The following is a 56,150-nucleotide window of genomic DNA, read 5'->3' as shown; positions in this document are numbered from 1 at the left end:
AGGCCTCGATTGCGGACTGGCGCTTGAGCCAAGCCGGCGCGTTCTCGGCGTTGCAGCGCTATCTCGCCGAAGGTCCGGAAGCGCCCATCGACTTTCTCAACGGCCTGGCCGCACCGCTGTACGCCGCGCTGACGACCTGCCGCAGCGAGGCATCCGCCCACGCCGTTGTCGCGTTTCTGGAAGCGCGACTGGATGAAGGCGCCGGAAATGTGATCGATGCGTCCTAGGTGTAAATACCGAATTCGCGATGAATTCCCGTTCAATGGGAATTCAGCGTTGATGAATTGAGAAAATCGCCGCATTCTCCGTCGCAACATCACTCGACGGAGTTTCGCGATGACCGAGCCGGGCTTGGCCCCTTCGCCAGCACAATCCGCTGCCGCCACGAGCGGCTCGGACCGCGTGCTGATGGTGCTCGCCACCATCGCGCGTCACGGTCGCCCGGTGGCGCGCGCGAGCTGGTCGAACTGACCGGCCTGCCGCAGAGCACGCTGTACCGCCAGGTGGCGATGCTCAAGCGTTGGGGCTTCGTGCTGGAATCGGCCGGCACCTATGCCCCGGGGCCGATCAGCCTGCAGCTCGCACTCGGTTTCGACCACGCCTCCCATCTCGTGCAGGAGGCGCGCATCGGCATGGCCAAGCTGGTGGCGGAGTCGGGCGAATCGGTGGGATTGGTCGTGGCCGTGAAGGACCAGGCCGTCTGCCTGGAGATGGTCGAGAGCCAGCAGTCGCTGCGCTGCTCGTTCGAGAAAGGGCGCGGCGTGCCGCTGCTGGCCGGCGCCTCCGCCAAGTCGTTGCTCGCCTTCATGCCGCCCGCTGCGGCGCGTGCCATCCTGGCCGATCTGCTGGCCATCGATGCCGACACCCAGGCGCAACTGCAAGCTGAACTCTCCGACATTCGCGCCGCAGGCTATGCGCTGTCCGAAGGCGAGGTCGACCCGGGCGTCTGGGGCGTGAGCGTGCCGGTGTTCCGGCTGCCCGGCCACGCGCTCGGCTCCATCACGCTGATGGCGCCAGCAACGCGCGTGCGCGGCAAGGAGCAACGCCTCATCGACATGACCGTTGCAGCGGCGACGTCCATTTCCGCACGGCTGCAGGACCTTTGAATTCTCGATTTTTCCGATCTTTTTTTCTCACCCCACACGCATCACACAAGGAGACCACTCATGGGGAATCGTCGTCGTTTCATGCATTCGATGCTGGCTTGTGCCGTGGCGTTGTCCGCCGCGGCGTCTTTCGCGACCGCCGCGCACGCCGCTGGGGAGCCGCTGCGCGTTGCCACCGACGCGACATTCGCGCCGATGGAGTTTGTCGAAAACGGCAAGCGCACCGGCTTTGATGTGGACCTGATCGAAGCGCTGGCCCGCACCATGGGCCGTCCGGTCGAATGGACGGACATCGACTTCAAGGGCCTCGTGCCGGGCCTGATCTCGCGCCGCTTCGACGTGGCCATCTCGGGCATCTACATCACGGAAGAGCGCAAGAAGGTGGTTGATTTCACGGTGCCGTACTACCACGGCGGCCTGGTCGCGATGGTCAAGCAAGGCAACACGGCCATCAAGACGCCGGCGGATCTGAACGGCAAGAAGGTCAGCGTGCAGGTCGGTACCAAGTCGGTCAACTACCTGAAGGAAAACTATCCGAAGGTCGAGCGCGTGGAAGTCGAAAAGAACGAGCAGATGTTCAACCTCGTCGAAATCGGCCGCGCCGATGCCGCCGTCACGGGTCGCCCCGCTGCCGCGTATTACGTCAAGGCGCGTCCGGGCCTGCGCCTGGTTGAGCCCGCGCTGACCACGGAGGAATACGGCATCGCCGTGCGCCGAGATCAGCCCGAATTGACCAAGGCACTGAACGCCGCGCTGGAGAAGATCAAGGCCGACGGCACGTACGACCAGATCGTCAAGAAGTGGTTTGGCGCCGCTGCCAAGTAACGACCGACGGACACGCTGATGGAACTGGATTTCTCTCCTGTCTGGGCCGGTTGGACGGACATCCTGCGCGGTGCGCTCGTCACGGTTGAGGTGACGGCCGCCGCGCTGGTGCTCGGCTGCGTGCTCGGCTTGCTGATCGGCATCGGGCGGTTGAACCCGCGCCGCCGATTCATCTACGGCATCTGCACGGTGTACGTAACGTTCATCCGTGGCACGCCGCTGCTGGTGCAGCTTTTTCTGCTGTTCTTCGGGCTGCCGCAGTTCGACATCCTGCTGCCGGCGTTTGTGTGCGGCGTGCTGGGGCTGGGCGTGTATTCGGGCGCCTATGTGTCGGAAATCGTGCGCGGCGCGATCCAGTCGGTGGATCGCGGGCAGATGGAGGCGGCACGCTCGATCGGCATGTCGTCGGCGCAGTCGATGCGCGCGATCATCCTGCCGCAGGCCGTGGTGCGGATGATTCCGCCGCTGGGCAACGAGTTCATCGCGCTGATCAAGAACTCGGCGCTGGTGTCGCTGCTGACGATCCACGACCTGATGCACGAAGGGCAGAAGATCATCAGCGTGTCGTATCGCTCGCTGGAGGTGTATCTGGCGATTGCGCTGGTGTACCTGGTGCTGACCAGTGCCGCCAGCTATCTGCTGCACCGCCTTGAACGCAACATCCGTGCGGGAGGCATGGTGCAATGAACATGACGAATGCGAACCTGCAAACACTCAAGTCCGCGCTGGATGTGCCCATGATCCAGATCCGCGGGCTCACCAAATCGTATGGCGATCACACCGTGCTCAAGGGCATCGACTTTGACGTCGACGCCTCGCAGGTGGTGGTCGTCATCGGCCCCAGCGGGTCGGGCAAGAGCACGTTCCTGCGCTGCTGCAACGGGCTCGAAACAGCCGAAGGCGGCACCATCGACATCTGCGGCAAGCGCCTGATCGACAACGGCAAGCTGCTGCCCGACGGCGAGTTGAATCAGCTGCGGCAACAGGTCGGCATGGTGTTCCAGTCGTTCAACCTGTTCCCGCATCTTTCGGTGCTGCACAACGTCACCGTTGGCCCGCGCATGCTGAGTGGCAAGTCGAAGCACGAAGCCGAAACAGAAGCGCGCGAGCTGCTGCAGAAAGTGGGCCTGGCGCACAAGGCCGACGCGATGCCCGCGAGTCTGTCGGGCGGACAGAAGCAGCGCGTGGCGATTGCGCGCGCGCTGGCGATGCGGCCCAAGGTGATGCTGTTCGACGAGCCGACCTCCGCGCTTGATCCGGAACTCGTCGGCGAAGTGCTGCAAGTGATGAAGCTGCTCGCCAAGGAAGGCATGACGATGCTGGTCGTCACGCACGAGATGGGTTTCGCGCGCGAGGTGGCCGACGTGGTGGTGGTGATGGACGGCGGCGGCATCGTCGAAGCCGGGCCGCCGTCGGTCATCTTTGGCGAGCCCAAGGAAGCGCGCACGCGTTCGTTCCTGCAAGCGGTGCTGACACGCGCATGACGATGACTGAAGCTGCAACGTTCGATGCTTCCATCTGGCAGGGGCGTGACGACACCGGCGAACGCGGTGACGTGACGCGCCTGTTCCAGGTCGTGCAATCGGCTGATGCGACGACATTGTCCGGCGCGCCCGCGCTGCTGGGTTTTGCGTGCGATGCGGGCGTGGTACGCAATCACGGCCGTGCGGGTGCGGCGCAGGGGCCGCGGGAAATTCGCCGTGCGTTGGCCAACGTGCCCGCGCATGGCCTGTCGGTGCTTGCCGACGCGGGCGATGTCACGTGTGACGATGGCGATCTGGAACGCGCGCAAGCCGCGCTTGGGCACAGCGTGTGCGCGTTGCTGGATGCCGGTGCGCGGCCGGTCGTGCTCGGCGGCGGCCACGAGGTTGCTTTCGGCACGTACCAAGGCCTGCGTCAGCATTGGCAGAAGCAAGGCTGGCGCGGGCGTCTTGCGGTCGTCAATTTTGATGCGCATTTCGACCTGCGCACGAGCCGCCCCGGCAACTCCGGCACGCCGTTCGACCAGATCGCCGAAGACTGCGCCGCGCACGGCATCGACCTGACGTATTGCTGCCTCGGTGTCAGCCGCCTGTCGAACACGCCCGCGCTGTTCGACCGCGCCGACGCACTGCACGCGCACTACGTCGAAGACACCGACGTGCAGGAGCGGCACCTCGATGCGCGCATGGCCGATCTCGATGCGTGGTTGGCTGATGCCGATCATGTCTACCTGACCATCGACATGGATGTGCTGGCCGCCGCCGTGGCGCCTGGCGTGTCCGCGCCTGCGGCCTACGGCACCACGCTGCCGGTGCTCGAAGCGCTGGTGCAGCGTGTCTGCTCAACGGGCAAGGTGCGCGTGGCGGACATCGCCGAAACCAACCCCGAATACGACCAGGACCGCCGCACCGTGCGCGTGGCGGCACGTCTGGCGTATCACCTGTTGCGTCGCTCATGAAGCTGATTCCTGCAGATGCAATGCGCCGCATGCCGTGGAAGAACGGTGGCGGTGTCACGACCGAAATCGCCATCGCGCCGGCGGGCGCCACGCTCGACAATTTCGACTGGCGCGTGAGCACCGCACAGGTGGATGCGGCCGGGCCGTTCTCGCGCTTTGCCGGTATTGACCGCTCATTGGCGGTGATTGCGGGCGGCCGGCTGACGATGCATTGCGCCGACGCCGAAGCCGTGACGCTCGCGCCCGGCGAAGCGCCCGCGCGGTTTCCCGGTGAGGCCGAGGTGCATGCCACGCTGGATGCGCCGCTGTCGGATTTCAACGTGATGACGCGGCGCGACGCCTGGGCGCATCACGCCGAGGCCATCGCTCTGGCGGCCGGCGAGCGTCGTTCATTGCCGAGCCTGCATCAGGGCATGCAGTGGCTGGTGTATTGCGTGCACGGCGTATTGTCGATCGGCGTTGACGATATCCCGCAGGGCGCCGCGGCATGGCTCGATGCAGAGGGCGATGCGGATACGCTTGTCGCGCGTGTCGGTTCGGTCGGTTACCTCGTGGGCTTGTGGCCGGTCGCCTGACCTTGCGCCACATCAAACGCGTCAAAAGAAAAGGGACCCCGTAGGGTCCCTTGCAAGTCTCCCGGCCAGGCACGCATGCCAGGCTCGGCAGAAGACTCTTACTTCTTCTTGTTCACGGCGTCCTTGAAGCCCTTGCCAGCCGTGAACTTCACGGTCTTGGTTGCCGGGATCTTGATGGCTTCGCCCGTGCGCGGGTTGCGGCCGGTGCGTGCAGCACGCTTGCCCGACGAGAACGAACCGAAGCCAACCAGCGTGATGGTGCCGCCCTTGGCGACGGTCTTCTTGATGTTTTCCAGCGCGGAGTTCAGCGCGCGCTCGGCGGCGGCGTTGCTCAGTTCAGCGTCTTTCGCAATGGCGGCTACGAGTTCGGATTTGGTCGTCATGTCAGTTCCCCACTTCAGGTTTGTTGGACAGCGTTGTACTGCGACCCGTTTTATATCACCGTTGCGAAGGGTTGCACATCCCCTAACTGCAAGGGTTTGCGGGCCGTTGCTTGCAGCCGACACTTGCCCCGCCTGGGTTTGCGGGCGGCTATCCGGGAAACACCTGATATCGACGGGGTTTGTTTGCATTTCCGCCAGCGTTGCCCGCTCCGGAAACGCACCGAAAGCGCGCAGCCAGCACTGCAGAAAGCCGGCTCGGCGGACGCCGTACACTGTGCTTCCGAGCCCGTGAAAACTTCATGGAGAACATCATGTCGAGTTCGCAAATGCCTGTCGGACAAGGCTTCGCGGCCCACGGCGAAACGCTGGAGCAGCCGCGCGGACCGGCTGTTCTTGTGGCCGGCGCCAACGGACTTGTGGGCCGGGCTGTGGTGCGTCGTCTCGTCGCGCAGCCCTGGGCGGGCAGCGTGACCGCGCTCGTACGGCGGCGCGGGGCCTTGACAGCAGGGCAGGCGATGCCCGGTCGATTGCGCGAATGCGTGGTGGATTTCGATCGCCTCGATGCGCCGGAAACGCAGTCGGCGTTTGCCGTCGATATCGTCATCTGCGCGCTCGGCACGACCATCCGGCAGGCCGGTTCCGAGGCGGCATTCCGGCGCGTTGATGTCGAGTATCCGGTGGAATTGGCGCGGCGCGCGTTTGCCGCTGGCGCGCATCATTTTCTGCTGGTGAGTGCGTTGGGCGCCGATGCGCGCTCGCGCGTTTTCTACAACCGCTGCAAGGGCGAGGTGGAGGCAGAAATCCTGTCGATCGGCTTTCCGTCGGTGACGGTGGTCCGGCCTTCGCTGCTGCTCGGCACGCGCGCAGAATTCCGGCTCGGTGAACGCGTTGCGCAGGGCCTGTCGCGCGCAATCGGATGGATGGTGCCCAGGACGTGGCGGCCGGTGTCGGCGGAATCGGTGGCGGCTGCACTCGTCACCGCAGCGCGGGTGGATGCGCCGGGTGCTCGGGTTTTGGAAAACGCTGCGTTGCTGGCAGCAGAAGACGAACGGCCGGTGGGGTGATCCACCGGCCGTGTCGTCTGCGTCTATTTCACGCAATTACTTTTCGATCGGCTTGCCCGTGCGGTCGTGCATCAGCGACAGCGCAAACACGCTGATGATGGCAGCGGCCATCACGTAGTACGACGGTGCGAGCTTGCTGCCGGAGCTCGCAATCAACCACGTGACGATCAGCGGGGCAAAGCCGCCGAAGATGGTGACCGCCAGGTTGTACGAGATCGACAGGCCGGTGGAGCGCACCGCCGTCGGGAACTGCTCGGCCAGCACGGCGGGGGCCGGGCCCGTGAACGCCGCCAGCAACACACCCAGGATCACCTGCACCTGCAGCAGCGTCTGCACCGTCGGGTGGACGTTGAGCCAGTGGAAGAGCGGATACGCCGCAGCAGCAATGATGAGCGCCACCGTGCCCAGCATGCGTTTGCGGCCGATGCGATCGGACAGCGTGCCCATGAGCGGGCACAGCACGAAGATGATTGCGCCGCACAGCGCTGTCGACTGGAACGTCGCCCCCAGCGGCAGACCGAGCTGTTGCTTCGCATACGTCGGCATGTAGAACACCAGCGTGTAGGTGCAGACCGTCCAGAGGATCGTCACGCCCAGGCCGCCGAGCACTTCGCGCGGATGATCGCGCAGCACTTGCGACAGCGGTGCCAGACGCGATTCCTTCGCGGCCTTTTCCTTCTGCGCTTCGAACGCGGGCGGCTCATGCAGGTGCGAGCGGATGTACATGCCGACCGGCCCGATCAGCAGACCGAACAGGAACGGAATGCGCCAGCCCCACGCATCGATCTGCTCGGGCGACAGGCCATTCGTGACGATCGCGCCCATGGCGGCACCCAGGATGAACGAGATGCCCTGGCTCGCCTGCTGCCAGCTCGCGAAATAGCCGCGCCGTTCGTCCGGTGAATACTCGATCAGGAACGCCGTGGCGCCGCCGACTTCACCGCCGGCCGAGAAGCCCTGGATGAGCCGGGCGATGACGATCAGGATGGGCGCCCCGATACCGATTTGCGCGTACGTCGGCGCGAGGCCGATGATGGCCGTGCCGATCGCCATCAGCATGATGGTGAGCGTGAGTGCAGCCTTGCGGCCCACGCGGTCGGCGTAGATGCCGAGCACGACGGCACCGACCGGCCGCATGAAGAACCCCACGCCAAACGTGGCGACCGTCAGCATGAACGAGGTGAAGTCGTTGCCGGTGGGGAAGAACAGCTTGGCGATGATGACGGCGAAAAAGCTGTAGACCGTGAAGTCGAACCATTCGAGGCCGTTGCCGATGGTGGCGGCGATGATGGCCTTGCGTCGGGTGGCCGCCGTGATGGCGGGTGCCGGTGCCCGATCGCCGTGGGTGGGCGCTGCCGTGGCTTGCATGGATGTGTCCTCCAGTGTTTTGTGGGCATCGCCTGCCTCGATCTCTCCCCAGCGCGGGCGGCGAAGCGGTCATGGTAAGTGATCCGGCAAGGATTTGCTGCGGCGCGGTATACAAAGTCCTTGGAATTGAGTCAGCCAAACACGGTCGAAGGCATATTCGAAACGCATATGCACATGCATCCAACGGAGCACATCATGGGCCGCGCATCGCAACCTGGCCGCCGTGCCGCCATCCTGTCGGGCGCGCTGGCCGCGTGCGCGGTCGTCCTGCTGGGCGGCTGCGTGGTCGCGCCGTATTACGACGCCTACGGCAATCCGATCGCCCCGACAGCCGTGGCGCCTGCGCCGGTGGCGGCGTATCCGTCCTATCCGTACGATCCTTATTACTACTACGGGCCGGCCTACTACCCAGCACCGGTGTACCCGGCGCCGGTATTCGGCAGCGTGTGGATCGGCGGCGGCGGGTGCTGGGGCTGCCATCGCGGATGGGGCGGCCGCGGGTGGGGCGGGCGCGGCTGGGGACATGGCGGAGGCTGGGGGCACGTCATTGAATCGTCATCGTCGACGTGACGAAGACGCCCATCCGGCGCCGATGAACGCCAGTTCCGCCGGCAGTTCAATACGCGTGATTGCGTAACGGCATCTGTTGCATCGCGACATACAATCCTTCGCTCTTAAAAGAAAAGCATGCGAGGAGATTGTCGATGTCCGTCATCATCGTGCTGGCTGCGCTGGCATTTCTGATGTTCGCCGCGTATCGCGGCTACAGCGTCATCCTGTTTGCACCACTGGCCGCCCTTGGCGCGGTGCTGCTGACCGATCCATCGGCCGTGGCGCCGGTGTTCTCCGGCATCTTCATGGAGAAGATGGTCGGCTTCGTCAAACTATATTTCCCGGTGTTCCTGCTCGGTGCCGTGTTCGGCAAGGTGATCGAGCTGTCGGGCTTTTCGCGCTCGATCGTCGCGTCGGTCATCCGCGTGGTGGGGGCCAAGCGGGCAATGCTTTCCATCGTGCTGGTGTGTGCGCTGCTGACGTACGGCGGGGTGTCGCTCTTCGTGGTGGTGTTTGCGGTGTACCCGTTTGCGGCGGAGATGTTCCGCCAGGGCAATATCCCCAAGCGCCTCATCCCGGGCACCATCGCGCTGGGCGCGTTTTCGTTCACGATGGATTCGCTGCCCGGCACGCCGCAGATCCAGAACATCATCCCGACCACGTTCTTCCACACCACGTCGTGGGCGCGCCGTGGCTGGGTACCATCGGCGCGCTGTTCATCATCGTGGTGGGCATGGCGTACCTGGAATGGCGCCGCCGCGTCGCGCTGCGCAATGGCCACGGTTATGACCACGGCCTCACCAAACTGGTGAACGAGCCCGAGACGGCCGAGACCGGTACGCTGGCGCATCCGCTCGTCGCGCTGTCGCCGCTGGTGCTCGTCGGCGTGATGAACCTGCTGTTCACGCGCTGGATTCCGACGTGGTACGGCAAGGCCGTGACCGTTGCGTTGCCGGGCCTGCCCAAGCCGCTCACCGTTGAAGCCGACAAGCTGACCGCGATCTGGGCCGTGGAGGCCGCGCTGTTGATCGGCATCATCGTGGTGCTCGTGTTTGGCTTCCGCGCTGTGAAGGACCGTTTTGCCGAAGGCAGCAAGGCGGCGGTGTCTGGCGCGCTGCTGGCCGCGATGAACACCGCTTCGGAATACGGCTTCGGCGGCGTCATCGCCGCGCTGCCGGGTTTCCTGGTGCTGGCCGAGGGGCTGCGTGCGATTCCGAATCCGCTCGTCAATGAAGCCGTGACGGTGAGCACGCTGGCAGGCATCACCGGTTCCGCCTCGGGCGGCATGAGCATTGCGCTGGCGGCAATGGCCGATCAGTTCGTGCAGGCAGCACAGGCGACGGGCATTCCGATGGAGGTGCTGCACCGCGTGGCGGCGATGGCCTCGGGCGGCATGGACACGCTGCCGCACAACGGCGCCGTGATCACGCTGCTGGCCGTGACGGGCCTGACGCACCGCGAGGCGTATCGCGATGTGTTCTGCGTGACGATCATCAAGACGCTGGCGGTGTTCTTCGTGATTGCCGTGTTCTACGCCACCGGCATCGTTTGACGCAGACGCTGCCGCAATGAAAAAGCCGACGCGCAAACGTCGGCTTTTTCATGGGCGGATACGGTTATTGCATGCTGCCCGCGGCGTCCGAGCGACGCTCGCGGCAGACGCGCTGGGCTTCACCCACCAGCGAATCGCACTGGTTCGCGCGGCGCGACCAGAATGCGCGGTCTGACGACGACTCCGCCGTTGCCGTGCCTTTCCCCTTGCCGTGGCGGTGCGTGACGTGCTTGTCGACCCACTTGTCGGTCTTCACATGCGCGCGGTGGACTTTCTGCTTGAGCGTGCCGGGCGTGGCTTCTGGTTGCGCACCGGTGGCGTTGTTGTGATAGCCGGGGTTGGCAGCGGCGTCGGCGTTGCGCTGAACCTGGGTGCGCGGGCCCTCCATGGGGCTGTCGACGCCCGTCACTGCGCTGTGATCCTTCTGCTGGGCCTGCGCGGGCGCCGCGCCGATCCACGCACAGGCGGCCACGGCGATCGCTGCGGCCAGACTCGACATCTTGCGTGCTTGCATGCTCGTTCTCCTTGTTGTGAAACGGGGTCGACTTCATGGCACGCATGCCGCGTGCCACGACGTGCATCCCGAACGTCACAATAGGAAAGCGTCAACCCGGCAGACAGTAGGCGCAGGCTGAACCGCCTGTCGGACAAACGCTGTCAAGCCGCCATCGGATAGCGCATTCAGGCGCGCATGAACAGCCAGACCGTCAGGATGATCCCGACGATGACGACGAAGCTGCGCAGCACTTTTTCCGGCAGCCGGTGCAGCAGCCATGCGCCGGCAAATCCGCCTGCGATGCCGCCAATGCCCAACGCCACCACGGCCGCCCAGTTCACCTGCGGCGAGAACGCAAACACTGCCACGGCCGATGCATTCATCGTCATGGCGAGCACGTTCTTGGTCGCACCCGCCATGCGCACCTGCTGGCCGGCCACCGTCAGCGCGGCCAGCATCAGGAAGCCGATGCCGCCGCCGAAGTAGCCGCCGTAAATTGCAATCGCGAATTGAGCGGTCGCCAGCGTGGCAGTCGACATGCCCGATGCCGCGTGCAGCGGTTTGCGGCGGAAGCTGCCCCACGCAAACACGCTCGTCGCAAACAGCACGAGATACGGCACCAGCTTGGCGAAGAACGACGGCGGTGTCGCGAGCAGCAACAGCGCGCCCAGCACGCCGCCCGCCAGGCTGATGACGATGAGCTGTTTGAGCGAGAGGTGATGCTCGCCGGCATCGACGCCGCCGGCCAGTTTGCGCCCGGCAATCGACGAGGTGATCTGGCTGGGGAACAGCGCGATTGTCGAGGTCATGTTGGCGCCGAGCGGGTTGAGCCCCGCCAGCAGCAAGGCCGGAAACGTGATGAACGATCCGCCGCCCGCAAGGGCATTCTGGGCGCGGCATAAACGCCGGCCGCCGCGACGAGCAGGGCGGTGGAAAACGGGAGCGTGGTCATAGGCGAGGCGTGCTGCGCGGCTGGAATGACCGCGATGGTAATGGAACGCCCGCGCGTGTGCTCGTCAGCGGGGTGGGGTGTCGCTACCGTGCCGGCGCAGCCACCATTCGGCCGCCTCGAACGCGGCCTGCACGAGCAGCGCCAGCACTGCTGCGGGGATGGCGCCTGCAAGCAGCGTCGCGCTGTCGTTGAGGGCGAGCCCCGTGGCGATGCGCTCGCCATAGCCGCCGGCGCCGATGAACGCGGCGATGGTCGCCGTGCCCACGCTGATGACGGCGGCCGTCTTGATGCCGGCCAGGATGACCGGCAGCGCCAGCGGCAGATCCACCACGCGCGTGCGTTGCGACGGCGTGAACCCCAGCGCCAACGCCGCATCGCGCAGGCCGTCTGGCACCTGTTCCAATCCGACGATCGTGTTGCGCACGATGGGCAGCAGCGCATAGACCGCCAGCGCAATCAGCGCCGGCACCACGCCAATCGACCCGACGATGGGAATGAGCATCGCCAGCAACGCCAGCGACGGAATCGTCTGCAGCACGCCCACCACCGCAAGAATCGGCTGCTTGATCCGGCGACGCGCGGCCATCAGGCCCAGCGGCACGCCGAGCAGCACGGCAACGCCGGTGGAAATACCGACCAGCATGAGATGCCGCTGCGTGAGCCGTCCCAAGCCGTCCGTCAGCCGAGCGAAGAACGCACGCGCCGGGGTGGCAGCCGGCACATCGCCATGCCCCGTGAGAAATTGCCGCGCTGCTTGCGAGAACGACTGGCCTTCGAGTTCGACCGCGGCATTCATCGCCACCATGTCGTCGCGCTGGATGCGTCCAGCGAGTGTGTTGATCGCCTGCCATTGCGCCGGATGCCGCTGCGCAACGTCGGCGCGGTACAGCAGCACGGCGTCGTAGCGCGGGAAGACGTGCGCAGGGTCGTCGAGCACACGCAGATGTTCGCGGCGGATCTTGGCGTCGGTGGAGTAGATGTCGATTATGTCGACCTGACTGGCGCGCAGAGCATCGTAGGCAACGCCGTGGTCAAGGCCTGTGGGGCGCTGCGGCAGCTTGTAGTGCTGGGCAATCGCCGGCCAGCCATCGGCGCGACCGAGGAATTCGTGCGACAGGCCAAGCCGCAGCGTCGGATGCGTGGCCAGGTCGGCCAGCGTGCGGATGTGTTCGCGCTCGGCATCGGCGTCGCGCATGGCCAGCGCGTAGGTGTCTTCAAAGCCGAGCGGCACGCCGGCCGCCAGGCCCATCGGCGCGAGGCCGCGGTTGACGTCGGCCAGCAGCGCGGCTTGATCGGGATTGGCTGCCTGGTCGGCGGGCAAGTGCAGGATCTCAGCGGCGATGGTGCCGAGGTAATCCGGGTAGACGTCGATGCTGCCGTTCTTGAGTGCGGCGAAGACGATGGCGGTGTTGCCCAGGCCCGGCACGTGCTCGGCGGGGCCGCGCGGGCTTGCCGTCTGCGTGAGGATTTCGCCCAGCACGTAGGACTCGGTGAAGCGTTTGGAGCCGATCCGAAGAGGGGAATCGGCGAGGGCCGAAGTGCTGCACGCCAGCCAGCCCAGCGCAAGCCATGCCAGCCAGCGCCACAGAAAAGGGCTACGGATCAGTCGCCGTGTATCCAAAGTTCGTTGAGGTCGGTCAGGCCCCAGTCGCGGGGTTCTTCTCGCGAGACGATCTGGTCGCCGGTGTGCGCCAGGTCGATGAGTTCGGGCGCAATCCGCGTGCCCGACGATATCGAGAAGAATACCTTGACCGTGGGCGTGAGCAATGCGCCGGGCGCATGCTGCATGACCACCGCCAGCCGGCCCGAGCGCAGCCGCACCAGCGAGCCCACCGGATAGATGCCCACGCTCTTGACGAAGGCGTTGAACACCATCGGGTCGAAATGGTTGCCGCGCCATTCGACCATGCGCTGCACGGCGTAGGCGGCCTCCCACGCTTTTTTGTATGGACGGTCGGACGTGACGGCGTCGTACACGTCGCAGATGGCGCCCATGCGCGCAAACAGCGAGATGCCTTCGCCGGCCAGCTTGTGCGGATAACCGGTGCCGTCCATGCGCTCGTGGTGGTGCAGGCAGACGTCGAGGGCGATGTCGCGCATGCTGCTGTCGCCGGCCAGGATGTCGTGCCCTGCCTGTGGGTGGACGATCACGTGGCGGAATTCAGCGTCGGTCAGCGCCCCGGGCTTGTTCAACACTTCGGGCGGAATCGCGATCTTGCCGATGTCGTGCAGCAGGCCGGCTAGACCGGCGTCGCGCACTTCGTCATCGGACAGCCCCAGCTGTCGGCCCAGCGCCACCATGAGCGCGCACACGGCCACGGAATGCAGGAACGTATAGCGGTCTTTCGCTTTCAGTCGCACGAGGCTGGTCAGCGCGCTGGGGTGCCGGTCGACCGAGCCTGAAATGGCTTCCACCAGCGGCAGTGCGTCGCGCGCTTCGATCGTGCGGCCCATGCGCGCATCGGCAAACATGGCCTGCACGGCCACCTCGGCTTTGCAGATGAGGCGGGCGGCATGGCGCATCTCTTCCGCATGCGTGATGGGGCGGGGCGCAATGCTGGCGTCGGCCGAGCAGGCGGGCGGCGCCGGCATTTCCGGGGCCGGAGGTGCCGCATTGGCGGCGGCCACGTCGGTGCCGCGCGTGGTGTCGATCCACACTTCTCGCACGCCGCTGGCGCGCAGGCGCTGCAGCTGGGCGGCATCCTCCACGCGAAAGCGGGCGCGCCAGAACGGATGGTCCAGCCACGAGCCGACAAATTCGTCGAGGTACATGCCCACCCGCAGGTGTTCGATGGCGATGCGTTTGCGCATGTTGATGTTCAGAGATCAGTCCGTGGCGAGGCCCGTCTTTGCGCAACGGGTCCGGGGAAGGCTGCCCGCCAATGGATCCATTCTCTTTTATCGGACGCGAGGCGCGGCGCCTTGAGGGGGAGAAAGTCCGGGCTCGCAATGTGAAATCTGCGGGTGTAGGCAAAAAAAAAGCGGCCAGAAGGCCGCCTCGGTAAAGCCGGTGCCGGTGCCAACTGGGGCACACGGCATCGGGGAGGGAGAGTGATACGGGTGATGCTGACAGCAGGTCGACGACTTATTGGCCGTCGCTGAACGGGTCAGCCTTGCCGACCAGGGCACCGTCCGTGTACGGATCAGCCTTGCGCAGCGCGCCATCGGTATACGGGTCGGCCTTGCGCACGGCGCCGTCGGTGTAGACGTCAGCCTTGCGGGCGCCGTCGGTATAGGGATCAGCCTTGGTCACGGCTTGGCCGTTGGTGTACGGGTCTTGGCTTTGCACGCCGGCAGCGAAGGCGGGAACAGCGGCAACAGCGATCAACGAGGCGAGAATCAGGTTCTTGGTCTTCATGATGGACTCCACAACAGGGGGGTGAGCATTGCCGCAGGGCAGCTTCGCTGCGGTGCGGTAACGCGATGGCATAAGCTTAGTCGTTGCTCAGAGGGTAAAAAAGCAGTTCTATTAAACTCTTTGTTCAAAAAAGAAGAACAATTGTGACCCCTCAAGCACCGCGATCTGCACATAAGTCATTGAATTGAAATGAAAATGTGGGATGCGGGATAACCCTTAATGCGAAGGTGTGACGGCTGGCGCGGCAAAAAATTCCTGCCTTGACGCGCCGGGATTGTTGCGTCGCATTACAGACACCGGGATTCCCCTCCCCCCAACCCCCCATGTGGCGGCTAAACATTCGGCGTGGATGGTCGTTGATGCAGGTACGGGCGGCGTTTTCCGCCCCTTGCAGCAGGAAGGTCATCATGTCCATCACCACCGCTTCCATCGCCCGTTTCGAGATTGACGGCGTCGCTTATCAGGCGAGGCTGTTTGCCATGCCGTTCCACGTGCCGGAAAACGGCCGCGTGCGCGCACATGCGATCGGGCGTCCGGACATGCCGTTCAGCGGTGTGCACGTGCTCGCCGGATGGCTGAAAGAGCGCGTGTTGCCGGAAGGCGTGGGCCTGGTGATGGCCGATCGCCTGTTCTCGCACGGCGCGGTGGAGCAGTGGTCGGGCGCCGACGGCGCGCGTGCGGCCAAGGTGCTGTCGCAGGTGGCGCTCGGCAGCAAGAGCAGCCATCGCCTGTGGCGCAACACCGTGGCGGGTGGTTTCCGTGACGAGACGGCGTTCTTCCTGGGGGCTGCCTTCGTGCAGACCGACGCCGCCGTCGACGACATCCGCCTGCTGGGCGACCTGATTCCGGCGGCCGAGTGGTCCAGCGTGGCCGATGCCGCCTCGACGATGATGGGGCTGCATCTGTATCGCCCCGACGAGCCCGAAACGCTGGTCAGTTGCGCGCTGCTGGCGCCGTCGTGGACGGAAGCCGCCGTGGAGCGCGCCGATGGCTACCGCGCGCTCACGCTGCTGCATTCCTTTACCGAAGACGATGAGGTCATCCACGTCGACATCGAACTGCTGCCGCCGGGCCAGGTGGTGCTGCAAGTGGAGTCGTGCTCGACGCGTTTTTCCGCGCGCTTCGACCCGGCGCTCCTAGGCCGCGACATGACCGATGCATTGCTGCGCGACGCGCTCGCTCTGCAACACGGCGATCGGAGCAGCCTCCACTAAGCTTGCCGGCGGCTTTCGCTGGAGCGTTGCACGACGCTACAAGTCGCTGCACGGCGCGCACTTCCACGGCATCATCTCGGCTTTCTGTTTTCGAAGCGCTGCCGCCCCGACGGGCGCGCGGCGCATTCGCATGCCTGCCTTTGCCGTCATCCTCTTCACGCTGACGCTCGATGCCATGGGCGTCGGGCTGATCCTGCCCATCCTGCCGAGCCTGCTGCGCGAGCTGGATCACACGGGCGACATCGCATTCGAATTCGGCCTGCTCATCGCGGCGTACGCGGCGATGCAGTTTGTCTTTGCGCCGATCCTTGGTGCGCTGGCGGACCGTTATGGGCGCCGGCCGGTGCTGCTGGTGTCGCTGGCGGGCGCGGCGGTCGATTACCTCGTCATGGCACTGTCGCCGCATGCGTGGGTGCTGTACGTCGGCCGCGTGGTGGCGGGCATCACCGGTGCCAACTATGCGGTGGCGACGGCGTACATCGCCGACATCACCGCGCCGGCCGATCGCGCGCGCCGTTACGGGCTGATGAACGCGTGCTTCGGCCTCGGGTTCATCGCCGGGCCGGCGTTGGGCGGGCTGCTCGGCGACTGGTGGCTGCGTGCGCCGTTCCTGCTGGCGGCGGCGCTCAATGGCGTCAATTTTTTGGTGGCGTGCTTCGCGTTGCCGGAATCGCGCCGCGCTGAACGGGCGCCGTTTGCCTGGCGTGCGCTGCTGCCCGTGCAATCGCTGCGCCGTGTGGCGCGTGTACCGACGCTGTTGCCGTTGCTGGCTGTGCTGGCCATCATCGAAATCGTTGGGCAGATTCCGCAAACGCTGTGGGTCATTCACGGCGAAGCGCACTTCGGTTGGGACACGCGCGCCGCCGGCTTGTCACTGGCGGCTTACGGGCTGATGCATGCGCTGGCGCAGGCATTCCTGACCGGGCCGATTTCCCGCGCGCTGGGTGAGCGCCGCGCCGTCGTGGCGAGCGTGATGATGGATGTCGCGGGCTTTGCGGCGATGGCGTGGATCAGCGCCGGTTGGATGGTCTATCCGACCATGGTGCTGCTGTGCATGGCCGAGATCGGCATGCCTGCGCTGCAGGCGATGCTCTCGCGCCAGGTGGGCGAGCATGAGCAGGGCGAATTGCAGGGCGCGCTGGCCAGCCTCGCCAGCGTGGCCGCCATGATCGGGCCGCTGGCGGCCACAGCGTTTTATGCGTTGACAGCGCCGGTGTGGTCCGGCGCGGTCTGGCTGATGGGCGCGCTGCTGAACGGCGCATGCCTCATGTTGCTGATGGGCGGCGCAGCCAGGCGCGCCGCCCGGACATAGCGCCGTTTACTTGGCCGCAGCATTCCACGGATACGCCAGCCACGCATCGAAGCGCTTGGCGAACTCCCCGCTCTCTGCGGTCTGCCGCAGCCACTGGTCGACGAAGTTCTTGAACACCACGTCGCGCGGCAGCAGGTAGGCCTTTTCGGAGAAATCGAACGGCGCTTCCGGATGCACGGCGCACAGTTCCGGGTGCAGCTTCTGCTGCAGTTTCGTTTCCACCGCGTCGGTCATCATGAGGTCTGCGCGGCCGGCGACGATCTCGTTGAAGATCGTCACGTTGTCCGGATACACGCGAATCTGCGCCTGCTTCAGGTGCTCGCGCGCGAATTTTTCGTTGGTGCCGCCCGGGTTGACCACGGCACGCACATTCGGCTGGTCGATCTGCGCCAGCGTCTGATACTTCGACTGGTTCTCGCAGCGCGTGATCGGCGTCTTGCCGTCGCGCTGATACGGGATCGAATAGAACGCCTTTTTCTGCCGCTCCAGCGTGACCGACACCCCGCTCATGGCAATGTCGTAGCGGTCGGCCGCGAAGTCCTGCATCAGCGTCGACCACGTGGTCGGCACGATTTCCAGCTTCACGCCGAGTGCCTTGGCAAGGCGTTCGCCCATCTCGACGTCCAGGCCGATGAAGCGGCCATCGGCGGGGTTCTTGTAGGTAAAGGGCTTGTAGTCGCCGGTGGTGCCGACGCGCAGTGTGCCGCGCGCGATAATTTCGTCGAGACGGTTGCCGCCGGGTTGGCGGCCGTGGTTTGCGCCAAGGCGGGTGCCGCGGCGCAGGCACACAGCAGCAGGGCGCTGGTGCGGATGAAACGGTTGAACATGGAATCCCCTCCAGAGAAATCAAAAGGCGCGGCCGCCCGGTCACCCGGGCCGGTCGCGCCCATCTCAACGCCGGCTTACTGGCCCGACGCCTTGTTCCATTGCAGCGCGTTGAGCACCGCCAGCGACATCGCGGTCACGCCCGTCTTGATGGACGGCTCCGGCACGGGCGCGAACAGCGGCGAATGATTGGTCGGCAGCGGCTTGGCGCCAGGCTTGAGCGAGGCGAAGAACGTCTGCGGATCATTCACGCCGATGAAGAAGAACATCGACGGGATGCCCGCGTCAACAAACGCCGAGAAATCTTCGCTGGCCGTGATGGGCGGCACGCGCACGACGCGGTCGTTGCCGAAGGCGGTCTTGAACATCGCCTCGGTGCGCGCAACGACCGTGGGGTCGTTGTTGACCGCCTTGCCGCCCTCGGTGATCTTGATGTCGGCGTCCGGCGCGCCCGACATTTCGGTGACGGCCTTGGCCGTGCGGCGGATACCGTCGAGCATCTTCTGACGCACCGCCGGCTTGTACGAGCGGATCGTGCCGCGCAGCAGCACGCTGTCGGGAATGATGTTCTCGGCGCTGCCGCCCTGGATGGCGCCGATGCTCACCACGCCGAATTCTTGCGGATCTTTCTCGCGGCTGATCACGCTTTGCAGGTCGACCACGAAGCGCGCCGCCATCATCACGGGGTCGATGGTCTTGTCAGGCGCAGAGCCATGGCCGCCGCGGCCCTTGAACGTGATTTCCAGCCCGTCGGAGTTGGAGGTGATCGGGCCGCTGTTGAAGACGATGGAGCCGTACGGCCCCGGGCCGGTGTGCAGCGCAAACGCGTAGTCGGGCTTGGGGAAGCGCTTGAAGAAGCCGTCGTCGATCATGCTTTGCGCGCCCGATACGGTTTCTTCGGCAGGCTGTGCCACGAACACCAGCGTCCCGTGCCAGCGATCCTTGAGCGACATCAGCGTCTTGGCCGTGCCGACCCACGACGCCATGTGCACGTCGTGCCCGCAGCTATGCGCCACGCCGACGTCCTCGCCGCGCCATTTCGTGTGGACGTGGCTTGCGTAGGGCAGGCCGGTTTTCTCTTCCATCGGCAGGGCGTCGAGTTCCGTACGCACCAGGATCGTCGGGCCCGCCCCATTGCGATAGACCGCCACCACGCCGGTCTTGCCGACATGCTCCGTCACGTCAAAGCCGATCTTGCGCATCTGCTCGGCCAGCTTGGCCGCCGTGCGGGTTTCCTGGAACGCCAACTCGGGATGCGCATGGATGTCTTTGTAGAGCAGGTCGAGCTGGCCGTATTCCGCATTGACCGCCGCGTCCACCGCCGGCTTGATCTGCGCCACGTCGATTCCCCCGGGGGCGGCTGACGCAGCTTGTGCAGGCGTGGAAGACGCTCCACCGGAGCTGAACGGAATCTGTGCGAATGCCGGCAAGGCTGCACCGGCCAGCAGCCAGGCGAGCGCAGTACGTTTCAACCGGATGGGGGGCGTGATCATGGGGTCTCCTGTCGTTGTGGTGGTGCCAACAAAGTCGTTGCTTCGTCAATCGAATCGATTATGCAACGTGATTCATGGCATGTGCACCCGGGGGCATCCCCAAGTCGGACATTGCAATGTTGGCGAGAACGCGCCTCGGGGGCGAGCGCCAGGCTTGGCACCCGGTAGGCGCTTTCCTAGACTGGGTCAGGTGTGCTGTTCCAGTGAATCGAAGATCGAAACGCGGATGAACCCGACGACGTCCTGTCTACAGCTAGCGTTTCGCGATGCCCCGCCCGGTGAGACGGCGATTCGTGCGGCGCTGGAAGCCGCGCAGCGGGTGCTCGAACGAAGTGGCGTGCCCCCGCGCGAGGCGTTTGCGGCCTACCAGGCCTTCGCGAGCGGGGCGGGGAGCCCCGACACGCTTGCGCTGACGTTCGCCCGGGCGGAAGCGGAGGCCATGGACACATTGGCCGCGCACGGCTACGCCCGCTACGGCTCGGTCAGCCTGGCGGCGCTCTAAGCGCCTGCGGTGGCCGCGCGTTTCTGTTTCAGACTTCCGCTGTCTTGCCGCCCAGCCGCCGTGCCGTCTCCGACACATGGCGATGGATGCGCGCGAGAAAATCGATCTCCGCAGCGCGTGTCGGCGAATGCCCGAGCGCTTGCGAGAGATGCGTCGCCACGAACGACGACTGCGGCGCGAGCATGCTGATCAGCCGCAGCAACTCGCGGCGCGCCTGGCTGGCGTCGTAGCCGAGGTGATCAGCCAGGGACAGCAGCGCGTCTTGGTCGATGGCGTCATAGCGGGCTTGTGCATCCGGCGACAGTTCATCGGCATTCCATTCGTTGGCGTAGACCGCTGCGCAGAACAGGTGATCGTGCGCCGCGAGGCGGATGCCGTCCGCACCGATGTGGAAATGCAGCGTGCCGGCCGAGGCGTTGCGCCCGCCGATCAGCAGGCAGAACACCATCCAGCGGAACAGCGCGGCCGTGGCGGAAGCCGGGTCTGCGCACAGACTTGCGCATTCTGCGAGCTGCTCGACGGTGATCGGCAGGAACCGGTGCTTGGGCGAGAGCCCCAGCAATTGCACCGCCGAGACGACATAGCGCGCCTGCACCAGCGCGGTGTCGTCGCTCTTGCAGCGTAGCGTGCGATCAAGGCGCTGCACCACGGCGGCGGTTTCCGGAAACTGCCGCAGGCCGATGAACGGCGTGTCCAGACCGATGCTGCGGCCCAGCAGCGTGGCCCAGCAGTGATTGATGGTGGCATAAGGAAGTTGCGCGCCTTCACCCAGATCCAGCCGGACGAAATGGCTCGATTGCGCGGCATTGGCCGGCGCGGAAAATCGCCCAAGCCACATCGACACGGGCAAGCCATTCGAAGCCAGGAAGGGCAGGCTGATTTCTTCGGACGCCGCCGCACCATCGGTACCGTAGCGTGCGCGCGGTTCCGCCACCCGCAGCGGCGTGCTGCGGGGCGGCCGCCCGACGGTTTGCTGGAACTGCAGCACGAGATCCCGTTCGGACAGCCCGTCGGCGCGGCCGCTGCAGGGCTTGAGCCCGCTCGGCACCAGCGTCAGCGGGCCGTCCAGATGCGGCGCGGCTTGCGCGAGATGCTCGAGCGCGGCGGCAGCAGCCTTGGGGGTGTTGCGTGCCGGTTCGGGCAGCAGGTATTCAAAGAAGTGGCGCACCGGCTGGGCTTTTGCCGTATCGGCGATATTGCCGGCGGTACGTGGCAGGTGCGGGCTCAGATCAAAGCCCTGCGACGAAGTCTGCCAGCGGGAATCGTATTCGAACGCCCAACCGCTGCGGCCGCACGATAGCTGACCGATCAGATGCTTATTCAGGTAGACGTCCAGCATGCGCGTATCCAACGTATTTGATGGAGCGTGCTTAGTCGGCTGTGCAGCGGAGAACCCGCCGGCAATTGGGAATTCGGCTGCTATTCAGCAAATATGCCGTTCCCTTGCACGCCCCTCATCGACCGAGGGCGAGCATAACAAAGAAAATCTGTGCAACGCGCGTAGATATCCGGAATCGATGATGCAATTTTCTCAAATCGGATTATCGGATCGTTAAGATCGAGTGCGCGCGAGGCGATGTTTCAGGCGTCTACTTCAGTTTTGAAGATTTTTTAAATCGAGCTGCGGAGCCAATGCCAGCGCCGTTGAATAAATTGCACGAGGACCGCGACGACATGGCATTCATTACAAATTCCGGATTTAACGCCGTCGCAATATGGGGGCAGCGATGACATCGCCGCATTGCTGGAGAATTCAACTGCGGTTTTAAGCATCGGCTTCAAGTGGATTTTGCGCAAGTCACGGCGCCCCGAACCGCCGGGGCGCTCACTCGGCCATTCAGCGGCCGGAACGCAAAAGCGAATCTTTTTCGCTTGCGGCTGGGGTCGCATTTGCATCGGCTTTTTTACCTGGCGCGAATACGCCTGTCGACAGCGACGTCCCGAGCAGGATCACGGCGCAGCCGATCACCATGTTCAGCGTCAATTGCTCGCCCAGGAACAGGATGCCCCACAGCACGCCGAACACCGGGATCAGGAAGGTGACCGACACGGCGCGTGTCGGCCCCACATGCGCGACCAGTCGGAAGAACAGGATGTAGGCGACGCCCGTGCAGGCGATACCCAGTGCGATGACGTGCAGCCACACGCTGCCGGTGGGCGTCTGCCCGGGCCACAGCCAGTAAGCCAGCGGGGCGAGCACGATCGTGGCGGCCAATTGGCTGCCGGTCGCCACGGCCAGCGGCGGCACGCCGGTCAGGAAGCGCTTGGTGTAGCTGCTGGCCACGCCGTACAGCACGGTAGCCGACAGCGCCGCGGCCACAGCCACGCCGCCTTGCTTTGCATCGATGACAGACGACCCACCCACCAGCACGATCACGCCGATGAAGCCGATCGCCAATCCCAGCACGCGCAGCGACGACATCCGCTCGCCCAGCCACGTGAACGCGACGATGGCCGCAAACAACGGCGCCGCCGCATTGAGCACCGAGGTAAAGCCCGCCGTGAGCGTGAGTTCGGCATAGGCGAACAGGCAGAACGGGATGGCCGAATTCAGCACGCCCACGGCCAGCAGATGCGGCCAGTGCGTGCGCAGCGCCCCCATGCCACCGCGCAAAGCAAGCGTCGGGACAAGGAAGCACGACGCAATCGCCACGCGCAGCGCGATGAGCGCAACGGGCCCGAAGGGCGGTGCGGCCACGCGCATGAACAGGAAGGAGCCGCCCCATAGGGCAGCGAGGGTGAGGAGTTCGAACACATCGGAGCGGCGCATGAAGGGGGTCTCGTTATCGTTGTGGGGTGGCGTGCGCGCATTGTCCGCGCGATTTTGTTTTTATGCAGACACCAGCGCCAGCAAGCCTTGGCGATCGTCGCCGGGCATGGGCAGGCGTTCGCCAACCTGCGCGGGGTGTCCTTCGATCCGCAGCAGCGCGGCCTTGCGTGGCAACCCACCGGCATAGCCTGTGAGCGCACCGTCGGCGCCCACCACGCGGTGACACGGGATGGCAATCGAAATCGGGTTGCGGCCCACGGCGGTGCCCACCGCCCGCGCATGTTCGCGCGTGAGCCCGAGGCGGGCCGTGATCTGGCCGTAGGTGGTGCGACTGCCGAATGCGATGTCGCACAGCAGGCGCCAGACGTCCTGCTGAAACGGCGTACCTTCGGGCGCCATCGGCAGATCGAAGTCGTGCAGCTTGCCGGCAAAGTAGGCGGTGAACTGCGCCTGCGCCTCACGGATGACCGCGACGTCTGCACCCGCCGCCATGCGCGCGGCATTCACGGGAATCGTCTTCTGCCCGGGAAAGAACGCGCCGGTCAGGTGTGTGTCGGTGGCGGTCAGCAGCAGATCGCCGAGGGGGCAGGCAAAGGTGTGGCGGTACATGGCGGTCGACGCGTCAATCAATGCGACGCAGATTGGGTGAACGCATCCTCGCGGTGCCAGAGATGCATGGCGGCATACGCGCGCCACGGCGCCCAGGGCTCGGCGCGCTCGACCATGGCGCGGCGCGTGGGCAGCGTGCCGTTGCTGTCTGCAAGGCGTTTGCGCAAGACGTAGTCGCCCAGCGGAAATGCATTCGGCCAGCCCAGCGCGCGCATGGCGACGTATTGCGCGGTCCATTCGCCGACACCGGGCAGCGCTTGCAGGGCAGCCAGCGTGGGCGCGAGCGGCACCAGCGGTTCGAGCCGCAGGCTGCCGCTATCGATGGCGCGGGCCAGTTCGACGACGGCGGCAGCGCGGCTGGCCTGCAGACCTGTCTGCGCCGACAGCGCCTGCGCATCGATGTTCGCCAGTGCCGCAGCGCTCGGAAATGCGGTGGACAACCCCTCGCGCGGTTGCTGCAACGGCACGCCATATACGGCAGTCATGCGACCGAGAATGCGCCGTGCCTGCGCCAGCGAAATCACCTGCCCTGCGATGGCGCGCACCGCAATTTCGAAGCCGTCCACGGCGCCCGGCACGCGCAGGCCGGGCGTCTCGGCAGCAAGCGTGCCGAGGTGCGCATCGACCAGATCGGGGCGGCAATCGAGGTCGAACAGCCGTCGCGCGCGTGCCAGCACGGGCGGCATGGCGTGCAGCAGGCTGGGCGACAGCGTGAGCGCAACCGCGTGGCGTTGCGGCACATTGCGCGCATGCAGCCAGCCAGTGTGTCGTACGCCGCCGTAGTCGACGGTGATCGTGCGTGCGTAGCTGTCGGTGTCGACCACTTCGACGCCGTCCACGGCACGGGCGCGCAGAAATTCGAGCAACGCCTGCCACGCAAACGGCGGGCGGTAGCCGAGCATGAGCGTAGGCCCGTCTTCGGTGCGCGGCGCCGTCGTGCGCGAGCGCAGACGTGTGGGCGCAAAGCCGTAATGCTCGTTAAAGCCGCTGTTCAGCCGTCGGACGCTTCCGAAGCCGGCCGCAAAGGCCACATCGCCGACGGGCATGGCGGTATCGGTCAGCAGCTGCTTGGCGAGCAGCAGACGCTGCGTTTGGGCGTACTCGATGGGCGAGACGTCGAACTCCGCGCGGAAGATGCGGCGTAAGTGGCGATCGGTCACGCCCACGGCTGCGGCCAGCGCGGCAAGATCGTGCTCTTGCAGAAAGCCCTCGTCGATCATGCGCGCGGCGGCGCGTGCAAGGTTGGACGACATCTCCGCCAGGCTGTGGCCCGGTGCCAATTCCGGCCGGCAGCGCAGGCACGGCCGAAAGCCTGCGCGTTCGGCGGCGGCGGCCGTGTTGAAGAAGCGGCAGTTCTTTTCCAGCGGCGTGCGGACCGCGCAAACGGGGCGGCAATATACGCCGGTGGATGTCACACCGACGAAGAACCAGCCGTCGAAACGACGGTCGCGCGATTGCACGGCGTGGTAGCAGGCGTTGTGGTCGAGATGCATGGTGGTGATCGGGGAAGCTGGCAGCTAGTCTAGCCCTGTCGGGTCGTGCAGATTCGCCGGATTCGGACACATCCCTCGATGCCAAAAACGCGGCATCTCGGCACAATTGCGAACACAACAACACATCGGGAGATCGGCATGTCCAAGACCATCGTCATCACCGGCGGGAGCCGCGGGATCGGTCGCGCCACGGCAGTGCTGTGTGCGCAACGCGGGTGGTCTGTCGCACTGCAATATCGCGGCAACCGGCAGGCGGCGGAAGAGACGGTCGGCCTCATCGAACAGGCCGGCGGCCACGCGCTGGCGGTGCAGGGCGATGTGTCGAGCGACGAAGATGTGATTGCCCTGTTCGACGCTGCGGCCGGACGCTTTGGCGCGCTGCACGGCGTCGTCAACAACGCCGGCATCGTGGCTGAGGCGCAGGACGTGGCCGACATGACCACGCACCGGCTGCGCACGATGTTCGAGACCAATGTGCTGGGAGCCTTTCTGGTGGCGCGCGAGGCGGCGCGGCGCCTGTCGACGTCGCGCGGCGGCGTGGGCGGCTCAGTGGTGAACGTGTCGTCGGCGGCGTCGCGGCTGGGGTCGCCGCACGAATATGTCGACTACGCTGCCTCCAAGGGTGCCGTCGATACGATGACGCTGGGATTGGCCCGTGAACTCGGGCGCGATGGCGTGCGCGTCAATGCCGTGCGCCCCGGCTTGATAGAGACCGATATCCACGCCTCAGGCGGCCAGCCCGACCGCGCTCAGCGCCTGGGCAGCGCCACGCCCATCGGCCGCCCCGGCACGCCGCGGGAAGTGGCTGAGACCATCGTCTGGCTGCTCTCCGATGCGGCGTCGTACGTGACGGGGGCGCTGCTGGATTGCGCGGGTGGGCGCTGACGGGGTGATCAGGCGTCGGCCCCGGCGCGGAAGGTGTCGCACTGGCGAAGGTCGCCGCCGTCGAAGCCCTGGCGGAACCAGTGCATGCGCTGCTCCGACGTGCCGTGCGTGAAGGCATCGGGCGTGACGCTGCGGCCGGCGTTGCGCTGCAAGGTGTCGTCGCCGATGGCGTGTGCGGCGGTGAGCGCCTGTTCCAGGTCGCCGCGCTCCAGCAGGCCGCGTTGCTGCGCATAGTGGCCCCACACGCCGGCCAGGCAATCGGCCTGCAGCTCCAGCTTGACCGACAGCGCATTCGCCCCGGCCTGCGATTTACCGGCCTGCGCGCGGCTGACCTTTTCCGACACGCCCAGCAGGTTCTGCACATGGTGGCCCACCTCGTGCGCGACGACGTACGCGGCGGCAAAGTCGCCGGGCGCGCCAAACTTGCGGCGCAGTTCGTCGAAGAAGCCGAGGTCGAGATAGACCTTCGTATCAGCGGGGCAATAGAACGGGCCGACGGCCGAGGTGGCATCGCCGCAACCTGAGCGGATGCCCTGGCGGAACAGCACGAGCTTGGGCGGCTGATACGCGCGGCCGGCTTGCTTGAACAGTTGCGTCCACGTGTCTTCGGTGTCGCCGAGCACGTGCGAAACCAATTGCTTGCTGCGGTCGTTGTCGGTCTCCCCAGTGGGCCGCGCCGGGCTGTGCTGCGCGGATTGCGTCGGCGCATTCTGCGACACCTGCATCACCATGCTGAGGATTTCCAGCGGGTTCTTGCCCATCAGCAAGCCCACCACGGCCACGATAGCGATACCGCCGATGCCGAGCCGCATGCCGCCACCACCGAAGCCGCCGCCCGAGGATGCGCGCTCATCCTCCACGTTGTTGCTTTCGCGCATGTCATCCCAACGCACGATGTTCTCCTTGAGGGGCCTGTGAGGCAGTAGGGCAGGGTGGGGCCGGGCGTCACACCCGGTAAACTTTGCAAAGTCTACCTGCTGTACATACGTTCGGGCATGCCGCCGCGCTGCCGAATCGTCTGCATGCAGCGCCGGCGCCAGCCTTGGCAAGGGCTGGCGGCGATTTGCGGCACCGCACCAAGTCCGGCAGGAAACTTGCTAACCAAGGCTGCTCATCCTCCGTCCGGCTGTCACACAGGTGACATGCGGCGGTTACCGAATAACGATCGGCAGAAGATGACGCTGCCGCTCCATGATCTCGAGTTCTCACCATGCGCTTGCCCGCTTCGATCACTGCTCAACCACCCGCCGCCACGGAGCCGTCGCATTTGGCTGCTACCCACGTTGATCCGACCGAGGTGTCGGACGTGGAGCAGGCGCCTGCAGAGCGCAAGCCGTGGTGGGCACGCGTGTCGGGTGCCGTGATAGGCGGCGCGTTCAGCAGTGTTGCGGCCGCGTTGATTGCCGTGACCGGGGCGATCTACGTTGGGATGTACCACGCGCCCTGGGTGAAGAGCCTCGCCGGCCACACGCCGACGGCCGCGCAGGCCGGCGATGCGATGAGCGTTGCCATGGCAGCGGGCCCAGCCAATGCCGCCACGCCGGCGCCGACCGCTGCACCTGCGCCCGCGGACGCTTCGTCGCAGCCTGCATCGCCCGACCGGGTTGCGGCAGCGCGTGACCGGATGGAGCAACGCGTCTACTCGCAAGTGCAGCAGCCCCGCGCCCGCACCGTAGCCGAACGCGAAACGATCGAAGACAACGATGCGCCGGCGCCTGCCAATACCCGTCGCCATCATCGCGGCACACGCTACATGCGCCACAGCGCGCCGTTCAATGCGGCCTGGTACAAAGGCGCCTGATCGGCCCCCCAGGAAAAAGGGAACGACGCAGCATAAAGTGGCGTGACGCTCAGGCAGCGTGCGGTTGCCTGCGACGACGCAGCGCGATGATCGTCAGCGAGATCCCGCTCACCGCGGCGGCCGTCAGCACGTAGTAGCTCGGTGCCAGCGTATCGCCGGTCGTGTGGATCAGCCATGTGACGATGAACGGCGCGAACCCGCCAAACAGCGTCACGCCGAGGCTGTAGCCGAGCGACAGCCCGGTCGAGCGCACGCGCGTGGGGAAGATCTCCGACATCAGCGCCGGCATCGGGCCCGAATACGCGGCCTTGAAGATGCCCGACACGGCTTGCAGCGCCAGCAGCGCACCGATGGTCGGGTACGCGCGCAACAGCGCAAACATCGGGTAGATCAGCAGGATCATCAGCACCGACGTGCTGAGCATGATGCGGATGCGGCCAATGCGATCCGACAGCGCGCCCATCACCGGCGAGAGCAGAAACTGCAGCCCGCCATTGAGCACCACCACCGCGAACGACTGGGCGGCCGGCAGATGCAGCTGCTTGACGGCATACGTCGGCATGTAGAGCTGCAGCACGTACACCGACACCGTGGACTGCGCCACCACGCCCACCGCCAGCAGCAGGTTCGTCCACTGCGCTTTGAACGACGCTTGTGGATCGACCGTCGTCTTCTTCTGCTCGGCGACGAACTCGGGCGTCTCATCCAGATGGCGGCGGATGTAGAAACCCACCGGGCCGACCAGCAACCCGAAGACGAACGGCAACCGCCAGCCCCAGCCTTCCAGATCGGCCGGCGTGAGCGACGCGGTGAGCAGCGCCCCCAGCCCGGCCGCCAGAATCGTGGCAATACCCTGGCTGGCAAATTGCCAGCTGGCGTAGTAGCCGCGCCCGCGCGTGCTGTGCTCGACCATGAAGGCGGTCGCGCTGCCGAATTCACCGCCCACCGCAAAACCCTGCACCAGCCGTGCGAGCAGGATGGTGACGGGTGCGACGATACCGATCTGCTGATAGCTCGGCATCACGGCAATCGCCAGCGTGCCGACGATCATCAGCAGGATCGACAACGTGAGTGCCGCCTTGCGCCCTTTCCTGTCGGCATACATGCCCAGCACGATCGCGCCGACTGGCCGTGTGATGAACGACACGCCAAAGCTGCCCACTGCAAACAGCAGCGACACCCATTCGTCATCGGCCGGAAAGAACAGCTTGCCGATGACCGACGCGAAGAAGCCGTAGACGAGAAAGTCGTACCACTCCAGCGCATTGCCGATCGACGACGAAATGACGATGCGGCGTGCATGCGCTGCACTCGTTGTTGCGGGCCGAGCAGGCGCAGCAGTGCCTGCCGCAGAGGGGGCGGTCATGATGAGGGTTCCTTTGGTGCCGGCCGGGATCGTTTTTATGGAAACTGCAGCGCGTTGCCCGCCCGGTCCGACGGGTCAGCGCGCTGGTGCGGCGGGGCTTTTTTAGAAGCCCACCGCGTGGCCATCGCGGCGGCTGTCGCTGGCCGCTACGTAGCCGTGATCGACGTCGTCCGACAGGCGCCAGATGAACTGGCCGGAGCCGAAATCCATGTACGGATCGGCCACCGATTCGAGCTTGTGCCCACGTGCTTCCAGCGCAGCGACGGTCTTGGCATTCATGGTGCCTTCCACGTCCAGCGTGAAATCGCGGTTGACCTTCCAGCGCGGCGCGTCGCACGCGGCCTGCGGCTGCTGCTTGTAATCGAGCATGCGCACGAGCGTCTGCAGGTGGCCTTGCGGCTGCATGTCGCCGCCCATCACGCCGAAGCTCATCTGCGGCTGGCCGTCCTTGGTCAGGAACGCCGGAATGATGGTGTGGAATGGTCGCTTGCCGCCTTCCACCACGTTGGCCGAACGCGCGTCCATCGAAAAACCGAAGCCGCGGTTCTGCAGGCTGATGCCGGTGCCGGGCACCACCACGCCGGAACCGAAGCCCATGTAGTTGGACTGGATGAACGAGACCATCATGCCGTTCTCGTCAGCGGCCGTCAGGTACACCGTGCCCCCGGCGCGCGGCATGCCGAAGGTCGGCATCTGCGCGCGGCCCATGTCGATGAGCTTGGCGCGTGCATCGAGGTACGCGTCGTCGAGCATCTGCTCGGGCGTGACTTCCATCGAGCGCGGGTCGGCCACGTATTTGTAGAGATCGGCAAACGCCAGCTTCATCGCTTCAATCTGCAGATGCTGCGAATCGGCGGAGTCGACCGGCAGGCCGCCAAGATCGAAGCGATCGAGAATGCCAAGTGCGATGAGCGCGGCAATGCCCTGGCCGTTCGGCGGAATCTCGTGCAGGTCGTAGCCCCGGTAGCGCTTGGTGATCGGCTTGACCCATTCGGGGCGATAGTCGCGCAGGTCTTGTGCGGTCATGCCGCCGCCGCATTCGCGCGAATAGGCGGCGATGCGTTCAGCGAGTTCGCCTTCGTAGAAATCGCGGCCGTTGGTCTGGCCGAGGCGGCGCAGCGTGGCGGCTGCGTCGGGCAGCTTGAACTTCTCGCCAACTTCCGGCGCGCGGCCGTGCGGCATGAAGGCCTGGGCGTAGCCGGGCTGGTTGTGCAGCTCGGGAATGGCCGCCGCCCATTTGTGCGCGACGATGGGCGCGATGGTGTGGCCGCGCTCGGCAATCTCGGCGGCGGGTTCCAGCACGTCGGCAAACGGCAGCTTGCCGAAACGCTCGTGCAACGCAGCCCAGGCGGAGATGGCGCCGGGCACGGTTACCGCGTCCCAGCCGCGCGTGGGGCGCTTGGGGTTGCCGTTGGCGTCTTCGCCGTATTTCTTGCGGAAGTAATCGAGGTTCCAGGCCTGCGGCGCGGTGCCGGAGGCGTTCAGGCCGTGCAGTTCCTTGCCGTCCCAGAGGATTGCGAATGCATCGCTGCCCAGGCCGCACGAGACGGGTTCCACCACGGTCAGCATGGCTGCCGCCGCGATGGCCGCATCCACGGCAGTGCCGCCTGCGAGCAGCATGCGCAGGCCCGCCTGCGCGGCGAGCGGGTGCGAGGTGGACACAACGTTGCGCGCAAACAGCGGAATGCGGACGGTCGGATAAGGGTTTTGCCAATCGAAGTGATGCGACATGGGATTCAAGCCGTGATAAGCGGGAAGGGTTGACGAACGATTATTTGCGGTGCGCTGGATTTAATAAAGTTAAAATTCATTGGATGTTGCTTAAGAAAAACTTGAGAGTCCGCTGCGCATTGCCGTGAGTACCGTCCGCTTTCTCCGCACCTTTGTCGCCGTGGCCCGTCACGGCTCGTTTGCCGCCGCCGCCGAGCGCGTGGCGCTGACGCAGGCCGCGGTGAGCCTGCAGATGCGCGCGCTGGAAAACGAACTGCGCCGTGACCTGTTCGACCGGTCCGGCCGCACTGTCACGCTGAATGCGCACGGCCGCGCGCTGTTGCCGCAAGCCGAGCACCTGCTGGGCCTGTACGACGCCATGCGTATCGGCGATGAACCGCAGACAGAACTGTCCGGCGCGGTGGCGATCGGCGCGGTGGTGTCGGTGATGGGGTCGTTGGCCCATGCGGTGGCGGGGCTCAAACAGGTGCACAAGGGGCTGGACGTCAAGCTCATCACCGGCAAATCGGGCGAGCTGGCGGAGCAGGTGGAAGCGGGCGAGCTGGATGGTGCGCTGGTGGTTGAGCACCTGGAGCGCCTGCCCGCCAACCTCGCGTGGCACCCGCTCTATACCGAGCCGCTGGTGGTGGTGGCGGGCCGCCACACGCGCGGCCGCGCCGAAGAAGTGCTGCGCACCCATCCGTTCCTGCGCTTCGACCGCGCGGTGCGCACGGGCGCGCTCATCGACCGGGCCCTGCGCAAGACGCACATGGCGGTCAACGAGTTCATCGAAGTCAATTCAATCGAGGCGATTGTCGAGCTGGTGCGTCAGCAGGTGGGGGTCACGCTGGTGCCGCGCCTGCGCCGCGCAAGCTGGGAGAGCGATCCCGCCCTGCGGGTGCTGCCCATGCCGCCTCAGACGCCGGTGCGCGCTGTCGGCATGATCGAGCGGAAGGAGCACGTGCGGCACGGTGTGATTCAAGCGGTACTCGATGCGCTCGAAACCACACTTGGCAATTCCAGCGCCTAGACTGGATGCACCCAGACAGGCTCCGGAGACCGCGATGGACGCAATCATTCAACGCTGGCGCGACGAGTTGATCCTGCTCGCCCGCATTCTGATGATGGTGCTGTTCGTGATGTCCGGATGGGGCAAGCTGGCGGGCTTCCACGGCACAGTGGGCTACATGGCCAGCACGGGCGCGCCCATGCCGATGGTGGCCGCTGCGGTTGCCGTCGTCATGGAGTTTGGCGTCGGTATCGCCTTGCTCATCGGGCTGTGGACGCGGCCGCTGGCCATTCTGATGGCGCTGTTCGTGCTCGGCACATCCTTCATCGCGCATTCCTACTGGGATATGGAAGGCGCCATGGAGGCCGCCAACAAGATCCAGTTCTTCAAGAACCTGAGCATCATGGGCGGGCTGTTTCTGTTGGCTGCGGTGGGACCCGGGAAATACGCGGTGCAGAAGTCGTAGTACGCACGTTTAACGCAACGACCGCTGCACCACTACCAAGACGGCAAACACGCCGCATGCCACCGCAAACCAGCTGAAGAGCTGTGTGCCGGCCAGCAGCGTGGCTTGGCGGTCAATCTCGGCGGACAGGCTCGCCAGCCGTTCCGGCGTGAGCGGGCTGGCGGCCTGCAGGTCTGCAGTGAACCGCGTGACATGCGCCACGATGAGCGAGCGCGATTCCGCCTGCTGCGTCTGCAACGACACAGCCGCCAAGCCTGTACCAACCGCCGTCGCAAACTGGCGCGCGATGTTCTTCATCTGGTAGCCGTGCGCAAAATCTTCCCGGTCCAGATCGAGGTAGGTCATCATCGCCACCTGGATCATGACCGCGCCCGGCGTGATGCCTTCCAGCATCGACACGGGGAAGAACGCATAGTCCGGCGCGCCCGGCATCAGGCTCGTCGCCAGCAGCAGCGCTGCTGCCGCATACACGGCAAACCCCATGGCGATGAAGCGGCGCTTGCGGAAGAAGAACGGCAACCAAATCGTCATGACCACGGCCACCACCGTCGACATTGCCCCGCTGATCATCAGGAACAGCGTGGTCGTGCGGAACGTAAAGCCCAGGCCGCCTTGCGACACCGCCGGAAACAGGTACGACCAGTACCCGCTCATCAGGTAATAGACGCCGTAAAAGCCGATGCCCCATAGGTAGCGGCGGCCGTTCAGGCGCGAGAGATCGAGCCACGGGTCAGGGTGCGTGCGCAGGCGGTGGATGGCCAGCAGCACCGAAGCCGTACCACCCAGCAGCAACAGCGGAATCACGGGCGAGGCGGTCAGCCGGCTGTAGCGCAGCTCCGACAGGCCCATCAGGAACGACAGTGCGCCGATGGCCATGGCGCCCACGCCCACCCAGTCCCACTGACTCTCTTCGGGCGGCGCTTCATCGGGGCGGCGCGCGGCGCGTGTGCGCGGCTGATGACGTTCCGGCGGCAGGAAGAACATCGCCACCCAGGCGACGCCGGCCAGCGCCAGTTCGATCCAGAAAATCACGCGCCATTCGCTGTACTCCAGCACCTCGGCGCAGATCCACGGCGCAATGGTGGTCAGTCCGAACAGGCCGACGCTGAACATCAGCATCGGCGGAATGCGCTCGTCGGGCTCCGTTGTGAGCTGCACCAGGATGCGCGACGCCGAGAACAGTCCGCCCGCGCCCAGGCCCTGGATGGTCCGCCCGATCACGAGTTCGCCGATATTGTTGGATTGCGCACACACCAGGCAGCCGATGGCGAACAGCACGATGCCCACCAGCGAATACATCCGGTAGCCCACGTGCGCCGCAATGCGGCCAATGGCGAGGTTGGCGACCACCGCCGCCACGGCATACGCTGTCACGGCGTACAGATACGCCTCGGGGCTCGCATGCACACCGCCCTGGATGTGCTGGCCCGCCACGGCGAACATCTGCGACGAGACGAAATCGAGGCCTGTGGAGAGACCCAGCGCCAGCCCAAAAGCGTGGACCCGCGCCGAAGAAAAGTGTGGAAACGCCCGCAGCGACGCGGGTTTGAGGATTTGCAGCGACATGTGCCCGAGCATAAACTTGCCCGCCAGCCGGATAAACGGCCAACTCTAGGAACACTGTCCAGTCATGCGAACAATGGAGTGGAACGACTGGGAAACCTTCTGCCGCGTGGTGGAAGCCGGCAGCTTCACCGCCGCCGCCGAGGCGCTGGGCATTCCCAAATCGACCGCCAGCGCCGCCGTATCACGGCTGGAAGCTGCACTCGGCGTGCGGCTCATGACGCGCACCACGCGCCAGTTGCGTCTGACCGAAGCGGGCTCGCAGTTCTACGACGACATCGCGCCCCTGTTCGAGCGCCTGCGCGCAGTGCATGCAGACACGACCGCAGCCAGCGAGACCGTGGCCGGCACGTTGCGCATCGCCGCGCCGTACGAAGTCGGTGCACAGCACCTGACCGAACCGGTGTGCCGCACGCTTGAGAAATATCCGCATCTCCAGATCCAGGTGCACATCTCGTGGGAGCAGCCCGACCTGCTCGCCAGCGGCTACGACATCGTCTTCGTGATGGTCGATCAGATGCTGCCGGATTCATCGCTCGTGGCGCGCCGCGTGGTGCTGATCCCGCGCGGTCTGTATGCGTCGCCGACCTTGCTGGCGGAACGCCCCCCGCTCAAGACGCCAGCAGACCTCGCCGGCTGGCCCTGCCTTTCGGGCCCCGACGACGCGAGTTGGCCTTCCGCCCCGTCGGCGAGCCCACGGCCGAGCCGATCGAAGTCCCGATCCAGCCGCGCCTGCAGACGCTGAACGCCGAAATGCGCGCCCGCGCCGCCGTGCGTGGCCTGGGCGTGGCACGCATGGCGCGCTCCGTGGGCGATACGGAAGTCGCGGCAGGCCGGCTCATACGCGTGCTGCCCGACTTCGAGCTGACCGCGCTGCGCGTCTACGCGCTGATGCCGGCTCGCAAGCTGGTGCCGCGCAAGGTGCGCGTGTTTCTGGACGCGCTGGAAGCAGAGGGCGCTTCCGCCACACCGGCCGCCGCCTAGCCGAAGACCGGCGCCGGATGTCACAATCGGCGCTTCCCTATTCGGATTGTGAGGACCGGCGGCCATGCGTCTGCGCCAGATTGAAGTCTTCCGCGCCGTGATGCTGGTCGGGACGGTCAGCGAGGCGGCGCGCATGCTGAACGTGTCGCAGCCCGTGGTGACGCGTGTGCTGCAGCACACCGAACTGCAACTCGGCTTCCGCCTGTTCGACCGCACCAAGGGCCGCCTGCAGCCCACCGCCGAGGCGTTCGAGCTGTTCAGCGAAGTCGAGCGGCTGTACCAGGAGGTCGAGCGCGTGCGGCGCGTGTCGGCCAATCTGCGCCACAAGGGCGCCGGGCGCTTGCGCGTGGCGGCAACGCCCAGCCTGGCCCCGAGCATCCTCGCACCGGCCGTGCGGCGTTTCTCGCAGCGCCATCCCGATACGCTGGTGCGCGTGTTCACGCATCACACGGCCGAGATCGTGCAGGGGTTGCTCTCGCAGGATATCGACGTCGGCTTCGCCTTTGCGCCGCCCGTGCATCCGGCTATCAGCACCACGCCGGTCGCGCAGGGCCGCATTCTCTTGGCCGCGCCGCGCGCCTGGGTGGGCGGCAAGACCGACGGCCGCGCGCTGCACAAGCTCGTTGCCGAAAAGCCCTTCATCGGATTGGAAGACCAGATTTCACTCGGCTCGCTGGTTGGGCAGACGCTGGCGCGCGGCGGGCTGGCGCCGCAGTCGACGCTGGAAGTGCAGACGTATTCGCTGGCGCGTTCGCTGGTGGAGGAATCGCTCGGCGTGACGATGCTTGATCAGTTCACGGCTGCCACCGGCAGCATGGAGCGCATCGCGCTGTTCGCGCTGGAGCCGGCGCAGACATTCGATGTGCGCGCCATGCGTGCCGAGCATCATGCGCCGTCGTCGTTGGCCGATAGCTTGGTGCAGTGCTTTGCGGAGGCCGCCCGTGCGCTGTCGGACGAACTCCCGCAGCGCGTCGAGCCGACCGCGTTTGTGCTCAAGCCCACCGAACCTGACAGCGACGCGGCGGACTAACCGACTTGCGCTGACCATTTTCAGGAGACGGATCCATGCGTCGTTTTGCAACTGCAGTGATGTTCGGCCTGGCGCTGGGCGCCGGCGCCTTCAGCGGCGTCGCAACCGCCCAGCAATCGCCGGTGCCCGGCATGTCGTCCGACGATCTGAACACCGCGCTCGACTTCGCCAAGGCAGGGCTCAACAAGGCGATCGATCAGGCGCGCGCGTATTCCGCGTTACCGATCAAAGACCCGCACGACGTGCGCTACACGTGCGAGGGCGGCAAGACGCTCCTCGTGAAATACATGACGGTGGGCGACACGCCGCTGGCCGCCATGACACTCAACGGCAAGACGCTGGTGTTTGCCAATGTGATGGCCGCTTCGGGCGCGCGCTATGCGTCGGGCCAGTATGTCTGGTGGACGAAGGGCGCCACCGGCTTCCTTGCCGACGAGACCCAGCCCGGCAGCCGCAATCAGCTCTACCGCGATTGCAGCGAGGCCACCAGCGGCCGGCCTTAGATTTCCTGCAGATCGTGCCCGACGATGATCTCGCCCTTGAAGTGCGGGCGCACGGCATCGAGCCAGACTGAATCTTCCAGATACGGATAGCCGCCGGGCACGAAGTGCGACAGCACCAGCGTCTTCACCTTGGCCTCGGTCGCGATGCGGCCGACCTCTTCGGTGGAGGTGTGGCTCGCCAGCAGATGCTCGCGCAGCGTCTTGGCGTTGGGCTCGGTGGACAGCAGCTTGTCGAGCGACGGCAGGTGCATCACCTCATGGACGAGCACGTCGGCGCCGTATGCCAGGCGCACGAGGTTTTCGCTCGGTGCCGTATCGCCGGAAATGACGATCGAGCGGTCTGCTGAATCGAAGCGAAACGCAAATGCCGGCGACACCGGCGGGTGCTTGACCAGCGCGCTCGTCACCTTCACGTTGGCATCCTGCATGACAAGGCCGCCTTCGGTCAGCTCGTGTGGATGCAGCATCGGCGCCAGCGGCGGGCGGCCTTCGTCGGCAATGCGGGTGCGGATATCGTAGTCGTACAGCTCGAGGAACTTGGTGGTCATCGCGGCCAGCGGGGGCGGGCCCCAGGCGTCGACGGGGCCGGTCAGGTCGGTGGCCCACGCAAGCAGCATCAGCGTGCCGTAATCGGCGTTGTGGTCGGAGTGCTGATGCGTGAGGAAGACGTGGCGGATGTCCTTGAGCTTCAGGCCCGCCGTCACGTACTGGCGTGCGACACCGTTGCCGCAGTCGACCACGTACGACACGCCGTTGATGACGATCACCTGTGCCGGCGCCGAGCGGTTCTTCTTGGGCGTCGGTCCGCCTGCCGTGCCGAGCAGGATCAGCCGCGTGCCTTTCTTGGGCGCATCGGCGGCCAAGGCGCCCAGCGGCAAACCTGCCGACGCCGCGCCCGCACCCACGGCTAGCGCGCCGGCCTGCCGCATCCAGCGGCGACGGTTGTTGTCGAAAGCGTGCATGCGGCGGCCTCCTCTCTGTTGTTGTCTGTGCGTGCGCTTCAGCGCGGCAGCCCGCCCACCTTCATGCCGGGCTTGATGCCCTTGCGTGCAAACCAGCCCTTGTTCATTTCCAGCGCATAGCTGCCGGCCTTGGTGGGGCAGTGGTTGTCTTCGGTCTGCGGCTTCATCTCGGCAATGTCGGAGATGGTGCCGTCGTCGGTGATGAAGGCGATGGACAGCGGCAGGTCGGTGTTCTTCATCCAGAAGCAGTGGCCCGCGGATTCATCGAACACGAACAGCATGCCCGCGGTATCGGGCATGGTCTTGCGGAACATCAGGCCGGTCTCGCGCGTTTGCGGGGTGGCCGCCACCTCGGCCTTGACCTTGTACATGCCGATGGTCAGGTCGACCACGGGCAGGCCGGTATTCGGGGCAGTCGGAGTCTGGGCAAGCGCCCCGGTGGCGGCAACGGCCAGCGACAGAGCGGCAAAGAGGCGGGACAGGGTGGTCATGGCGCGAACGGTCGGAAACGAAACGCTCCATGATCGGCACTCGGCCAGCCGCCGTCAATCAGACAGCCGCTGGCCAGGGCGACGAAGTTGTTACCGCGTATTGGTGGCTTGCCGGCCGACGACGATCGTCTGCGCGGCCGCCTTGGGCGCATGCGCAGCGCGCGCCTTGTCCGCTGCAGGGTCGGGCATCAGCGCCACGTAACGCGCATCGGTGAGCGTGCGCAGGAATGCAACGACGTCGTCGATCTCATCTTCCGTCAGCGCAGGCGTGGTGCCAGCGCGGCGGTTCATCGGCACGGCATTTACGTTGATGTTGCCCTGGTATCTGGCGGGCACGTCGTTGAAACGCTTGCCGCCGGGGTACCACTGTGCGGGGTCGGTCGAGCGCGTGGCATAAAACGCCACCGTGTCGCGCAGGGTACGGAAAACGCCGTTGTGCATGAACGTTTGGCGCACCGCCACGTTGCGCAGGCCCGCCGTGCGGAAGTAGCCGCACCACTGGTCGGGATCCGGCCATTTGAGCGTGCGGGCGGTCTGGCACAGCCCCATGTCAAAGTGGCGTGCGTCCTTGTTGGCGGGCAGCAGCGGGTTGCGCGGCACGGCGATGGCGTCGTAGCCGAAATCCGTAAACAGCGAGCGCTCCGGGCGCGACGACGATTCCACCATCAGATGGCACGACGCGCAGTTGCCTTTGTCCGGATTGCGGAACAGGGCGAGGCCGCGCATCTCGGCGGCGGAAAGCGGCGTGCGCTTGCGCAGGAAATCGTCGAAGCGGGAGGTGAACGGCGCCAATTCGTCGCTCTGGAAATACGCCTCCAGCGCCTTGCCCAACGCGCCGACCAGGCGTTCGGGCTCACGCACTGCATCGGCGCCGAACTGTTTCGTCAACGCCTGGCCGAGGTCCGTGCCGGCCACCTTGCGCTGCAGCTCGCGCGCCGAACGGTTGCCCATTTCGTCGGGATTGAACAGCGGGCCGCGGATCTGCTCGGGAATGGAATCGGCGCGGCCGTCGGCAAAGAAGCCGCCAAACGGTGACGGGAAGCTCGCGTCGTCGTCCTGAAAGAAATAGCGATGCGGGATGTAGCGCAGATACAGCAGCGACGGCGCGTTGCGTGCCGCCACATGCCCGGGGCGGCTGCCTGCCGGCACACCGATGCGCAGCGCTTCGCCCTTCAGCGTGGGCGCGAACGCGCGGCCGGGGTCATGGCACGCCGCGCACGACGTGCCTTGCGGCTCCGACAGGCGCGGGTCGAAAAACACCCGCCTACCGAGCGCGACGAGGTTCGGGTCCGGCTTGAACGCGGTCGACTCGGCAGGCGGCGGCACGGCGTCCAGCCTGGGCGTCATGCCGATCGATTCGGCCGCCGCCACGCCCGGGATGAGCGCAGCGGCGACCCAAAGCGCAATGCTCAGGCGCTTCAAGGTGCGACGAAGCCGGTCTTGTCGCACACCAGGCTCGTGCCGTTCTGCGTGCACGTCGTCAGCAGCTTGCCGGCGACGGTGTAGGCCTTGAACAGCCAGCCCTTGGCGGGCGCGGGCTGGCGGTCCATCACCATGAAGCCGAACGAGTTGTTGTGCGAGATGCTGCCCACCGTTACGCCCGAAGCCGGGCTGATGGCCGGGAACGGATCGGGCAGGGCCACGTCGAGCGAATCTCCGGCGTTGCCCGCAACGATGGTCGCCGGATGGTTGCTCGTGAAGTTGATGGCCTGGAAGTCATGCACGTGGCCATGCAGCGCGACCTGCACGCCCGGCGGGTAATACGCCGTGGCGTTCAGGCTGTTCATGACCGACAGCAGCGCCGCATTGCCGCCCAGTGGCGTGCTGCCCGCGATGGGCACGAAGCCCAGGATCGGATGGTGGTTGGTGAAAATCGACATCACGCCCGGCTTGGCGGCCAGCGTGCCCACCGTGCTGAACTGCTTCTGGTACGTCTGGAACCACGGGTCGGTCGTCGCCAACGCCGTCGTGCCGGCCTTGGTCGAATCGAACACGATGACTTGCGTATCGCTGCCGATCGCGACGGCGTACGGGTCCGAGGCGTTGGCTGCCGTGTCGTTGGCCGGGTTGTCGCACGAGCGGTCGGCCGAATACGGACCCGGATCCAGGAAGCGGTACCAGCCCTGGCCGGCGCGCGCGCATTCCTCGTGGTTGCCGCGCACCAGCACCCACGGAGCCGCAGCCATGAGCGGGGCGGCGGGCTGGAACAGGTCGGCCTGCCACGTATCCCAGCCGTATCCCCAGGGGCTGCCCTGGCAGCCGGCCACGTCGGGCGGGCAGGCGTTTTCGCGGTAGTGGTAGTCGCCCACGTGCAGCACGAGGTCCGGGTTCATCTTGGCGGCCGTGGCGGCAGCGCTCGCAAACGGCCACGACAGCGGGTCGTTACACGACTGGAACGTGTTGCTCGACTTCTTCATGCGGCAGCCGGTGTCCGCCAGGATCACCACGCGCTGCGGGTTGGCCTTGGGCAGCGGCAGCACGCGCGAGCCGATCGACGCGGCCTTGGCCGTGGAGGCCACGGTGGCTTCGCAGGCATTCACGGGGAACGACGAGGCTTTCGAATCGCTGGCGGCGCTGGCCGTGGTGCGCTGCGCCGGCGTGCCGGCCGCCACACGCAGCGTCATGCGCGTGGAGGTGCCGTCCACCGTCAGCAGCGGGCAGACCGAGCTGTCGACGGGCGAGGCGCTGTTCGTATACCTCGTGACGGCGCGCACGACAGCCTGGTTGCTGTCGCCGATCTCCACCCACGCGGCCTGGATGTTGGCGTCAGCCGTGGCCGCATCCGACGGCGTGGCCGTCGACACCGGCGTCGAATCGGACGACGAGCCACCGCAGCCTGCAATTACTGCAGCAGCGGCCAGCGCGGCAAGAGAGAGCATCGTGAACACGGTGCGTTTTCGTCGCACCGGAGCGAACATCGATCGGAATTCCATTGCGCCATCCCTGTTTCTTGTTGTGAGGAATGGGCAAGGTACTCAAGCTTGATGGCGCTATTTTGACAGCCCTGCATGCGCGTCCGGGTTTCCGTTCAGCACGTGAGGGCGAAAAAAAAGCAGATGCATCAGCACCTGCTTTTTCTGTATCGGCCGAGCCGCGCGGGCCCGGCAGAAACACAAGCTTATTGCTTGGCGGCGTCAGCAGCCGGAGCCGAAGCGTCAGCAGCCTTCTTGGCAGCCTTCTTGTGGTGGTGCTTCTTGGCCTTCTTGGCCTTCGGAGCAGCCTTTTCGGCAGCAGCCGGAGCAGCAGCTGCGTCAGCAGCCGGAGCGGAGGCTTGAGCGAACACACCGGTGGCGAACAGGCCGGCGATCAGGGCAGCGATCAGCTTCTTCATGGTGAATCCTTTTATAGATCAGTGAGTTAACCAACGACCCGCTTAATGAGTCATCTGCAATAACGCAGGCCGTTACAGGCGCGTTGACACGTTGCACTGAATTTTTTGTGGGAGCCGCCAGAAGCCTCTGCGCTTACTGATCTCCAATGTGGTGCATGTTGCGCCGCGCAAGAAAGATGCCCGCGATGGGATGTGCCGCGCTCGCGTTTCGGAGCGGTCTGATTGGAGGGCGGCCCCCGCACCTGCAGAATGCCGGCCGATTTTGCACAAGGCTCACCGTGTCTCTCCCCCCGCCATCTTTCCGCCCTGCCAAGCCGTCTCAGCCCATTCAGCCTGCCCATTTCAGGCGCCGCGATTTTGTCCTGGGCTGTGCCGCATTATTTGTGCTGGGCGCTGTGCCAGCGTTCCGTCCGCCTTCGCGCGACGCTTCCAGCCTGGACGATTTCATGCTCGTCTCCCAGACCATTTCCGGCGCGCGGCTGGATCGTCAGGTCGGCCTGTCCTGCTTCAGCCATTTGCAGCGGAGCGACGATCGTTTCATCGAGAACATTCAGGCGCTTGCATGGTTGGTCCGCCGCAATCCGGGCCTGGATGGTGTCGGACTGATCCGCTTGCTCGATGCCGAGAACGCGTGCGACCTGCGCGCCGCGTTGGCCCGACTGGTGCGTGCCTGGAGCGCTCGGCTGGATGCGGCCCCCGGATTCGCCGATGCCGGGGGCCTCATCGTTCGGGCTTCCGACGCCCGCCTGTCCGGCAGTTGACGGCCGCCCCGCCGGGTGCGGGAGTATGGCGGATGGTGAAATTTTCCGGCATAATGCGGAATTCACTCTTGTGTCTTATATAAGAGTTGCGGCTTGCGCGAGGTGCGAGATTTGTGCGGTGCATCGTGAGCGCGTCACCGTAGGCCGTTAGAATCGCCAGTTCATTGCAGCGCGCCACGCCGGCCAACCCGTGAGCGGCACGCTGTGCTGTCAACCCCCACCGTCCACCCGCTAACCTGCGGTCTGCACTGGAGTCGTCCATGTATCAACACATCAAGGTCCCGGCCGGCGAGAAGATCACCGTCAACCAAGACTTCTCCCTCAACGTTCCGAACAACCCGATCATTCCTTACATCGAAGGTGACGGCACCGGCTTCGACATCACCCCGGTGATGATCAAGGTGGTGGACGCAGCGGTTGAGAAGGCTTACAAGGGCGAACGCAAGATTTCCTGGATGGAAATCTACGCCGGCGAGAAGTCGACCAAGGTGTACGGCCCGGACGTGTGGCTGCCGGAAGAAACCCTGCAAGTCCTGAAGGACTACGTGGTGTCCATCAAGGGCCCGCTGACGACGCCGGTGGGCGGCGGCATCCGTTCGCTGAACGTGGCGCTGCGCCAGGAGCTGGACCTGTACGTCTGCCTGCGCCCGGTGCGCTACTTCAAGGGCGTGCCTTCGCCGGTCAAAGAGCCGGAGAAGACCGACATGGTCATCTTCCGCGAGAACTCGGAAGACATCTACGCCGGCATCGAATTCGAAGCCCAGAGCGACAAGGCCAAGAAGCTGATCAAGATTCTGCAAGACGAATTCGGTGTGAAGAAGATCCGCTTCCCGGAAACGTCGGGCATCGGCGTGAAGCCGGTTTCGCGCGAAGGCACGGAGCGTCTGGTGCGCAAGGCCATCCAGTACGCGATCGACAACGACAAGCCGTCGGTCACGATCGTGCACAAGGGCAACATCATGAAGTTCACGGAAGGTGGTTTCCGTGACTGGGCCTACGCGCTGGCACAGAAGGAATTCGGCGCCGAGCTGATCGACGGCGGCCCGTGGTGCAAGTTCAAGAACCCGAAGACGGGCAAGGAAATCATCGTCAAGGACGCGATTGCCGACGCCTTCCTGCAGCAGATCCTGCTGCGTCCGGCCGAATACTCGGTTGTGGCCACGCTGAACCTGAACGGCGACTACATCTCCGACGCCCTGGCTGCGCAAGTCGGCGGTATCGGTATCGCTCCGGGTGCCAACCTGAGCGACTCCGTTGCCATGTTCGAAGCCACCCACGGCACGGCACCGAAGTACGCCGGCAAGGACTACGTGAACCCGGGTTCGGAAATCCTGTCGGCCGAAATGATGCTGCGCCACATGGGCTGGACGGAAGCCGCTGACCTGATCATCTCGTCGATCGAAAAATCGATCCTGTCGAAGAAGGTCACGTATGACTTCGCCCGCCTGCTCGAAGGCGCGACCCAAGTGTCGTGCTCGGGCTTCGGTCAGGTGATGATCGACAATATGTAAGCATGTCGTTCGCGGTTCCGGCCGCGATAGATATGAAAAAACCCCGGCAGCTTCGGCTGGCCGGGGTTTTTTTGTCTCGAATGTTCCAGTGCGCGAGTCGTCCGGGCGTCGTCATCGAGGCCGCCCGCGGCGTGATGGGCAGGTCGCCGCTGCGGAAAAAGCGCTGTGATATAACCGCGAGCATTCCGTCCTTTCGCGAGCAAATTGCACGTGGCCCCGTCAGACGCCCAGCCCCCGAAGCGAGTCTTTGCCGCCGGCTTCTTTGCATTGGCCGCGCTGGGTACGGCGGCATTGCTTGCGCCGCTCCTGCTGCCGCCGTCTCGTCAATGGGCGATTGCGATGCCCTTCCTGGCAGCAGCCTGTGCGTATGTCTGGGCTTGGGTCCTCTACCCCCGTGATGGCGCAGATTTGTACGGTGCGCTGCGCGGTGTTGGCGTTGCGTTGTTGGCCTACTTGAGCTTTACGGCGGTTCTTGCGGTCTCTGGCTATCGTGAGGCGGGGCTCCTGCTCGCGGGCTTCCTGTGGACACCGTTTCCGTGGTTGGTGCTGACGGCAGGTGCGGCAGCCGGCGGTACGAATCTGCGCAACGTCCGCGCTCGCATCCACACGTCGGCCGCGTTCGCGTGTCGTGTCTGGGCGACGTGTGTTGCCGCCGTGCGGGCAACCTATGCACGGCTTGACGAGTGGGCTGCCGACCCGCGCGCGTTTGCAATCGTCACGATGATCGTCAGCGGCTCCCTCTTGTTCGCAGGCGGCGCGTTGGGCCTTGCATGGCTTTCGCCTGGCCCCGCATCTGCAGGCGAGGGTTTCGGCATGTCGCAACGATTGCTGCCCGGCATAGTGGCATTGATTTTGGCCGTGACGGGGCGGACCTGCGGGCGTGCGTTGCTGGCTGTCATGCCGGCCGCGCACCGTCTGCACGTCACGCTGACGTCGGTCGCCATCGCAGGTGTTTCGGCAGTCTGGTTCGCAATCAACGTCGTCGGCTGAGACGGGTTGGCTGGAAGTTTGTGTTGGACGCGAGCGGGGCTCAAGAGGCGGTACAAGAACAATCGTGCGGGTAAAAGGCGGGCGAGACCCGGCAAGCCCGGGCACTGATGCTGCAACATCGGTACCGGCAGGCCTTCATGCGCCTGGCTCGCCCACGAAGTCAGCGTTGGAGATCCGGGTGGTTTGGTGCGTCCACCGTGCTTTTTGTGCACGGCTTCCCGGCTGCGTTACGGGTGTCGATCGCACGCAGAAGCGCATGCGCAGAGCGGACACCTTTCTGGTATTCGGTGAGCGAATCGCCGGCCGGGGATTCGGCGGATTTGGAGATTGAGCGGGTCACGGCATTCCTCTTCATCTGATGAACGGAACCGCGCCCAACCCTTGGCGGGAGGGGTGGGCGAGCACAGGCAAGGTGGAAAACCGATAGCTAGCAATCGGCGCGGCCGAAGCCGCTCATGCCTGGCTCGCCCAATGAAGGTGACGAAGCCAGGCCATAGCTTTTGAGGACAAGTGCTTATGCTCAGCACTTGCCCGCTAGCTACGAGGTTTCCACACCTCGGTCGCTTCCTCTATGGCACTGAAAGCGACGGCGCAGAGTGTACCGATGGCTGCTTCGTCTGAGCAGGGGCGAAACTATAAATCAGAATTTGCCTAGGAAAGGCACGTGCAGCGCCTAGAGGCGGGTTGTCGCGGCTGCGCGCGGATGGCGCCTAGTGAGGCAACCGCGTTGTGCCGGGCGATTGCGGCCCCGGTGAGCGCCCGCGCACCACATCGCGCAGCCGCCGCACGCCGCGCCACAGCTTGGGCAGCAGCCACGCCGATACCAACAGCAGCAGCGCCAGCACCACCAGAAACGCAATCGGCAGGAAGAACGCCATCAACAAACCGCCGCTGGCAGCCACGTCTTCACTGAACGACGCCACCCAGTTCGAGAACGGCTCCGGCGACGTGTTGATCAGCGCGCGCGTGCCGGCCTTGGTGGCATGCGCCGTGCCGGCCAGCGTCCCGCCAATCAGTCCCGCAGCCACCATCCATTGCGGATCGAGCTGCCCGAATGCCGCAGCGGCCAGGATCGCACCCGCGGGTACGCGGATGAAGGTCTGGATGCCGTCCCATACCGAATCGAACCCGGGAATCTTGTCGGCGAGGAATTCCGCCACGGCCAGGACGCCGGCCAGGCCGATCACCCACCACGATTCCAGCATCTGCAGACCGGGCGGCAAATGCAGCCAGCCCGCGCGGCCGAGCACTCCGGCAGCAAATACAGCCAGGTAGAGTCGGAATCCGCTGGTCCAGGACAACCCAGCGGCCAGCGCGGCGGTTTCGAGCATGTGGCTCCTTGGGCGGAGAAGGCAGGCGATTGGCCAGTCGATATTGCAGTGTAGTGCCGGCTCGTCCGCGTCGCGGCTTAAAGCAGCGATTTGCCGTGCGGGGCGCCCTTGAGGGGATCTCTGGCCCGAAGCGCGCACAGGAGTGCACAGCGCGCGAAATGACGTGTTGCGCGCGGTGCGTTATCTCAGTCGTTTAACCGGCGCCGGGGCAACAAAAAACCCGGCATGTCGCCGGGTTTTTTGCATTTGAGCGCCATCGCCATCAGGCGGGGCGCCGTGCAACGCCAATCAGGCAGCCTGGATGTTGGTGGCCTGCTTGCCCTTCGGGCCTTGCGTCACTTCGAACGAGACGCGCTGATTTTCCTTGAGCGTCTTGAAGCCAGCCATTTGGATGGCCGAGAAATGCGCGAACAGCTCTTCGCCGCCTTCGTCAGGCGAGATGAAACCGAAACCCTTGGCGTCGTTAAACCATTTGACCGTACCGAGTGCCATGAAAACCCCTCCGTTAAAACACAAGTCCGAGCCGGGAGGGTGTGCCTGTCGTGGCAGTGCAGAGCGGTACCGCGCAGTCATCGCCCGGCCGCCGGCCTGCGAGGCACGACGAATGGCGCGGGTGGAGCCGCGTCGCAAGCGATCGGTCTTCTTGTGGCAAACACCACAGCCTGAAGCGGTTGTCGATCTGTTGTCGACTGGTGTGAGGCCTCCCGGGCTCACCATTCATGCGGCTCGCTGCCAACGGTTTGCGGGGCAGTAGGGCGCACATGCTGAATTCGATTGTTCGAGGAATGTAAGAGACTGTCAAGGCCACAAAGGGTGGGTCTGTGGCGAAAAACGGTCAGTTTCTGAAGAGGATTTGCTCGAAATCCGGCCGATCGCCTCCAAGTACGGAAAACGATTGGCATCCCGGGCCCGGACCTTGCGCCAGTTCCAGCCAGCGCGGAGGCCGTAAAACCCTTCGTGCGCGAGGGCTGACGGACGCACGCGGCAGGAGCCAAACCGTTTGTAGACCTTGAAGTCGGCGTTATTTCCCCAAATTGCGAACTCGAAAGGAGTGGTTAGAATAAGACCATGGCAATCCGGCAAGCGACCACTCCACAACATGATGCAGGCACCGTCCTGGAGCGGAAAGAGCAAGCGCTCAAACCGCCCGCGATGTACAAGGTGCTGCTGCTCAACGACGACTACACCCCGATGGAATTCGTCGTGATGATTCTTCAGCAATACTTCAGCAAAGACCGGGAGACTGCCACGCAGATCATGCTGACTGTGCATCGGGAAGGTAAGGGCGTGTGCGGTATCTACACACGGGATATCGCCGCGACGAAAGTGGAATTAGTGTCAACCCATGCACGGCAAGCGGGGCATCCGCTGCAGTGTGTGATGGAGGAAGCATGATCGCGCAAGAACTGGAAGTCAGCCTGCACATGGCGTTTGTCGAAGCCCGGCAGGCTCGCCACGAATTCATTACGGTGGAGCATCTGCTGCTTGCGCTGCTGGACAATCCGACGGCCGCGGAGGTGCTGCGCGCCTGCGCCGCCAACATCGAAGACCTTCGCACGCATCTGAAGAACTTCATTGCCGACAACACGCCTGTGGTGCCCGGCACGGACGAGGTGGACACGCAACCCACGCTGGGTTTCCAGCGCGTGATTCAGCGCGCCATCATGCACGTGCAATCCACATCCAACGGCAAGAAGGAAGTCACCGGCGCGAATGTGCTGGTTGCCATCTTCGGCGAGAAGGATTCGCACGCGGTGTACTACCTGCAGCAACAGGGCGTGACCCGGCTGGACGTCGTCAACTTCATCAGCCACGGCATCCGCAAGGACCAGGCTGAGCCCGCCAAGCAAGGCGAGGGCAACCCCGAAGGCGAAGGCGGCGACGGCAAGGAAAGCCCGCTCGAGCAGTTCACCCAGAACCTGAACGCGCTGGCCAAGGCCGGCAAGATCGATCCGCTGATCGGCCGCGAGCAGGAAGTCGAGCGCGTGGTGCAGGTGCTGTGCCGCCGCCGCAAGAACAACCCGCTGCTGGTGGGCGAGGCCGGTGTCGGCAAGACGGCCATTGCCGAAGGCTTGGCATGGCGCATCACGAAGGGCGAAGTGCCGGACATCCTCGCGAAGTCCGTCGTCTACTCGCTCGACATGGGCGCGCTGCTGGCCGGCACCAAATACCGCGGCGACTTTGAGCAACGCCTGAAGGGCGTGCTGAAGTCGCTCAAGGACAACCCGAACGCGATCCTGTTCATCGACGAAATCCACACGCTGATCGGCGCAGGCGCCGCTTCGGGCGGCACGCTGGACGCGAGCAATCTGCTCAAGCCGGCGCTGTCGTCGGGTGCGCTCAAGTGCATCGGTGCGACGACGTTCACGGAATACCGTGGCATCTTCGAGAAGGATGCAGCGCTGTCCCGCCGCTTCCAGAAGATTGACGTGGTGGAACCGACCGTCGATCAGACCGTGCAGATTTTGCGCGGCCTGAAGTCGCGCTTCGAAGAACACCATGGCGTGAAGTACGCATCGTCGGCGTTGACTGCGGCGGCTGAATTGTCGGCGCGCTTCATCACCGACCGCCATTTGCCGGACAAGGCGATCGACGTGATCGACGAAGCCGGTGCGGCGCAACGCATCCTGCCGAAGTCGAAGCAGAAGAAGACCATCGGCAAGGGCGAGATCGAGGACATCGTCTCTCGCATCGCGCGCGTCCCGCCGCAAAGCGTTTCGCAGGATGATCGCAGCAAGCTGCAGACGTTGGAGCGCGACCTGAAGTCGGTCGTGTTCGGGCAGGATCCGGCCATCGACGCGCTCGCTTCGGCCATCAAGATGTCGCGTGCAGGGCTCGGCAAGACGGACAAGCCGATCGGCTCGTTCCTGTTCAGCGGCCCGACGGGCGTGGGCAAGACGGAAGTCGCCAAGCAGCTCGCGTTCATTCTGGGCATCGAGCTGATCCGCTTCGACATGTCGGAGTACATGGAGCGCCATGCGGTGAGCCGGCTGATCGGCGCGCCTCCGGGCTACGTGGGCTTCGACCAGGGCGGTCTGCTGACTGAAGCCGTGACCAAGAAGCCGCACTGCGTGCTGCTGCTGGACGAGATTGAAAAGGCGCACCCGGATATCTTCAACATCCTGCTGCAGGTGATGGACCACGGCGCGCTGACGGACAACAACGGCCGCAAGGCGGACTTCCGCAACGTGATCATCATCATGACGACCAATGCTGGCGCCGAGACGATGAACAAGGCGACCATCGGTTTCACCACGGCGCGCGAACAGGGCGACGAGATGGCCGACATCAAGCGCATGTTCACGCCGGAGTTCCGCAATCGTCTGGACGCAACCATCAGCTTCCGCTCGCTCGATGAGGAAATCATCATGCGCGTGGTCGATAAGTTCCTCATGCAGCTGGAAGAGCAACTGCACGAGAAGAAGGTGGATGCCATCTTCACCGAGAAGCTGCGTCGCTTCCTGGCGAAGAAGGGTTTCGACCCGCTGATGGGTGCGCGCCCGATGCAGCGCCTGATCCAGGATCTGATCCGCAAGGCGCTGGCCGACGAGCTGCTGTTCGGCAAGCTGGTCAACGGCGGCAAGGTGATCGTGGATCTGGACGATGCCGATGCGGTGAAGCTGGAGTTCTCCGAGAATGAAGCGCCGCCGGCACCGGCTCAGGAAGAAGCGGAAGCTTGACGAGTTCGTTGCACCAAAGGAAAAGGCCCGGAAGTTCCGGGCCTTTTTTTATGTCGAGGCGATGTTGTCAGTGTCGCCCGGTGCTGCCGAAACCACCGGCACCGCGCTCGCTCTCTGCAAAGTCGTCGACGATGTTCAGCTCGGCTTGTACCACCGGCACGATCACGAGCTGCGCAAGGCGCTCCATTGGGTTGAGCACGAACGCCGTGCTGCCACGGTTCCAGGTGCTGACCATCAGCTGGCCCTGGTAATCCGAATCGATCAGGCCGACCAGGTTGCCCAGCACGATGCCATGCTTGTGGCCCATGCCGGAGCGCGGCAGGATTAGCGCAGCATAACCGGGGTCGGCCAGATGGATGGCCATGCCGGTCGGGACCAGATGCGTGGTGCCGGGCTCGATGGTGAGCGGGGCGTCGATGCAGGCACGCAGGTCCAGCCCGGCGCTGCCGGTGGTGGCGTACTGCGGGAGCTGTTCGTGCAGGCGGGCGTCGAGGATCTTGACGTCGAGTTTCATGCGGGGCGGGCCGAAGAGGTTGCAGAAGCCGGAGATGGTAGCGCAAACGCCTCGGCCAGCAGCTCGTACGAGCGCAGGCGCGCCTTGTAGCTCGGTGCGACGGTCAGCACGATCAGCTCGTCGGCGACAAAGCGGTCCTTGAGTGCATGCATCTGCTCGGCCACGGATTCCGGTGTGCCGATGATGCTGCGGGGCCGCTCGCGCATGACGATGGCCTGGTCACGTTCGGTGTAGCCGTGTGCTTCGCCTTGCTCGACGGTCGGGATCGGGCCATTCACGCCAATCGCCATCTGCACGCGCCGCAAGTCAATCGCAGCTTCGTAGCGGCGCGCCTCGGCCTCGGTGTCTGCCGCGATCACGAAGACGGCGGCAGCGCTGTACGGCCGTGCGTCGTAACCGGGTTGGAAATCCGTGCGGTATTGCTGGGCGACGATGTGACCGACGTGCGGATTGATGAAGTGCGCAAACGCGAAACGAATGCCCAGGCGTGCGGCCAGCGCGCCGCCAAAATCGCTGGAGCCGAGCATCCACAGTTCGGGTTGGGTGTCGATCTCGGGCTGCAGGATGACGCCGTAGGCGGGGTGATCCGGCGGCAGCGTGCCCGTCAGGTGCCAGGTCAGTTCCTGCACCTGCTGCGGGAAGATGTCGCCGCGGTTGTAGTCGCCCATGGCCACGGCCTGCGCGGTACGCATGTCGCCGCCGGGAGCGCGGCCGACGCCGAGGTCGATACGGTTCGGGAACAGCGCCTCCAGCAGGCGGAACTGCTCGGCGAGCTTGAACGGGCTGTAATACGGCAGCATCACGCCGCCAGAGCCGACGCGCAGGTGTTTCGTGGCGCTCGCCACGCGGGCGATCATCACTTCCGGCGCCGGGTTGCTGACGCCCCGCAGGCCGTGGTGCTCGGCGCACCAGTAGCGCGTGTAGCCGAGCGAATCCGTCAGTTGCGCCAGGTCGACCGTCGCGGCAATGGCATCGCGTGCGCTGTGGCCGTAGATGACGGGGCTCTGGTCCAGGACCGACAGACGGATCGGCGCGGCACTCATGATCGCGCTCCATGCACGCGGTCGGCGATGGCCGCGACGATCTGGCGCGCGAGCGTCAGCTTGTCGGCGCGCGGCAGGCGCGTGATGCCCTTGGCATCGAAGAGCGCGACTTCGTTGTCGTCGCGGCCGAAGGTCTGATGGCCGAGATTGCCCACCAGCAACGGGATGCCTTTTTTCTGACGCTTGGCCTCGCCGAACTCTTCCAGGCGTTCGGTTTCGGCCGCAAAGCCGACGCAGAACGGCGCATTCGCACGGCGTGCGACGGCGGCGAGGATGTCCGGGTTTTGCGTGAATGTAAGTGTCGGTACGTCGGAATCGCTCTGCTTCTTGAGCTTCTGTTCCGCGGCGTGGGCCACGCGCCAATCGGCCACCGCCGCAACGGCGATGAAGACGTCGTTCTTCGTGGTGTCCAACTCGCGCATGACAGCATCGTGCATCTGCTGGGCGGTCTGCACATCGATGCGCAATACGCCTGCAGGCGTGTCCTGATGGCATGGCCCCGCGACGAGCGTGACTTCGGCGCCGGCCTGCGATGCGGCCCGCGCCAGCGCAAAGCCCATCTTGCCGCTGGACAGGTTCGTGATGCCGCGCACGGGGTCGATCGGCTCGAAGGTCGGGCCGGCTGTCACCAGCACGCGCTGGCCGCGCAGCAGCTTGGGCTGGAAGAAGCCGATGAGCTGCTCGACGATGTCTTCCGGCTCGAGCATGCGGCCGTCGCCGACTTCGCCGCAGGCCTGGTCGCCGGCATCGGGGCCGAGCAGGGTGACGTCGTCGGCGCGCAGTTGCGCTGCGTTGCGCTGCGTGGCGGGCGCGGCCCACATCTGGCGGTTCATCGCAGGCGCCACAAGCAGCGGGCAATCGCGCGCGATGCACAGCGTGGAGAGGAGGTCGTCGGCCATGCCGTGCGCGAGCTTGGCGAGGAAGTCGGTGGACGCCGGCGCGATGACGATCGCATCGGCCTCGCGCGAGAGGTCGATGTGCGGCATGTTGTTGCCGATGCGGCCGTCCCACTGCGACGTGAAGACCGGGCGACCGGAAAGCGCCTGCATCGTCACCGGCGTGATGAAGTGCGTGGCGGCCTCGGTCATCACCACCTGCACGGTTGCGCCCGCCTTGGTCAACAGCCGCACCAGCTCGGCCGACTTGTAGCACGCGATGCCCCCGGTCAGGCCGAGCACGAAATGTTTGCCTTGCAGTTCCATAACAACCCGCTTGGGAATCCGATTGACGCAATATGCGCGGGCAGGATACAACCCGGTGCCCGGGCCTCCTGCTGAACAGTGGCGATGATACCGGCTTGCCCCGGGGCGCGTCTGGCGCTCGGGTTTTTCCTCAAACGCGCATTCTCGATATGGTTTTCGGTCGTTCCGCAGTCCGCAATGTCCTCGCCTGGATTGGCGGTTGCGCCATCGTGGCGGTGGTGGTCGGCGCTACGCTCGTGTGTGGGGCGAAGGCATGGCTGCGCGAGGAGCCGAAGCTTGGGCGCGCAGACGTGATCGTCGTGCTGGGTGGCGAATCGGGTCAGCGCGTGATCGGCGCCGCCGAGCTGTACCACGCAGGCATCGCGCCACGCGTGTTTGTCAGCGGGCAGGGCGATTGCCTTCTCATCACGCGCCGTTTGGTAATGGCCGGTGTGCCGGCAGAGCGCATCGGCCACGAATGTGTGTCCGGCAGCACGATGGAGAATGCGCGGATGACGCGCGAGACGCTGGCAGACCAGCACATCAACAGCGCAATACTGGTCACCAGCTGGTATCACACCGGCCGGGCGCTGGCGGTGTTCCGCAACGTCTGGCCGGAGGTCGCCTGGGGTGCGCGGGGCGTATTCCCCGGCGACACGCTGGCCAAGTCGGTCCCGATCTACGAAGCCGGGTCGATTCTTGCCGAATACGTCAAACGGGCGTGGTATGCCGTCCGCTACTGGACGTGAGCCTCATTCGGCAGGCATGGGCCGCGCATCGGCGGCCAGGTCGTCCAGAGAGGGGACGAAGCGGATCGTGTCGCGCTTGTTGGATTCCCGCACCCAGTCGCGCAGCGCGCTGCTGGCGTTCAGGTGCGCCGAGATGTCGCCGACCACGGCGAGCTTCAATCGGTAGTTCGTGATCTTCTGCGCGATGCCGCCGGCCAGGCCGGTGCGCAGCGCAAAGAACGCAGCGTCGAAGCGGCTGACCGGCACGGCAACCATCGATGCGCCATGCCCCAGCGCCTCGCCGATCAGATGGTCCAGTGCGTCCTGTTCGGTAGCGATGCGCGGGCCGGCCTCATCGAGGCACAGCACCGCTTCGCCGTTCCAATGCTGAAGGTCTGACACGGCAGCTTAGCGACGCACGCGCCGCAGTTCGTCGACGATCAGCAGCACCGCGCCGATGGTGATGCCGCAGTCCGCCACGTTGAAGGCCGCCAGTGGTAGTTGTGCAGGTAGAAGTCGAGGAAGTCCACCACGTGGCCGTAGAGGACGCGGTCGATCACGTTGCCCAGCGCGCCGCCCAGAATCAGCGCCAGCGCAAAGCAGAACATCTTCTGCCCGCTGTGCCGCTTGAGCAGCCACACGATGAACAATGCAGCCGCCACGCCCAGCCCCGTGAAGAACCAGCGTTGCCAGCCGCCCGCCGCCGCCAGGAACGAAAACGCCGCCCCCTTGTTATAGGCGAGCACCAGGTTGAAGAACCCCGTGACCGGGCGTGACTCGCCGTACGTGAAGGTCTTGAGGACGGCGATCTTGGTCAACTGATCCAGCAGGATCCAGATGACGGCCAAGCCCAGCCAGGGGCCCACGCCATGACCGCCGCCGCTCTTTTTCATTCCGATCGATTTGCTCTTGCCGTTGTTGCGAGTGGCCATCAGGCAGCGCTCCGTTGTTCACCGGCGCCGAACAGGTTGTCGGTGCAGCGCTTGCAGAGGGTCGGGTGGGCGTGGTCGTGGCCGACGTCGGCGCGGTAGTGCCAGCAGCGCTCGCACTTGGCGTGCGTCGACGGCACCACGGTGATGAGCAGGTCGCCGCCTTCCGGGGCGCGTTCCAGCTTCGCCGCCGACGTGATCAGCACGAAGCGCAGGTCGTCGCCGAGGCTGGCCAGTGCGTCATGCACCGATTCGCCCGCCGACACCGTGACTTCCGCCTGCAGGGACGAGCCGATCTTGCCATCGATGCGCAGGGCTTCGAGTTGCTTGGTCACTTCGCCGCGCACGTTGCGGATGGCGGCCCACTTCTCCAGCAGCGCGCTGGCGCCTTGCGGTACCGGAGCGTCGTAGTAGGTGCTGGTGAAGATGGTGTCGGTGTGCTCGGTGCCGTGTGCGAAGACCTGCCATGCCTCTTCGGCCGTGAACGAGAGGAACGGCGCCATCCAGTGCAGCATGGCCTGGGTGATGTGATACAGCGCGTTCTGTGCCGAGCGGCGCGCCACGGAATCGGGCGCCGTGGTGTACAGGCGATCCTTCAGCACGTCGAGGTAGAAGCCGCCCAGATCTTCCGAGCAGAACGTCTGCAGCTTGGCGACGACCGGGTGGAATTCATAGACGTCGTAGTGCGACAGGACTTCCTTCTGCAGCGCATCCGTCAGCGCTACGGCATAGCGGTCGATTTCGAGCCATTGCTCGGTCGGCAGCGCGTGCTTGGCGTGGTCGTAGTCGGTCAGGTTGGCGAGCAGGAAGCGCAGCGTGTTGCGGATGCGGCGATAGCCTTCCACAACGCGCTTGAGAATTTCGTCCGAGATGGCGAGTTCGCCCGAGTAGTCGGTCGAGGCCACCCACAGGCGGATGATCTCGGCGCCCATCTTGTTGGCGATTTCCTGCGGCGCGATCGTGTTGCCGATCGACTTCGACATCTTCCGGCCTTCTCCGTCCACCGTGAAGCCGTGCGTGAGCAGGCCCTTGTACGGCGGCTTGCCGTACAGCATCGAAGCCGTCAGCAGCGACGAGTGGAACCAGCCGCGGTGCTGGTCGGAGCCTTCCAGGTACAGGTCGGCCAGGCGGCCGTCCGGCAGGTCGGCCGAAGCGTCGTACAGATCCGCCGCGTGCGAGCCGCGGATGACGTGCCAGTGCGTCGTGCCCGAGTCAAACCACACGTCGAGCGTGTCGCGGTTCTTCTCGTACATCTCAGCCTCGTCGCCGAGCAGCTCGCGCGGGTCGAGCGTCTGCCAGGCTTCGATGCCGCTCTGTTCGATGCGCTGCGCGACCTGTTCCAGCAGCTCAGGCGTGCGCGGGTGCAGCGCGCCGGTTTCCTTGTGCACGAAGAAGGCCATCGGCACGCCCCATTGGCGCTGGCGCGACAGCGTCCAGTCCGGGCGGTTGGCGATCATGTTGTGCAGGCGCTGCTTGCCCCACGACGGGTAGAACGCGGTGGCGTCGATGCCGGCCAGCGCCGTTTCGCGCAGCGTGGCGTTGCCGTCGTTGGGCTGCACGTCCATCCCCGCAAACCACTGCGACGTGGCGCGATAGATGATCGGCGTCTTGTGGCGCCAGCAGTGCATGTAGCTGTGCGCGTACTTGTGCGCATCGAACAGGTTGCCCGAGTCGCGCAGCACCTCGACGATCTTCGGATTGGCATCCCAGATCATCTGGCCGCCGAACAGCGGCAGCGTCGATGCGTACACGCCGTTGCCCATCACCGGGTTGATGATTTCCGAGTCGGGCATGCCGTGCGACTTGCACGACTGGAAGTCTTCCACGCCGTAGGCGGGTGCGGAGTGGACGATGCCGGTGCCGGTGTCGATGGTCACGTAGTCGCCCAGGTAGACGGGCGAGGTGCGGTCATAGCCCGCGTCCATCTTCGCGAGCGGATGGTGGAAGCGCACGCCCGACAGCGCCGCACCTTCGCACGTGGCCAGCACGGTGCCTTCGAGCTTCCAGTTCTGCAGGCAGGCCTCGACGCGCTCCTTGGCGACGATCAGCAGCCCGCGCGGCGTGTCGACCAGCGCGTATTCGATTTCCGGGTGCAGGTTCAGCGCCTGGTTGGAAGGGATCGTCCACGGCGTGGTGGTCCAGATCACGATCCAGCCCGGCTTGGCCTTGAGCACATCGACGCCGACGTGGAAGGCGCTCGCCAGTGCGTCGATGTCGGCAAACGGGAAGCCGACGTCGATCGACAGGTCGGTGCGATCCGCGTATTCGACTTCCGCCTCAGCCAATGCCGAGCCGCAGTCGAAGCACCAGTTGACGGGCTTCAGGCCGCGGAAGACGTAGCCCTTCTCCAGGATCTTGCCCAGCGCGCGCACTTCATCCGCTTCGTTGCGGAAGTTCATGGTCAGGTACGGATCGGCCCAATCGCCCAGCACGCCCAGGCGTTCGAAATCCGCCTTCTGGCGTGCGATCTGGCCGGTGGCGTAGGCACGCGC

At 65.3% G+C, this 56,150-nt stretch carries 51 protein-coding genes and 6 pseudogenes (2 of these 57 running past the window's edge); 26 read left to right on the top strand and 31 right to left on the bottom strand.

The window, feature by feature from the left end:
• From FUT88_RS00560 to FUT88_RS00530, 7 genes and pseudogenes are all read left to right on the top strand, one after another.
• Window positions 1-227, top strand: partial view of a hypothetical protein gene (locus FUT88_RS00560; protein ID WP_147213373.1) — the 3' end only. 295 nt of this gene lie to the left of the window's left edge; 227 of the gene's 522 nt are visible here — the last part of the coding sequence; the start codon falls outside the window, past its left edge; the stop codon is at window positions 225-227.
• 109 nt (window positions 228-336) lie between these two features.
• Window positions 337-1,106: pseudogene (locus tag FUT88_RS00555) on the top strand (IclR family transcriptional regulator).
• Window positions 1,107-1,166: 60 nt separating this feature from the next.
• Entirely contained in the window at window positions 1,167-1,931 is a 765-nt protein-coding gene (locus tag FUT88_RS00550; protein WP_102066692.1) for a glutamine ABC transporter substrate-binding protein, read from the top strand.
• An 18-nt stretch (window positions 1,932-1,949) separates the two neighbouring features.
• On the top strand, window positions 1,950-2,618 hold the full coding sequence (locus FUT88_RS00545) for an amino acid ABC transporter permease (protein ID WP_147213372.1): 669 nt from the start codon (window positions 1,950-1,952) through the stop codon (window positions 2,616-2,618).
• Window positions 2,615-3,415 carry an amino acid ABC transporter ATP-binding protein gene (locus FUT88_RS00540; RefSeq protein ID WP_102066690.1) on the top strand — a complete coding sequence of 267 codons (801 nt, stop codon included), beginning with the start codon at window positions 2,615-2,617 and terminating at the stop codon, window positions 3,413-3,415. The genes FUT88_RS00545 and FUT88_RS00540 overlap by 4 nt, the downstream gene beginning before the upstream one ends.
• A gap of 2 nt (window positions 3,416-3,417) precedes the next feature.
• Window positions 3,418-4,371 carry a formimidoylglutamase gene (hutG, locus tag FUT88_RS00535; RefSeq protein ID WP_147213371.1) on the top strand — a complete coding sequence of 318 codons (954 nt, stop codon included), beginning with the start codon at window positions 3,418-3,420 and terminating at the stop codon, window positions 4,369-4,371.
• Window positions 4,368-4,946: a HutD family protein gene (locus FUT88_RS00530; protein ID WP_147213370.1), complete on the top strand. Its 579-nt coding sequence runs from the start codon at window positions 4,368-4,370 to the stop codon at window positions 4,944-4,946. The genes hutG and FUT88_RS00530 overlap by 4 nt, the downstream gene beginning before the upstream one ends.
• Window positions 4,947-5,044: 98 nt before the next feature.
• Here FUT88_RS00530 and FUT88_RS00525 read toward each other — a convergent pair whose 3' ends face one another.
• Window positions 5,045-5,329 carry an HU family DNA-binding protein gene (locus FUT88_RS00525; RefSeq protein WP_003272088.1) on the bottom strand — a complete coding sequence of 95 codons (285 nt, stop codon included), beginning with the start codon at window positions 5,327-5,329 and terminating at the stop codon, window positions 5,045-5,047.
• 311 nt (window positions 5,330-5,640) lie between these two features.
• On the opposite strand from FUT88_RS00525, the gene FUT88_RS00520 reads away from it, so the two are divergent.
• The gene (locus FUT88_RS00520; RefSeq protein WP_147213369.1) at window positions 5,641-6,393 is read left to right on the top strand and encodes an oxidoreductase; all 753 of its coding nucleotides are present in this window, start codon (window positions 5,641-5,643) and stop codon (window positions 6,391-6,393) included.
• Window positions 6,394-6,429: 36 nt separating this feature from the next.
• Here FUT88_RS00520 and FUT88_RS00515 read toward each other — a convergent pair whose 3' ends face one another.
• On the bottom strand, window positions 6,430-7,761 hold the full coding sequence (locus FUT88_RS00515; protein ID WP_147213368.1) for an MFS transporter: 1,332 nt from the start codon (window positions 7,759-7,761) through the stop codon (window positions 6,430-6,432).
• Between the two features lie 195 nt (window positions 7,762-7,956).
• On the opposite strand from FUT88_RS00515, the gene FUT88_RS00510 reads away from it, so the two are divergent.
• Together FUT88_RS00510 and FUT88_RS00505 are read left to right on the top strand one after the other, a co-directional pair.
• Entirely contained in the window at window positions 7,957-8,331 is a 375-nt protein-coding gene (locus tag FUT88_RS00510; protein ID WP_147213367.1) for a hypothetical protein, read from the top strand.
• A gap of 134 nt (window positions 8,332-8,465) precedes the next feature.
• Window positions 8,466-9,865, top strand: a pseudogene (locus FUT88_RS00505) (GntP family permease).
• A 64-nt stretch (window positions 9,866-9,929) separates the two neighbouring features.
• Here the strand turns inward: FUT88_RS00505 and FUT88_RS00500 are convergent.
• The 6 genes and pseudogenes from FUT88_RS00500 to FUT88_RS00475 form a co-directional block, all read right to left on the bottom strand.
• A complete protein-coding gene (locus tag FUT88_RS00500; protein WP_147213366.1) occupies window positions 9,930-10,379 on the bottom strand; it encodes a hypothetical protein in 450 nt (149 codons plus the stop codon).
• A gap of 167 nt (window positions 10,380-10,546) precedes the next feature.
• Window positions 10,547-11,313, bottom strand: a pseudogene (locus FUT88_RS00495) (sulfite exporter TauE/SafE family protein).
• Between the two features lie 64 nt (window positions 11,314-11,377).
• Window positions 11,378-12,934: a glycine betaine ABC transporter substrate-binding protein gene (locus FUT88_RS00490; protein WP_147213365.1), complete on the bottom strand. Its 1,557-nt coding sequence runs from the start codon at window positions 12,932-12,934 to the stop codon at window positions 11,378-11,380.
• Window positions 12,916-14,124 (bottom strand): HD-GYP domain-containing protein, encoded by a 1,209-nt coding sequence (locus tag FUT88_RS00485; RefSeq protein ID WP_147213364.1) that lies wholly within the window; start codon window positions 14,122-14,124, stop codon window positions 12,916-12,918. Before FUT88_RS00485 ends, FUT88_RS00490 begins: the two co-directional genes overlap by 19 nt.
• 274 nt (window positions 14,125-14,398) lie before the next feature.
• On the bottom strand, window positions 14,399-14,671 hold the full coding sequence (locus FUT88_RS00480; protein WP_124381667.1) for a hypothetical protein: 273 nt from the start codon (window positions 14,669-14,671) through the stop codon (window positions 14,399-14,401).
• 151 nt (window positions 14,672-14,822) lie between these two features.
• Window positions 14,823-15,080 carry a hypothetical protein gene (locus FUT88_RS00475; protein ID WP_147213363.1) on the bottom strand — a complete coding sequence of 86 codons (258 nt, stop codon included), beginning with the start codon at window positions 15,078-15,080 and terminating at the stop codon, window positions 14,823-14,825.
• Here FUT88_RS00475 and FUT88_RS00470 point away from each other — a divergent pair.
• Together FUT88_RS00470 and tet are read left to right on the top strand one after the other, a co-directional pair.
• Complete coding sequence (locus tag FUT88_RS00470; protein ID WP_147213362.1) at window positions 15,079-15,885, top strand: hypothetical protein; 807 nt, start codon at window positions 15,079-15,081, stop codon at window positions 15,883-15,885. The two genes, FUT88_RS00475 and FUT88_RS00470, sit on opposite strands and share 2 nt — an antisense overlap.
• Window positions 15,886-16,015: 130 nt before the next feature.
• Window positions 16,016-17,197, top strand: a complete 1,182-nt coding sequence (gene tet, locus FUT88_RS00465; RefSeq protein ID WP_147213361.1) for a Tet(A)/Tet(B)/Tet(C) family tetracycline efflux MFS transporter — start codon at window positions 16,016-16,018, stop codon at window positions 17,195-17,197.
• 6 nt (window positions 17,198-17,203) lie between these two features.
• Here the strand turns inward: tet and FUT88_RS00460 are convergent.
• Together FUT88_RS00460 and FUT88_RS00455 are read right to left on the bottom strand one after the other, a co-directional pair.
• Window positions 17,204-18,024, bottom strand: a pseudogene (locus FUT88_RS00460) (transporter substrate-binding domain-containing protein).
• Window positions 18,025-18,099: 75 nt separating this feature from the next.
• Entirely contained in the window at window positions 18,100-19,515 is a 1,416-nt protein-coding gene (locus FUT88_RS00455; protein ID WP_147213359.1) for a M20 family metallopeptidase, read from the bottom strand.
• 226 nt (window positions 19,516-19,741) lie between these two features.
• Between FUT88_RS00455 and FUT88_RS00450 the strand changes: the two genes are divergently transcribed.
• Window positions 19,742-20,017 carry a hypothetical protein gene (locus FUT88_RS00450; RefSeq protein ID WP_012762729.1) on the top strand — a complete coding sequence of 92 codons (276 nt, stop codon included), beginning with the start codon at window positions 19,742-19,744 and terminating at the stop codon, window positions 20,015-20,017.
• Window positions 20,018-20,045: 28 nt separating this feature from the next.
• On the opposite strand, the gene FUT88_RS00445 is transcribed toward FUT88_RS00450, so the two are convergent.
• The 4 genes from FUT88_RS00445 to FUT88_RS00430 all read right to left on the bottom strand — a co-directional run bounded on the left by FUT88_RS00445 (window position 20,046) and on the right by FUT88_RS00430 (window position 24,889).
• A complete protein-coding gene (locus FUT88_RS00445) occupies window positions 20,046-21,356 on the bottom strand; it encodes a HipA N-terminal domain-containing protein (RefSeq protein ID WP_147213358.1) in 1,311 nt (436 codons plus the stop codon).
• 498 nt (window positions 21,357-21,854) lie between these two features.
• On the bottom strand, window positions 21,855-22,787 hold the full coding sequence (locus tag FUT88_RS00440; RefSeq protein WP_147213357.1) for a DMT family transporter: 933 nt from the start codon (window positions 22,785-22,787) through the stop codon (window positions 21,855-21,857).
• Between the two features lie 60 nt (window positions 22,788-22,847).
• Window positions 22,848-23,396, bottom strand: a complete 549-nt coding sequence (locus FUT88_RS00435) for a methylated-DNA--[protein]-cysteine S-methyltransferase (RefSeq protein ID WP_147213356.1) — start codon at window positions 23,394-23,396, stop codon at window positions 22,848-22,850.
• Window positions 23,397-23,413: 17 nt separating this feature from the next.
• Window positions 23,414-24,889, bottom strand: coding sequence for a DNA-3-methyladenine glycosylase 2 family protein (locus FUT88_RS00430; RefSeq protein ID WP_147213355.1), 1,476 nt, complete (start codon window positions 24,887-24,889; stop codon window positions 23,414-23,416).
• 138 nt (window positions 24,890-25,027) lie between these two features.
• On the opposite strand from FUT88_RS00430, the gene FUT88_RS00425 reads away from it, so the two are divergent.
• Window positions 25,028-25,774 carry an SDR family oxidoreductase gene (locus FUT88_RS00425; RefSeq protein WP_147213354.1) on the top strand — a complete coding sequence of 249 codons (747 nt, stop codon included), beginning with the start codon at window positions 25,028-25,030 and terminating at the stop codon, window positions 25,772-25,774.
• A gap of 8 nt (window positions 25,775-25,782) precedes the next feature.
• Here the strand turns inward: FUT88_RS00425 and FUT88_RS00420 are convergent, their stop codons facing one another.
• Entirely contained in the window at window positions 25,783-26,667 is an 885-nt protein-coding gene (locus tag FUT88_RS00420; protein WP_147213353.1) for a neutral zinc metallopeptidase, read from the bottom strand.
• Window positions 26,668-26,984: 317 nt separating this feature from the next.
• Here FUT88_RS00420 and FUT88_RS00415 point away from each other — a divergent pair, with 317 nt between their 5' ends.
• Window positions 26,985-27,575 carry a hypothetical protein gene (locus tag FUT88_RS00415; protein WP_147213352.1) on the top strand — a complete coding sequence of 197 codons (591 nt, stop codon included), beginning with the start codon at window positions 26,985-26,987 and terminating at the stop codon, window positions 27,573-27,575.
• A 49-nt stretch (window positions 27,576-27,624) separates the two neighbouring features.
• Here the strand turns inward: FUT88_RS00415 and FUT88_RS00410 are convergent, their stop codons facing one another.
• Complete coding sequence (locus FUT88_RS00410; RefSeq protein WP_147213351.1) at window positions 27,625-28,941, bottom strand: MFS transporter; 1,317 nt, start codon at window positions 28,939-28,941, stop codon at window positions 27,625-27,627.
• Window positions 28,942-29,043: 102 nt separating this feature from the next.
• Window positions 29,044-30,672 (bottom strand): gamma-glutamyltransferase family protein, encoded by a 1,629-nt coding sequence (locus tag FUT88_RS00405; protein WP_147213350.1) that lies wholly within the window; start codon window positions 30,670-30,672, stop codon window positions 29,044-29,046.
• Between the two features lie 124 nt (window positions 30,673-30,796).
• On the opposite strand from FUT88_RS00405, the gene FUT88_RS00400 reads away from it, so the two are divergent.
• On the top strand, window positions 30,797-31,681 hold the full coding sequence (locus FUT88_RS00400; RefSeq protein WP_147213349.1) for a LysR family transcriptional regulator: 885 nt from the start codon (window positions 30,797-30,799) through the stop codon (window positions 31,679-31,681).
• A 34-nt stretch (window positions 31,682-31,715) separates the two neighbouring features.
• On the top strand, window positions 31,716-32,126 hold the full coding sequence (locus FUT88_RS00395; protein WP_147213348.1) for a DoxX family protein: 411 nt from the start codon (window positions 31,716-31,718) through the stop codon (window positions 32,124-32,126).
• Between the two features lie 9 nt (window positions 32,127-32,135).
• On the opposite strand, the gene FUT88_RS00390 is transcribed toward FUT88_RS00395, so the two are convergent.
• On the bottom strand, window positions 32,136-33,692 hold the full coding sequence (locus tag FUT88_RS00390) for an MFS transporter (protein WP_147213347.1): 1,557 nt from the start codon (window positions 33,690-33,692) through the stop codon (window positions 32,136-32,138).
• 73 nt (window positions 33,693-33,765) lie between these two features.
• Between FUT88_RS00390 and FUT88_RS27120 the strand changes: the two are divergent.
• From FUT88_RS27120 to FUT88_RS00375, 3 genes and pseudogenes are all read left to right on the top strand, one after another.
• Window positions 33,766-34,673 (top strand): annotated as a pseudogene (locus FUT88_RS27120) (LysR family transcriptional regulator).
• A 64-nt stretch (window positions 34,674-34,737) separates the two neighbouring features.
• A complete protein-coding gene (locus FUT88_RS00380; protein ID WP_012762713.1) occupies window positions 34,738-35,703 on the top strand; it encodes a LysR family transcriptional regulator in 966 nt (321 codons plus the stop codon).
• Between the two features lie 35 nt (window positions 35,704-35,738).
• On the top strand, window positions 35,739-36,206 hold the full coding sequence (locus FUT88_RS00375) for an MliC family protein (RefSeq protein ID WP_147213346.1): 468 nt from the start codon (window positions 35,739-35,741) through the stop codon (window positions 36,204-36,206).
• Here the strand turns inward: FUT88_RS00375 and FUT88_RS00370 are convergent.
• The 5 genes from FUT88_RS00370 to FUT88_RS00350 all read right to left on the bottom strand — a co-directional run bounded on the left by FUT88_RS00370 (window position 36,203) and on the right by FUT88_RS00350 (window position 40,990).
• Window positions 36,203-37,168, bottom strand: coding sequence for an MBL fold metallo-hydrolase (locus FUT88_RS00370; RefSeq protein WP_147213345.1), 966 nt, complete (start codon window positions 37,166-37,168; stop codon window positions 36,203-36,205). The two genes, FUT88_RS00375 and FUT88_RS00370, sit on opposite strands and share 4 nt — an antisense overlap.
• 38 nt (window positions 37,169-37,206) lie before the next feature.
• On the bottom strand, window positions 37,207-37,659 hold the full coding sequence (locus FUT88_RS00365; protein WP_147213344.1) for a DUF192 domain-containing protein: 453 nt from the start codon (window positions 37,657-37,659) through the stop codon (window positions 37,207-37,209).
• Between the two features lie 90 nt (window positions 37,660-37,749).
• A complete protein-coding gene (locus FUT88_RS00360) occupies window positions 37,750-39,081 on the bottom strand; it encodes a cytochrome-c peroxidase (protein ID WP_147213343.1) in 1,332 nt (443 codons plus the stop codon).
• The gene (locus tag FUT88_RS00355; protein WP_147213342.1) at window positions 39,078-40,592 is read right to left on the bottom strand and encodes a metallophosphoesterase; all 1,515 of its coding nucleotides are present in this window, start codon (window positions 40,590-40,592) and stop codon (window positions 39,078-39,080) included. The genes FUT88_RS00360 and FUT88_RS00355 overlap by 4 nt, the downstream gene beginning before the upstream one ends.
• A 185-nt stretch (window positions 40,593-40,777) precedes the next feature.
• Window positions 40,778-40,990, bottom strand: a complete 213-nt coding sequence (locus FUT88_RS00350; RefSeq protein WP_004631913.1) for a hypothetical protein — start codon at window positions 40,988-40,990, stop codon at window positions 40,778-40,780.
• A 146-nt stretch (window positions 40,991-41,136) separates the two neighbouring features.
• Here FUT88_RS00350 and FUT88_RS00345 point away from each other — a divergent pair, with 146 nt between their 5' ends.
• The 3 genes from FUT88_RS00345 (at window position 41,137) to FUT88_RS00335 (ending at window position 44,252) form a co-directional block, all read left to right on the top strand.
• Window positions 41,137-41,751, top strand: a complete 615-nt coding sequence (locus tag FUT88_RS00345; protein WP_147213341.1) for a sugar dehydrogenase complex small subunit — start codon at window positions 41,137-41,139, stop codon at window positions 41,749-41,751.
• A gap of 260 nt (window positions 41,752-42,011) precedes the next feature.
• Window positions 42,012-43,262, top strand: coding sequence for an NADP-dependent isocitrate dehydrogenase (icd, locus tag FUT88_RS00340; RefSeq protein ID WP_004631917.1), 1,251 nt, complete (start codon window positions 42,012-42,014; stop codon window positions 43,260-43,262).
• A gap of 210 nt (window positions 43,263-43,472) precedes the next feature.
• Entirely contained in the window at window positions 43,473-44,252 is a 780-nt protein-coding gene (locus FUT88_RS00335) for a hypothetical protein (RefSeq protein ID WP_147213340.1), read from the top strand.
• Between the two features lie 710 nt (window positions 44,253-44,962).
• Here FUT88_RS00335 and FUT88_RS00325 read toward each other — a convergent pair.
• Entirely contained in the window at window positions 44,963-45,583 is a 621-nt protein-coding gene (locus FUT88_RS00325) for a DUF4126 domain-containing protein (protein WP_147213338.1), read from the bottom strand.
• A gap of 288 nt (window positions 45,584-45,871) precedes the next feature.
• Window positions 45,872-46,075, bottom strand: a complete 204-nt coding sequence (locus tag FUT88_RS00320; RefSeq protein ID WP_004631953.1) for a cold-shock protein — start codon at window positions 46,073-46,075, stop codon at window positions 45,872-45,874.
• Window positions 46,076-46,651: 576 nt separating this feature from the next.
• Between FUT88_RS00320 and clpS the strand changes: the two genes are divergently transcribed.
• Both clpS and clpA read left to right on the top strand, forming a co-directional pair.
• Window positions 46,652-46,978 (top strand): ATP-dependent Clp protease adapter ClpS, encoded by a 327-nt coding sequence (gene clpS, locus FUT88_RS00315; RefSeq protein WP_003261876.1) that lies wholly within the window; start codon window positions 46,652-46,654, stop codon window positions 46,976-46,978.
• Window positions 46,975-49,263, top strand: coding sequence for an ATP-dependent Clp protease ATP-binding subunit ClpA (gene clpA, locus FUT88_RS00310; protein WP_004631957.1), 2,289 nt, complete (start codon window positions 46,975-46,977; stop codon window positions 49,261-49,263). Before clpS ends, clpA begins: the two co-directional genes overlap by 4 nt.
• A 67-nt stretch (window positions 49,264-49,330) precedes the next feature.
• Here the strand turns inward: clpA and dut are convergent, their stop codons facing one another.
• The 3 genes from dut to coaBC are packed head-to-tail and all read right to left on the bottom strand — an operon-like array spanning window position 49,331 to window position 52,022.
• Window positions 49,331-49,777, bottom strand: coding sequence for a dUTP diphosphatase (gene dut / locus FUT88_RS00305; protein WP_024974963.1), 447 nt, complete (start codon window positions 49,775-49,777; stop codon window positions 49,331-49,333).
• A complete protein-coding gene (locus FUT88_RS00300) occupies window positions 49,774-50,820 on the bottom strand; it encodes an LLM class flavin-dependent oxidoreductase (protein WP_147213337.1) in 1,047 nt (348 codons plus the stop codon). Before FUT88_RS00300 ends, dut begins: the two co-directional genes overlap by 4 nt.
• Window positions 50,817-52,022: a bifunctional phosphopantothenoylcysteine decarboxylase/phosphopantothenate--cysteine ligase CoaBC gene (gene coaBC / locus FUT88_RS00295; RefSeq protein ID WP_147213336.1), complete on the bottom strand. Its 1,206-nt coding sequence runs from the start codon at window positions 52,020-52,022 to the stop codon at window positions 50,817-50,819. The genes FUT88_RS00300 and coaBC overlap by 4 nt, the downstream gene beginning before the upstream one ends.
• A 149-nt stretch (window positions 52,023-52,171) precedes the next feature.
• On the opposite strand from coaBC, the gene FUT88_RS00290 reads away from it, so the two are divergent.
• Window positions 52,172-52,750, top strand: coding sequence for a YdcF family protein (locus tag FUT88_RS00290; protein ID WP_147213335.1), 579 nt, complete (start codon window positions 52,172-52,174; stop codon window positions 52,748-52,750).
• A 3-nt stretch (window positions 52,751-52,753) separates the two neighbouring features.
• Here the strand turns inward: FUT88_RS00290 and FUT88_RS00285 are convergent, their stop codons facing one another.
• The 3 genes and pseudogenes from FUT88_RS00285 to ileS form a co-directional block, all read right to left on the bottom strand.
• Window positions 52,754-53,131: a DUF4180 domain-containing protein gene (locus FUT88_RS00285; protein ID WP_147213334.1), complete on the bottom strand. Its 378-nt coding sequence runs from the start codon at window positions 53,129-53,131 to the stop codon at window positions 52,754-52,756.
• 6 nt (window positions 53,132-53,137) lie between these two features.
• A pseudogene (lspA, locus tag FUT88_RS00280) lies at window positions 53,138-53,661 on the bottom strand (signal peptidase II).
• Window positions 53,661-56,150, bottom strand: the 3' portion of a protein-coding gene (gene ileS, locus FUT88_RS00275; RefSeq protein WP_147213333.1) for an isoleucine--tRNA ligase. It continues 390 nt past the right edge of the window; 2,490 of the gene's 2,880 nt are visible here — the last part of the coding sequence; its start codon lies beyond the right edge, outside the window; the stop codon is at window positions 53,661-53,663. Before ileS ends, lspA begins: the two are co-directional and overlap by 1 nt.

Origin of the sequence: Ralstonia sp. TCR112 (genome assembly GCF_007997035.1) — a bacterium.
GTDB classification, from domain to species: domain Bacteria; phylum Pseudomonadota; class Gammaproteobacteria; order Burkholderiales; family Burkholderiaceae; genus Ralstonia; species Ralstonia edaphi.
Note: the sequence above shows the minus strand (reverse complement) of the source record. Positions and strands in the feature narration are given on the sequence as shown.

Coding starts and splice junctions, on each gene's coding strand:
- FUT88_RS00550 (WP_102066692.1), top strand. CDS start 1,167: ATGGGGAATCGTCGTCGTTTCATGCATTCGATGCTGGCTTGTGCCGTG.
- FUT88_RS00545 (WP_147213372.1), top strand. CDS start 1,950: ATGGAACTGGATTTCTCTCCTGTCTGGGCCGGTTGGACGGACATCCTG.
- FUT88_RS00540 (WP_102066690.1), top strand. CDS start 2,615: ATGAACATGACGAATGCGAACCTGCAAACACTCAAGTCCGCGCTGGAT.
- hutG (WP_147213371.1), top strand. CDS start 3,418: ATGACTGAAGCTGCAACGTTCGATGCTTCCATCTGGCAGGGGCGTGAC.
- FUT88_RS00530 (WP_147213370.1), top strand. CDS start 4,368: ATGAAGCTGATTCCTGCAGATGCAATGCGCCGCATGCCGTGGAAGAAC.
- FUT88_RS00525 (WP_003272088.1), bottom strand. CDS start 5,329: ATGACGACCAAATCCGAACTCGTAGCCGCCATTGCGAAAGACGCTGAA.
- FUT88_RS00520 (WP_147213369.1), top strand. CDS start 5,641: ATGTCGAGTTCGCAAATGCCTGTCGGACAAGGCTTCGCGGCCCACGGC.
- FUT88_RS00515 (WP_147213368.1), bottom strand. CDS start 7,761: ATGCAAGCCACGGCAGCGCCCACCCACGGCGATCGGGCACCGGCACCC.
- FUT88_RS00510 (WP_147213367.1), top strand. CDS start 7,957: ATGGGCCGCGCATCGCAACCTGGCCGCCGTGCCGCCATCCTGTCGGGC.
- FUT88_RS00500 (WP_147213366.1), bottom strand. CDS start 10,379: ATGCAAGCACGCAAGATGTCGAGTCTGGCCGCAGCGATCGCCGTGGCC.
- FUT88_RS00485 (WP_147213364.1), bottom strand. CDS start 14,124: ATGCGCAAACGCATCGCCATCGAACACCTGCGGGTGGGCATGTACCTC.
- FUT88_RS00480 (WP_124381667.1), bottom strand. CDS start 14,671: ATGAAGACCAAGAACCTGATTCTCGCCTCGTTGATCGCTGTTGCCGCT.
- FUT88_RS00470 (WP_147213362.1), top strand. CDS start 15,079: ATGTCCATCACCACCGCTTCCATCGCCCGTTTCGAGATTGACGGCGTC.
- FUT88_RS00475 (WP_147213363.1), bottom strand. CDS start 15,080: ATGATGACCTTCCTGCTGCAAGGGGCGGAAAACGCCGCCCGTACCTGC.
- tet (WP_147213361.1), top strand. CDS start 16,016: ATGCCTGCCTTTGCCGTCATCCTCTTCACGCTGACGCTCGATGCCATG.
- FUT88_RS00455 (WP_147213359.1), bottom strand. CDS start 19,515: ATGATCACGCCCCCCATCCGGTTGAAACGTACTGCGCTCGCCTGGCTG.
- FUT88_RS00450 (WP_012762729.1), top strand. CDS start 19,742: ATGAACCCGACGACGTCCTGTCTACAGCTAGCGTTTCGCGATGCCCCG.
- FUT88_RS00445 (WP_147213358.1), bottom strand. CDS start 21,356: ATGCTGGACGTCTACCTGAATAAGCATCTGATCGGTCAGCTATCGTGC.
- FUT88_RS00440 (WP_147213357.1), bottom strand. CDS start 22,787: ATGCGCCGCTCCGATGTGTTCGAACTCCTCACCCTCGCTGCCCTATGG.
- FUT88_RS00435 (WP_147213356.1), bottom strand. CDS start 23,396: ATGTACCGCCACACCTTTGCCTGCCCCCTCGGCGATCTGCTGCTGACC.
- FUT88_RS00430 (WP_147213355.1), bottom strand. CDS start 24,889: ATGCATCTCGACCACAACGCCTGCTACCACGCCGTGCAATCGCGCGAC.
- FUT88_RS00425 (WP_147213354.1), top strand. CDS start 25,028: ATGTCCAAGACCATCGTCATCACCGGCGGGAGCCGCGGGATCGGTCGC.
- FUT88_RS00415 (WP_147213352.1), top strand. CDS start 26,985: ATGCGCTTGCCCGCTTCGATCACTGCTCAACCACCCGCCGCCACGGAG.
- FUT88_RS00410 (WP_147213351.1), bottom strand. CDS start 28,941: ATGACCGCCCCCTCTGCGGCAGGCACTGCTGCGCCTGCTCGGCCCGCA.
- FUT88_RS00405 (WP_147213350.1), bottom strand. CDS start 30,672: ATGTCGCATCACTTCGATTGGCAAAACCCTTATCCGACCGTCCGCATT.
- FUT88_RS00395 (WP_147213348.1), top strand. CDS start 31,716: ATGGACGCAATCATTCAACGCTGGCGCGACGAGTTGATCCTGCTCGCC.
- FUT88_RS00390 (WP_147213347.1), bottom strand. CDS start 33,692: ATGTCGCTGCAAATCCTCAAACCCGCGTCGCTGCGGGCGTTTCCACAC.
- FUT88_RS00380 (WP_012762713.1), top strand. CDS start 34,738: ATGCGTCTGCGCCAGATTGAAGTCTTCCGCGCCGTGATGCTGGTCGGG.
- FUT88_RS00375 (WP_147213346.1), top strand. CDS start 35,739: ATGCGTCGTTTTGCAACTGCAGTGATGTTCGGCCTGGCGCTGGGCGCC.
- FUT88_RS00370 (WP_147213345.1), bottom strand. CDS start 37,168: ATGCACGCTTTCGACAACAACCGTCGCCGCTGGATGCGGCAGGCCGGC.
- FUT88_RS00365 (WP_147213344.1), bottom strand. CDS start 37,659: ATGACCACCCTGTCCCGCCTCTTTGCCGCTCTGTCGCTGGCCGTTGCC.
- FUT88_RS00355 (WP_147213342.1), bottom strand. CDS start 40,592: ATGGAATTCCGATCGATGTTCGCTCCGGTGCGACGAAAACGCACCGTG.
- FUT88_RS00350 (WP_004631913.1), bottom strand. CDS start 40,990: ATGAAGAAGCTGATCGCTGCCCTGATCGCCGGCCTGTTCGCCACCGGT.
- FUT88_RS00345 (WP_147213341.1), top strand. CDS start 41,137: ATGTGGTGCATGTTGCGCCGCGCAAGAAAGATGCCCGCGATGGGATGT.
- icd (WP_004631917.1), top strand. CDS start 42,012: ATGTATCAACACATCAAGGTCCCGGCCGGCGAGAAGATCACCGTCAAC.
- FUT88_RS00325 (WP_147213338.1), bottom strand. CDS start 45,583: ATGCTCGAAACCGCCGCGCTGGCCGCTGGGTTGTCCTGGACCAGCGGA.
- FUT88_RS00320 (WP_004631953.1), bottom strand. CDS start 46,075: ATGGCACTCGGTACGGTCAAATGGTTTAACGACGCCAAGGGTTTCGGT.
- clpS (WP_003261876.1), top strand. CDS start 46,652: ATGGCAATCCGGCAAGCGACCACTCCACAACATGATGCAGGCACCGTC.
- clpA (WP_004631957.1), top strand. CDS start 46,975: ATGATCGCGCAAGAACTGGAAGTCAGCCTGCACATGGCGTTTGTCGAA.
- dut (WP_024974963.1), bottom strand. CDS start 49,777: ATGAAACTCGACGTCAAGATCCTCGACGCCCGCCTGCACGAACAGCTC.
- FUT88_RS00300 (WP_147213337.1), bottom strand. CDS start 50,820: ATGAGTGCCGCGCCGATCCGTCTGTCGGTCCTGGACCAGAGCCCCGTC.
- coaBC (WP_147213336.1), bottom strand. CDS start 52,022: ATGGAACTGCAAGGCAAACATTTCGTGCTCGGCCTGACCGGGGGCATC.
- FUT88_RS00290 (WP_147213335.1), top strand. CDS start 52,172: ATGGTTTTCGGTCGTTCCGCAGTCCGCAATGTCCTCGCCTGGATTGGC.